We start from the raw sequence: 57,671 nt of genomic DNA, 5'->3' as shown, positions 1-57,671 counted from the left end.
GACGAGGCGGAGCTGCTGGCCGGCATCGAGGACGGCGCCGACCGGCTGGACCACCTGGTGGGGAACCTGCTCGACATGTCCCGGCTGCAGACCGGCACCGTCAACCCGCTGATCCGCGGCCTGGACCTCGACGAGGTGGTGCCGAGGGCACTCGGCGGCGTCCCGGAGGCCGGGGTCGCGCTGGACATACCCGAGACGCTGCCCATGGTCGCGGTCGACCCCGGGCTGCTGGAGCGCAGCGTCGCCAACGTCGTGGAGAACGCCGTGAAGTACAGCCCGCCCGGCGCGAAGGTGCTGGTGTCGGCGAGCGCCCTGGGCGACCGGGTCGAGGTCCGGGTCGCCGACCGCGGCCCGGGCGTACCGGACCGGGCCAAGGAGCAGATCTTCGAGCCCTTCCAGCGGTACGGCGACGCGCCGCGCGGCACCGGAGTGGGCCTCGGCCTCGCCGTCGCCCGCGGCTTCGCCGAGGCCATGGGCGGCACCCTGGTCGCCGAGGACACCCCCGGCGGCGGCCTGACGATGGTGCTGACGCTGCGCGCGGCCGGCGGCGGGGCGCCGGCCCGCCCGGGACTGCCCGCGACGGCGGCGACATGACCCGGCAGCCGGCGGCGGAGCAGGGCCGGCACGGTGAGCGCGGGCAGGCCGGGCGCGGCCAGGAGGACGGGAAAGGGCGGCGGATGTACCGGGTGCTGGTGGTCGACGACGAACCGCAGATCGTCAGGGCGCTGGTGATCAACCTGCGGGCGCGCGGCTACGAGGTGGACGCCGCGCACGACGGCGCCGCGGCGCTGCGGCTGGCCGCGGCCCGGCACCCCGACGTGGTCCTGCTGGACCTGGGGCTGCCCGACATGGACGGCGTCGAGGTGATCCGCGGGCTGCGCGGCTGGACCCGCGTCCCCGTCATCGTGCTGTCGGCGCGGCACGCCTCGGACGAGAAGGTCGAGGCGCTGGACGCCGGCGCCGACGACTACGTCACCAAGCCCTTCGGCATGGACGAGCTGCTCGCCCGGCTGCGCGCCGCCGTCCGCCGCGCCGCGCCCACCGGGCCCGACGACGACGCCTCCGCGGTCACCACCGACACCTTCACCGTGGACCTGGCCGCCCGCAAGGTGCACCGCGACGGCGCCGACGTACGGCTCACGCCCACCGAGTGGCACCTGCTGGAGGTGCTGGTGCGCAACCCCGGCCGGCTGGTGTCGCAGAAGCAGCTCCTCCAGGAGGTGTGGGGGCCCGCGTACGGCACGGAGAGCAACTACCTGCGGGTTTACATGGCGCAACTGCGGCGCAAACTGGAAGCGGACCCGGCGCGTCCGCGGCACTTCATCACCGAACCCGGCATGGGCTACCGCTTCGAGGCGTGAGCCCCGGCCGGTACGCTGGAACGCATGAGTGGTGCCATCCGTGACGAGCGGCCAGCGGGCCGGTTCCGTCGCATGCTCGACAGGCTGTCCTCCTCCCAGGAGGAGCTGCACTCCGAGGAGCTGCAGCAGGAGACCCGGGCGGTCGGGTGCACGCGGATCAAGGACTGCTCCGACCGCCAGATAGTGTCGGTCACCGGTACGCTGCGTACGGTCACTCTCCGTCCCCGGGCGGGGGTGCCCGCACTGGAGGCGGAGCTGTTCGACGGATCGGCCGCGCTGGACGTGGTCTGGCTCGGCCGCCGCAGCATCACCGGTATCGAACCCGGCCGCCGGATCATCGCCTCCGGCCGGATCTCCATGAACCGTGGCCGTCCGGTGCTGTTCAACCCCAAATACGAACTGCGTCCGGTCGGACAGGAGTAGCCGGTGGCGTCGATCGACAACACGGACCACGAGAAGGCGGGCCGCGAAGGCCCCGACGGCACGTCCGGGACCCCAACCGGCGGCACGTCCGGCAGCACGGAGGGGTCCGCGCAGGTACGGGCCGCGACGGAGGCCGCGCTGCTGGACGCCTTCGGCGGTGTCCTCGGCATGGTCGAGACCACCGTGCCCGGCCTGGTCTTCGTGGTGATCTACACGATCAACCACAGCATCGCGCCGTCCGCCTTCGCCGCGCTCGCGCTGTCCCTGGTGCTGGCCGTCGTCCGGCTGGCCCGCAAGGACACCCTCAAGCACGCCTTCAGCGGTGTCTTCGGCATCGGCTTCGGCGTGCTGTTCGCGATGCTGTCGGGCAACGCGAAGAACTTCTACCTGCCCGGCATGCTCTACACCCTGGGCCTGGGCGTCGCCTACGTGGTCTCCGCGCTCGCCCGCTTCCCGCTGCTGGGCCTGATCCTCGGCCCGGTCTTCCGGGAGAACCTGTCCTGGCGCACCCGCAACCCCGGCCGGCTGGTGGCGTACACCAAGGCCAGCTGGGCGTGGGGCCTGATCCTGCTGGGCAAGTCCGCGATCCTCTTCCCGCTCTACTGGTGGGGCAACGCCACGCAGCTGGGCTGGGTCAAGGTCGCCCTCGGCATCCCGCCGTTCCTGCTGTCGGTGTACCTGACCTGGATCTTCCTGGTGAAGGCGCCGCCGCCGATCGACGTGATCGCCGAGATGGAGGCGGCCGAGGAGGAGGAGCGCAAGGCCGACACGGAGCGGGAGAAGGCGGCGCAGGCCGCCGAGTAGCCGCCTGCGCGTCATACGGCAGGTGGCCCGGGTCCGCAGCGGACCCGGGCCACGTGCCGTAGAACAGGGCTCTAGCTCCCGCTGCCGTCCTGGAGCGACAGCAGGTCCTCCAGCTGCTCCTCGCGGTGCGGGGCCGCCACGAACAGCAGCTCGTCACCGGCTTCGAGGGCGTCGTCCTTCGACGGCGTGAGCACCCGGTTGCCGCGGATGATCGTCACCAGCGAGGTGTCCTGCGGCCACTCCACGTCACCGACCCGGGTGCCGACCAGCGCCGCCTCCTCCGGCAGCGTCAGCTCCACCAGATTCGCGTCGCCCTGGCTGAAGCGCAGCAGCCGCACCAGGTCGCCGACGCTCACCGCCTCCTCCACCAGCGCCGACATCAGGCGCGGCGTGGAGACGGCGACGTCCACGCCCCACGACTCGTTGAACAGCCACTCGTTCTTCGGGTTGTTGACCCGGGCGACGACCCGCGGCACGCCGTACTCCGTCTTGGCGAGCAGCGACACCACCAGGTTGACCTTGTCGTCACCGGTCGCGGCGATCACCACGTTGCAGCGCTGGAGCGCGGCCTCGTCGAGCGAGGTGATCTCGCACGCGTCGGCCAGCAGCCACTCGGCCTGCGGCACCCGCTCCACCGAGATCGAGGTGGGGTTCTTGTCGACGAGCAGCACCTCGTGCCCGTTCTCCAGCAGCTCCGCCGCGATCGACCGGCCGACCGCGCCGGCCCCGGCAATGGCCACCCTCATGAGTGGGCCTCCTCGGGTCCCTTGGCGAAGGCCGCCTCGACGGCCGCGACCTCGTCGGTGCGCAGCATCACATGCACCAGGTCGCCCTCCTGCAGTACCGTCTGCGCGCTCGGCAGCATCGCCTCGCCGAGCCGGGTGAGGAACGCCACCCGGGCCCCGGTCTCCTCCTGGAGCCTGCTGATCTTGTGCCCGATCCACGCCGGCGAGGTGTGCACCTCGGCGAGCTGCACCCCGCCGCTGGGGTCGCGCCACAGCGGCTCGGCGCCGGCCGGCAGCAGCCGGCGCAGCATCTGGTCGGCGGTCCACCGCACCGTCGCCACCGTCGGGATGCCCAGCCGCTGGTAGACCTCGGCCCGCCGGGGGTCGTAGATCCTCGCGACCACGTTCTCGATGCCGAACATCTCCCGTGCCACCCGGGCCGCGATGATGTTGGAGTTGTCGCCGCTGCTGACGGCCGCGAAGGCGCCCGCCTCCTCGATTCCGGCCTCACGCAGCGTGTCCTGGTCGAACCCGACTCCGGTCACCCGGCGGCCACCGAACCCGGAGCCCAGCCGGCGGAACGCCGTCGGGTCCTGATCGATCACCGCGACCGTGTGACCTTGCTGTTCGAGGGAGTGCGCGAGGGTGGACCCCACCCGCCCGCACCCCATAATCACGACGTGCACGACCGTCCTTCCGGCTGCCAACATAGTCATCTCGGATGTGCCCGCGGACCCGTCCCGCACTGCCGCCGAGTCCGCGGGGGCGTTCCCAGCGTCTCAGACCGCGGCCAAAGCTACACACGCGCCCTGTGCGGCCCGCGGTTGCGCCCCGGCGGCCGGTCGCCTCCATTGCACGGGCGCTCCCGCAGGCGTGTGCGATCCCTTAACATCGCGGGGTGTCCAAACTGACCGACCTGCCGAAACGGATCCTCATCGGCCGGGCGTTGCGCAGCGACAAACTGGGCGAGACGCTGCTCCCCAAGCGGCTCGCGCTTCCCGTCTTCGCCTCCGACCCGCTGTCGTCAGTGGCGTACGCACCGGGCGAGGTGCTGCTGGTCCTGTCCATCGCGGGGGTGTCGGCCTACCACTTCAGCCCGTGGATCGCGGTCGCCGTCGTGGTGCTGATGTTCACCGTCGTCGCGTCCTACCGGCAGAACGTGCACGCCTACCCCTCCGGCGGCGGCGACTACGAGGTCGCCACCACCAACCTGGGACCGCGCGCCGGCCTCACGGTCGCCAGCGCCCTGCTGGTGGACTACGTCCTCACCGTCGCGGTGTCGGTCGCCTCGGGCATCGAGAACCTCGGCTCGGCGGTGCCGTTCTTCGTCACCCACAAGGTGCTCGGCGCGATCGGCATGATCGTGCTGCTGATGCTGATGAACCTGCGCGGGGTGCGCGAGTCCGGCACGATCTTCGCCATCCCGACGTACGCCTTCGTCTTCGGCGTCTTCTGCATGATCGCCTGGGGCGTGCTGAAGATCGCCACCGGGCACGACATGCACGCGCCCACCGCGGGCTTCACCATCCACGCCGAGTCCTCCGGGATCGGCGGCTTCGCGCTGATCTTCCTGCTGCTGCGGGCCTTCTCCTCCGGCTGCGCCGCGCTCACCGGCGTCGAGGCGATCAGCAACGGCGTGCCCGCCTTCCGCAAGCCCAAGTCGAAGAACGCCGCGACGACGCTGGCGGCCATGGGCCTGCTGGCCGTCACCATGTTCTGCGGCATCATCGCGCTGGCGATAAACACCAAGGTGCGGATGGCCGAGAACCCGGCGACCGACCTGCTGGACCACGGCAGGCCGGTCGGCTCCGGATTCACCCAGGACCCGGTCATCGCCCAGGTCGCCGAGGCCGTCTTCGGCCACAACTCGATCCCGTTCGTCTTCCTGGCCGCGGTCACCGCGCTGGTCCTCTTCCTGGCCGCGAACACCGCCTACAACGGCTTCCCGGTGCTCGGCTCGATCCTCGCGCAGGACCGCTACCTGCCGCGCCAGCTGCACACCCGCGGCGACCGGCTCGCCTTCTCCAACGGCATCGTGCTGCTCGCCGGCTTCGCCTGCGTCCTGGTCTACATCTACGGCGCCGACTCCACCCGGCTCATCCAGCTCTACATCGTCGGGGTCTTCGTCTCCTTCACCCTCAGCCAGACCGGCATGGTCCGGCACTGGAACCGGCTGCTGCGCATCGAGACCGACCCGGCCAAGCGCCGCCACATGGTCCGCTCCCGGGCCATCAACAGCTTCGGCGCCTTCCTCACCGGCCTGGTGCTGGTCATCGTGCTGCTGACGAAGTTCACCCACGGCGCCTGGGTCGCCGTCCTCGGCATGTGCGTCTTCTACGCCACCATGACCGCGATCCGCCGCCACTACACCCGGGTCTCCGACGAGATCGCCGCCGAGGAGGAGCCCGGCGACGACTACGTCCGCCCCTCCCGGGTGCACTCCATCGTGCTGGTCTCCAAGCTCCACAAGCCCACGCTGCGGGCCCTGTCGTACGCCAAGCTGGTGCGCTCCGACACCCTGGAGGCACTGAGCGTCAACGTCGACCCCGACGACACCCGGGCCCTGCAGGCCGACTGGCAGCGGCGCGGCATCGACGTACCGCTGAAGGTCCTCGACTCGCCCTACCGGGAAATCACCCGGCCGATCATCGACTATGTCAAGGGCCTGCGCCGCAACAGCCCGCGTGACGTGGTCGCCGTCTACATCCCCGAATACGTCGTCGGCCGCTGGTACGAGCACCTGCTGCACAACCAGAGCGCGCTGCGGCTCAAGGGCCGGCTGCTGTTCACGCCGGGCGTGATGGTGACGTCCGTGCCGTACCAGCTGGAGTCCTCCGAGCTCGCCCGGGTCCGGGCCCGCCGCCGGGCCGACTGGAACGCGCCCGGCTCGATCCGCCGCGGCCCCGTACACCACCACCAGCCGCGGGAGAAGGCCCGCGAGCACTGAGCGCTGCTCGCTTTCCGGAGGCGGGGGCTGCCGACGGTCCGGGGGCTGCTGACGGTCCGGGGGCCTACGGCTCCGCGGGCCGGGCTCGCGGTTCGGGGGGCGGGCGCAGGACCCGTACAGTGGACTGTCGCCCACCCCGCAGCACACCTGGAGCAGCAGCGCCATGCAGACCGAGCCCGCCTTGTCACTGGTCGGCCAGGAGTACGAGGTAGAGATCGGGCCGGTGGCGCACGGCGGCCACTGCCTGGCCCGCAACGAGGCGGGCCAGGTGCTCTTCGTCCGGCACGCGCTGCCCGGCGAGCGGGTCGTGGCCCGGGTCACCGAGGGCGAGGAGGGGGCCCGCTACCTGCGGGCCGACGCCGTACGCGTCCTGACCGCGTCCAAGGACCGCGTCGAGGCGCCCTGCCCCTTCGCCGGCCCCGGCCGCTGCGGCGGCTGCGACTGGCAGCACGCCGCGCCCGGCGCCCAGCGCCGGCTGAAGGCCGCCGTCCTCACCGAGCAGCTGGCCCGGCTCGCCGGGCTCACCCCGCAGGAAGCCGGCTGGGACGGCACGGTGGAGCCGGCGCCCGGCGACAAGGTCGCCAAGGGCGAGGTGCCCGCGTGGCGCACCCGCGTGCAGTACGCGGTGGACGCCGAGGGGCGGGCGGGCCTGCGCCGGCACCGCTCGCACGACGTCGAGGTCATCGACCACTGCATGATCGCCGCGCCCGAGGTGTCCGAGCTCGGCGTCGAGGCCCGGCAGTGGCCGCAGATCGCCTCCGTCGAGGCGATCGCCGCGACCGGCTCGAACGACCGCCAGGTCGTGCTGACCCCGCGCCCCGGCGGGCGGCTGCCCATCGTGGAGCTGGACCGCCCGGTCTCGGTGCTGCGGATCGGCGAGCGCGACCAGGCCGTGCACCGCGTCCACGGCCGCGACTTCGTGCGCGAGCGCGCCGCGGGCCGCACCTGGCGGGTCGGCGAGGGCGGCTTCTGGCAGGTCCACCGGCAGGCCGCCGACCTGCTGGTCGAGGCCGTCATGCGGGGCCTGATGCCGCGCAAGGGCGACATGGCCCTCGACCTCTACTGCGGTGTCGGCCTGTTCGCCGGGGCGCTGGCCGAGCGCGTCGGCGAGCAGGGCGCCGTCCTCGGTATCGAGTCCGGCAGGCGGGCCGTCCAGGACGCCCGGCACAACCTCCAGGACCTGCCCCGGGTCCGCGTCGAGCAGGGCAAGGTCGACCACGTCCTGCCCCGTACCGGCATCACCGAGGCCGACCTCGTCGTCCTCGACCCGCCCCGCACCGGCGCCCGCCGCACCGTCGTCGACCATGTCGCGGGCCTGCGCCCGCGCCGTATCGCCTACGTTGCCTGCGACCCCGCCGCCCTCGCCCGCGACCTCGCCTACTTCGCCGAAGCCGGCTACCGCCCGGTGACCCTGCGTGCCTTCGACCTCTTCCCGATGACCCACCACATGGAGTGCGTCGCGATCCTCGCGCCGGTGAAGAAGGGCTCCTGACGGCGGGCGGGCCGCCGGGCGGGCCGCCGGGCGTGCCGGCGCGGCATGCTGGAAGGAGGGGGAAAGGTGCATTCCGGTCCGCCGGCGGTCGTCGGGGGGCCGGTGGGAGGCGGTGTCCATGCGTTCTCGCTTCGCGCCCGACCGGCAGCTGACCGTCCGGATGGTGGCGGTCGTCTTCCTGCTCGGGCTGGTGTACGTGGCGTTCGTCGCCGCGCTGGTCGCGCTGCTGAAGTCGATCGTGCTGGTGGTGGTCGTGGTCGCGGCGCTGCTGGCCGCGCAATACTGGTTCTCCGACCGCATCGCGCTGTTCGCGATGCACGCCAAGGCGGTCACGCCGGCCGAGGAGCCCGAGCTGCACGGGGCGGTGGACCGGCTGTGCGCGCTGGCCGACATGCCCAAGCCGGTGGTCGCGGTGTCGGGGACCGACCTGCCGAACGCCTTCGCCACCGGACGCAACGCCGACCATTCGGTGCTGTGCGTGACCAGGGGGCTGATGCGGCGGCTGGACCGGGGCGAGCTGGAGGGCGTGCTGGCCCATGAGCTGTCGCATGTCGCGCACCGGGACGTCGCGGTGATCACCATCGCCTCGTTCATCGGCGTGCTGGCCGGGCTGCTGGTGCGGTTCGCCTTCTACTCCGAGCTGTTCGGCGGCCGGCGCCAGGACCAGAACACCGCCGCGCTGCTCGCCCTCGTCATGGGGGTCTCGGTGCTCGCGTACGCGCTGGGCTTCCTGCTGACCCGCGCCCTGTCCCGCTACCGGGAGCTGGCCGCCGACCGCTCCGCCGCGCTGCTCACCGGGCGGCCGTCGGAGCTGGCGTCCGCGCTGGTCAAGGTCAGCGGCGACATCGCCCGGATCCCGACGGAGGACCTGCGGACGGCCCGGTCCTTCAACGCCTTCTTCTTCACCCCCGCGCTGCGCGAGGACTCGCCGCTGGCCACCGCCTTCTCCACCCACCCGAGCCTGCAGCGCCGGCTGGACGCGCTGGCCAGGATCTCCGCGGAGCTCGGCCGGCCGGCCTGAGTTCTTCCTTACGCCGGGGGTGGTTCTGCCGGGGGCGCGGCTGCCGGGGCCGCGTCCCGCGGCGCCGGGAGCGTACGGCCCAGCCGGGCGAGCGGGGACAGCGCCATCACGGCGGGCGACAGCAGCATCCCGGCGGCCGTCACCGCCAGGCCGGTGCGCAGCCCGCACACCTGGGCGAGGAGACCGCCGAGCAGCGAGCCGAGCGGGGCCAGGCCCATGCCGGCGAAGGTGATCGTGGCCGCGACCCTTCCCTGCATACGGTCCGGGGTGACGGCCTGCCGCACGGCCATGACCGTGACGTTGACCAGCTGGCCGACCGCGCCGAAGGCGAAGTTCACCGCCACGACCGCGGGGACCGTCAGGGCGGCCGGGCCGTGCAGCGCGGGCACGCACAGCATCACCCCGTCACCGAGCGCCGCCGCCGTCACCAGGACCGTGCCGTGGCCGAAGCGGCGGGGCAGCCGGGCGGCGAGCAGTGAGCCCAGCAGCGCGCCCGGCCCCGTCGCGGCGAGCGCCAGGCCCACGGCGGTGCCCGAGAAATGCAGCTCGCGGGGCAGGAAGAGCAGGTAGACGGTCATGGTGGCCGCGAAGAAGAACTGGAAGGCCGCCGAGGCCGCGCCCACCGCCCGCAGCGCGGGGTCACGGGCGACAAAGCGCAGGCCCTCGTGGATCCGCCGCCGGACCGGGGCGGGGCGCTCCGCGCGCTCGGGGACGGACTCGCTGCCGCGGATCCGCCGGATCGTCAGGAACGACAGCACGAAGAACGGCACGCTCGACGCGACGGCGACCGGCGCGGGCAGCGCCGACACCCACGCACCGCCGAGCGCCGGGCCGCCGATCTGCGCCGCGGACCGGCTGCCCTCCAGGGCGCTGTTGCCCCGCACGAGCTGGTCGCGGCGCACCAGCCGCACCAGGGACGCCTGGTACGCCACGTCGAAGAACACCGACAGGGCGCCGATCGCGACGGCCACCGCGAACAGGGCCGGCAGGCCCAGCACGCCGAGCACCCCCGCGACGACCGCCGCCCCGAGCACCACCGCCCGGCCGGCGTCGGCCAGCACCATCACCGTCCGGGTCCGCCACCGGTCCACCCACGCGCCCACGAACAGCGACAGCACCAGCACCGGCGCCTGCCCCGCCGCCCGCAGCAGCCCCAGCCCGCCGGCTCCGGTGCCCAGCGTCAGAACGGCGAGCAGCGGCAGGACCACGAGATTCGCCTGCTCCCCGAGCTGGGAGGCGGTCTGCCCCACCCACAGCCGACGGAAGTCGGCATCCCGCCACAGCGATGGAACCGGACGGGACACGTCGGACAGGGCACGGGAAGCGGACGGCACAGGGACCCCTTGAGCTGCTGAGAACGAGGATCCGCCACCCGGGCACGGCAACCGCATGCGTGGGGTGGGGCGGGGAGGGCTCGCTGTGCCACTTCGCTGGCGGCACGCGATGACAGGGCCGGCGACGGCCTACGACGTCAACGCGCGCCCGGACGACCGGGCATCTCTCAACTCCTCGCGAGGGTTCTCGGGCTTGGCCGAACCCTAGCGGGGGCGCCGGGCGGCGGAAACCGATTTACCGCGGGCGGCGGGGCGGGCCGGCGCCCGGGGCAGGCGGGCGTGTTGGCCGGGTGGGCATGCGAACCCTGCGGGCCGGGCAGGTGCGCAGGCCGGGTGGGCTGGCGTGGCTTGGGCGGGCGGTGGGTCAGTCGTTGGGGGTGCGGTCTGCCAGGCCGTGGTGCCAGGCCCAGGCGATGAGGGTGGCGCGGTCGTCCATGGCGAGCTTGGCCAGGACGTGGTTGAGGTGTGTCTTGACCGTTGCCTCGCCGACGACCAGCTCCTTCGCCACCTGGCGGTTGTTCAGGCCCTGCGCGACGAGCCGTACGACGTCGATCTCCCGGCGGGTCAGCCCCTCCGCCTCGGGCGGCATCCCGGGCGCGGGCGTCGGGGACGGGTCGGTGACGACCAGTTGCACCAGGCGGCGCTGCACGGCGGGGTCGAGCACCGTGCGCCCGGCCGCGACATCACGCACCGCGGCCAGCAGCGCCTCGCCGGTGGCGTCCTTGGTCAGGTAGCCGCCCGCCCCGGCCCGCAGCGCCGGCAGCACCGCGTCGTCGTCGGCGTATGTGGTGAGGATCAGCACCGGTACGCCGATCTCCGCCGCCGTGACCCGCGCGGTCACCTCGGCGCCGTCCAGCAGCGGCATCCGCAGGTCGACCAGGGCCACGTCCGGGCGCAGCTCCGCGGCCAGCCGTACCGCCGTACGCCCGTCGCCCGCCTCGCCGACCACCTCGATGTCCTCCGCCGAGGTCAGCAGCAGCACGACCCCGTCCCGTACCACCGCCTGGTCGTCGGCGACCAGCACCCGAATGGTCACTTCTCCGCCTTCCCGCCGGCTTCCCCGGGGCCGCCCGGCGCGACCGGCACCCGGACGCCGATCCGCCACCCCGCGCCGCCGGGCTCGGGTCCCGCCGCCAGCGTGCCGCCGACCGCCTCGATCCGCTCGGCCATGCTGCGCAGACCCGTACCGCCGCCCTTGACGCCGGAGGGCCGGCGGCCGGCCGGCAGCCCGCCGTCGCGCACGCCGACCAGCAACTGCCGCTCCTCCCACGCCATGCGGACCTCGATCGTGCTGCCGGTCGCATAGCGCGCCGCGTTCGTCATGGCCTCCTGGACCGCACGGTACACGGCGTGCCCGGTCTCGGGCGCGAGCGGCCGGGGCCGGCCGGTGACCTCCAGGCGCGCCTCGCCGGGGAAGCCCGCGACCAGGCCCTCGACGGCCTCCACCCCGTAGGAGGGCGCCGCGCGCAGCGCCCCGACCGCGGCCCGCGCCTCCTGCACGCCGTCCCTGGCCAGCTGCGCCGCCCGGTCGATCGGCCCGGTCAGCGCCGGCGGCGCGCCCTCCCGGCCGGCCACCGCCCGGATCGCCTGCAACTGCACCGAAAGCCCCGCCAGGCTGTGCGCGAGCACATCGTGCATCTCCCGGGCGATCCGGTTGCGCTCCTCACCGGCCGCGGCCTCCCGCACCGCGTGCCGGGACGCCTCCACCTCCGCCAGCAGGGCCAGCGCCCGGTCCCGCTCCACCTGCACCGCCTCGTGCTCGACCGTCCGGTCGGCGACGAACCAGGCGCCCGTCCCCGCCAGCAGCCCGGCGTAGCTGTCGGACACCGCCGCGATCGTGACGCCGAAGCCGACCGAGACCACCGCGATCGCCGCACCCCGCGACGGGCCGGCCGGCAGGCTCAGCGGCAGGACCGACGCGCCGGCCAGCACCGGGATCAGCCCGAGGCCCTGCGGCGCCACGACGGTGATGGCCAGGCCCGTGCCGATCACGACCGCCACGGCCACGGCGGACAGCTCGGCCGGCACGATCCGGCGGCGCAGGAACAAGGCCAGCTCGCCGCACACCGCCAGGACCGCCACCGCGATCGTCGCCGCAGTCCCGGAGGCGGCGACGACCGAGAACGCCCCGCCGGCGATCACGGTCGCCGCCCCGGCCGCCTCCCGTCGTGAGACCGGCTGCCGGCGGACGCTCACCATCCGCGCGGCCCCCTTCCCGTACCGTCACATCCCGTCACTTACGCCTCCTGGCGGGTTCGCTCCCGGGCGGCCGTGTCGCGCCCGGGCACCAGTGTCGTCGATCGGGCCCGCGCGACACGGCTGCTGAGGACCTGGCCGCGGGCGACGATCGTGCCCAGCCGGAAGATGACCTCGCCGAACGCCATGAGTATCAGCGCGGCCACCCACGCCTGGGCGCCGGTGATGTCGTGCGCCACGGAGAAGTGGCCCAGATGCCGCTCGCCCGAGGCGTGCGAGGACCACACGGCGAACCCGAGGCGGAAGCCCATGCTGATCACCCACAGCGCCGCCGCGCCGATCCCGGCCTTGATCCGGACGTGCCCTTCGGCGTACCTGACCCGGGTGAGCAGGCCGCCGGCCACGCCGAAGGCGACTCCTATCCCGGTGAAGAGCCCGATGAGGACGAGGTCGTTTCCCGCCGTCGGCACGTCGTGCAGGTAGCGGCTGGCCGCCCAGCCGACGAGCGCGAGCGGCAGCAGGATCGTCCGGGCGGTGAGCCGCTCCTCGCGCATCTGGCGGAAGACCACCAGCAGCAGGGCGATGTCGATGATCCAGTCGGAAGTCGTCATGCTTCGAATATCGGCCGTGAGCGCTCCGATTCCCTCAACCCTCGGGTGGAACGCAGGTGGAAATTCGCCCCCCACCCGAGGGTGGAGAAGTGTCACGCACGGTGACCGCGAGCGGGTCCGCGGCCGGATTTAGCGCGGCTTTACCGGGGCTGCTCATCATGCTCGTCACCAATGCCGGGTGGGCGAGGGGGCCTTCATGAGTACGGTCGGGGTCGGCGCGGGTGGGGCGGTGACCGAGGCGCTGCCGCGGTTCCCGATGGCCAGGGGGTGCCCGTACCACCCGCCCGCCGGATACGCGGAGCTGCGCGAGGAGGGGCCGCTCGCCCAGGTGCAGCTCTACGACGGGCGCGTCGCGTGGGTCGTCACCGGATACGCCGAGACGCGGCAGCTGCTGGTGGACCCGCGGCTGTCGTCGGACCGCAGCCGGCCGGACTTCCCGGTGCTGGTGCCGCGGATGGCGGCCACGAAGCTGACCGCGCTGGTCGGCATGGACCCGCCCGAGCACGACGTGCTGCGCCGCATGCTCATCGGCAGCTTCACCGTCAAGCGCGTCAACGACCTGCGGCCGGCGATCCTGCGGATCGTCACCGAGCGGATCGACGCGGTCCTGGCGGCCGGCCCCGGCGTGGACCTCGTGCCGGCCTTCGCGCTGCCCGTGCCGTCCACGACGATCTGCCTGCTGCTCGGCGTCCCCTACGAGGACCACGAGTTCTTCGAGGAGCAGACCCGGCAGATGCTCATGGCCACCAGCACCGCGCAGGAGGCCGCCGACGCCAGCGCCACGCTCATCGCGTACTTCGAGCGGCTGGTCGTCGACAAGCAGGCGCGGCTCGCCGCCGGGGCCCGGCCCGAGGGACTGCTCGACGAGCTGATCACCGAGCGGCTGGACACCGGTGAGCTGGAGCGCGACGTGCTCTCCACCATCGCGATGTTCATGCTCGTCGCCGGCCACGAGACGACCGCCAACATGATGGCGCTGAGCGTCCTCACCCTGCTCGAACACCCCGAGCAGGCCGACAGGTTGCGCGCCGACCCGGCCGTCGCGCCGGGCGCCGTCGAGGAGTTGCTGCGGTTCCTGTCGGTCGCCGACGAGATCCAGCGGGTGGTCAAGGCCGACATCGAGATCGCCGGGGTCGTGCTGCGCGAGGGCGACGCGGTCTACCTGCCCAACGCCGCCGCCAACCGCTCCGCCGAGGTCTTCGACGACCCCGACACCTTCGACGTGCTGCGCGGGACGCGCCACCACCTGGCCTTCGGCTACGGCGTCCACCAGTGCATCGGGCAGAACCTGGCCCGCGCGGAGCTGGAGATCGCGCTGCGCGAACTGGTCACCCGCATCCCGACGCTGCGGGCCGCCGCGCCCGTCGACGCGCTGGGCGTCAAGCCCGGCGGGTCCGTGCAGGGCATCCTGCGGCTGCCCGTCGTCTGGTAGCGCGGCGCGAGGACTCCCGGCCTGCGAGGCGCTGGTCCGGGTGGGGTGCACAACGGGAGCCGGCCCCCTGGAGAAGGGGCCGGCTCCTTCGCGCTGCCACCGGGCCGGTCACGCCGCGGCCATCTGCTCCTCCAGGAACCCGGCGACCGCCGCCGGCGTCGGGTAGTCGTACAGCAGCACCGGCGGCAGCAGCAGCCCGGTCACCTCGCACAGCCGGTTGCGCACCTCCAGCGCGGTGAAGGACGAGAAGCCGATCTCCAGGAAGTTCGCCTCCGCGTCGATCGCGTCCGCCGAGCCGTGGCCCAGCACGTCGGCGGCGTGCTCGCGCACCAGGTCCAGCAGCGACGCCTCCCGCAGCGCGGGCGTCAGCGCGGTGACCTCCGCGCGCGGCGCGGGCCCCGCGGGGACGTCCACACCGGTCCACCAGTGGCGGGTGTGCTCGAAGGGGTATGTCGGCAGGTCCGCGGGCGGCAGCGGGCCGGTGCCGCCGGTGTCGTACCAGGCGTCCCAGCGCACCGGCGCGCCCACCGTGTGCAGCCGTGCCACGAGCGCGGCCAGCGACTCGCGCGCCGGCCGGTCCCGTACCAGGGCGGGCACCGCGACCGGCTCCTCGTCCGGCAGCACGCCCGGCACCATCGACGTCAGCACCGCGTCCGGGCCGACCTCCACATACGCCCGTACGCCCGCCGCGTGCAGGGTGCCCATGGCGTCGGCGAACCGTACCGGCGACGTCAACTGCCGTGCCCAGTAGCCAGGTTCGCGCAGCTCTTCGTACGTCAGCGGTGCGCCCGTCACGTCCGAGACCAGGCCGAGCGCGGGCGGGTGGAAGGTCAGGCCGGCCACCACCGCACGGAAGGGCTCGACCGCGCCGTCCATGTGCGGGGAGTGGAAGGCGTGGCTGACCCGCAGCCGCTTGGTGCGCCGGCCACGCCCGGCGAAGACGGCACCGACCGCCTCGACGGCTGCCGCGTCGCCCGAAACCACGGTGGCCCGCGGCCCGTTGACCGCCGCGACCGCCAACGCGCCCTCGATGCCGGCGAGCACGGCGGCGACCTCGTCCTCGGACGCCTCGCACGCGAGCATCGCGCCGCCCTGGGGCTGCGCCTGCATCAGCCGCCCGCGCGCGGCGACCAGCCGTACGGCGTCCTCCAGCGAGAACACGCCCGCCGCATAGGCCGCGCTCACTCCGCCCAGCGAGTGGCCGGCGACATGCTCGGGCGCGCCCAGCAGGTGGGTCAGCAGCCGGTGGAGGGCGGCCTCGACCGCGAAGAGCGCGGGCTGCGCATAAGCCGTGCGGTCCAGCGCCTCGGCCTCCGCGCTGCCCGGGGCGGCGAACAGCAGCTCGCGCAGGGGCCGTTCGAGGTGCGGGGCGAAGGCGTCGCACACCTCGTCCAGCGCGGTACGGAAGAGCGGGTACGCGGCTGCGGCGTCGGCTGCCATGCCGGGGTACTGGCTGCCCTGCCCGGTGAACAGGAAGGCCACGGGCACCCGCCCGCCCGCCGTCCCGCGCACCGCGTGCCGCGACGCCCGCCCGGCGGCGAGCGCCCCGAGCGCGGCCAGCCGCGCGTCCCGCCCGCCGGGCAGCACGACCGCCCGGTGCGCGAACGCCGTCCGCCCGAGCGCCAGCGTCCGCCCGACGCCCACGGCGTCCAACTCCGGCTCACCCGCGAGCCGTTCGAGCAGCCGCCCGGCCTGCGCCCGCAGGGCGCTTTCCGTCCGGGCGGACAACGGCCATACGGCGGAGGCGTCTTCGGCGCCGGTGGTGGCCTCCACGGAGGCCGGGGTGAACTCGGAGCTGGCGGAGGCGGCCCGCCCGGGCACGGAGTCCGCAGCCGCGGCGTCCGGCTCCCCAGCCGACGCCTGCGCGGGCGCGGCCCCTGCGTCGGCGGCCCCCGCGAGCGTTGCCCCGGCGGCCGGCGTGCCCGGCTTCGTGCCGGAGGCAACGGGCTCCGCCGGGGCCTCCTCCAAAATCACGTGGGCGTTCGTGCCGCTGATGCCGAAGGACGACACGCCCGCGCGCCGCGGCCGGTCCGGGGTCGCCGGCCACGGCACGTCCGAGGTCAGCAGCTCGACGCCGCCGCGCTCCCAGTCCACGTGCGGCGTCGGCTCGCCGACGTGCAGGGTGCGGGGGAGCAGGCCGTGGCGCAGCGCGTGGACCATCTTGATCACGCCCGCCGCGCCCGCCGCGGCCTGCGTGTGGCCGATGTTCGACTTCACCGAGCCGAGCCGCAGCGGCCGGTCCGCAGGGCGGCCCGCGCCGTACGCGGCGAGCAGCGCCTGCGCCTCGATCGGGTCGCCGAGCACCGTGCCGGTGCCGTGCGCCTCGACGGCGTCGACGTCGTGCGGATGCAGCCGCGCGTCGTCGAGGGCGGCGCGGATGACCCGCTCCTGGGCGGGGCCGTTGGGGGCCGTCAGGCCATTGGACGCGCCGTCCTGGTTGATCGCGGAGCCGCGCAGCACGGCCAGCACCGTACGGCCGGCCCGGCGCGCGTCGGACAGCCGCTCCAGCAGCACCAGCCCGACGCCTTCGGAGAAGCCGGTGCCGTCGGCCGCCGCCGAGAACGCCTTGCAGCGGCCGTCGGGCGACAGGCCGCGCTGCCGGCTGAACTCCACCAGCAGCACAGGCGTCGCCATGACCGTCACGCCGCCCGCGAGCGCCAGGTCGCACTCCCCGCGGCGCAGCGACTGCGCGGCCAGGTGCATCGCGACCAGCGCGGACGAGCACGCCGTGTCCAGCGTGACCGCCGGGCCCTCAAGACCCAGGTGGTAGGCGATCCGGCCGGAGGCCACGCTCGTGGCGTTGCCGGTCATCAAGTGGCCCTCGTAGCCGTCCGGTACGCGGTCCGGCGGCGGCACGTACGCCTGCGACACGACGCCCGCGAAGACCCCCGTACGGCTGCCGCGCAAACCGCCCGGCGCGATGCCGGCGCGCTCGAACGTCTCCCACGCCACCTCCAGCAGCTGCCGGTGCTGCGGGTCGGCGGCCACCGCCTCCCTCGGGCCCATGCCGAAGAAGGCCGCGTCGAAGCCGGCCGCGTCGTGCAGGTAGCCGCCCTCGCGCGTGTAGGCGGTGCCGGGGGTGTCCGGGTCCGGGTCGTAGAGCGCGTCCAGGTCCCAGCCGCGGTCGTCGGGCAGGCCGCCGACCGCGTCCACGCCGCCGGCGACGAGGCGCCACAGCGCGTCCGGCGAGTCGACCCCGCCGGGGAAGCGGCAGCCGGCCGCCACGATCGCGATCGGCTCGTGCTCCCGGTCCTCCAACTCGCGGATGCGGCGCCGGGCCTGGCGCAGATCCGCGGTGGCGCGCTTGAGGTAGTCGCGCAGCCTGTCCTCGTTGTTCATGCTCCCTCTCCCGAACGTCCTGAACGCTCCATACGCCGTCCCATACGCCGTCCCGCACGCCGCTCCACACACCGTCCCGTACGCCGCATCCGCGGCTCATGTGCCCGTGGCGCGCTCACTGCGCGTCCAACTCCTCGTCCAGCGCGCGGAACAGCTCCTCGTCGGTCGCCGCCGCCAGGTCCTCCTCCTCTTGCGGGGCCGGCCCGGTCGCCGACTCCCACTGCCGCAGCGCGGCCCGCAACCTCTCCCGCAGCGCGGGCAGTTCGGCGTGCTCCGCGGTCACGGACGCGAGCAGCCGGTCGAGTTCGGCCACCGGGTCGGCCTCCGGGACCAGCAGGCCGAGCAGGTGACCGGCGAGCGCCGCGGGGGTCGGGAAGTCGAAGGCCAGCGTCGTCGGCAGCCTGAGCCCGCTGGCCGTGCCGAGCCGGTTGCGCAGCTCGACGGAGGTCAGCGAGTCGAACCCGATCTCCTTGAAGGCCCGTTCGGGCGCGATGTCGTCGCCCCGGCCGTGCCCGAGCACCGCCGCGACCTGGTCGCGTACCAGCGCCAGCAGCAGCGGCTCGCGCTCGGGTTCGCGCAGGGCCGCCAGCCGCTCCGCGAGCGAACGGCCGCCTTCGCCGCCGCCCGCCCGGCCGCCGGCCGCCGCGCGGCGCACCGCGGGCGCCTTGACCAGCGAGCGCAGCACCGCCGGCAGGTCGCCGGACCCCGCGCGGGCCCGCAGCGCCGCCCGGTCCAGTTGCGCCGGGGCCGCGGCGGGCAGACCGGTGGCGAGCGCGGCCTCGAAGAGGGCCCAGCCGTCCTCGAAGGACATCGGGGCGAGCCCGCCGCGCGCGATACGGGCCAGGTCCGTGGCGTCCAGGTGCCCCGTCATGCCGCTCGCGTCGGCCCACATGCCCCACGCGAGCGAGGTCACGGGCAGGCCCTCGGCGCGGCGGTGGGCGGCGAGGGCGTCCAGGAAGACGTTCGCCGCCGCATAGTTGGCCTGGCCCGCGCCGCCGAGCAGCCCCGACATGGAGGAGAAGAGGACGAAGTGCGCGAGGTCGTGGCCGCGGGTCAGCTCGTGCAGGTGCCAGGCCGCGGTCGCCTTCGGCCGCAGCACCGCGGTGACCTTCTCACCGGTGAGCGAGCCCAGCACGCCGTCGTCGAGGACGCCCGCCGCGTGGATCACCGACGTCAGCGGCTGCTCCGCCGGGATCGACGCCAGCAGCCGCGCGAGCGCGGCCCGGTCGGCGACGTCGCACGCCGCGATCCGTACATCCGCGCCCAACTCCGCCAGCTCCGCGGCGAGTTCCGCCGCGCCCGGAGCGTCGGCCCCGCGCCGCCCGGTGAGCAGCAGTTGCCGCACCCCGCGCACCGCGACCAGATGCCGCGCGAGCGACGAGCCGAGGGTGCCGGTGCCGCCGGTGATGAGCACGGTGCCGTGCGGCCCGAAGCCGCCGGCGCCGGGCTCGTCAGCCGCCGGCCGATACGCCGGCAGCGTCAGCACGTTCTTGCCGATGTGCCGCGCCTGGGCGAAGTGCCGGAAGGCGGCGGGCGCTTGGCGTACGTCCCAGGTCGTGACCGGCAGCGGTTCCAGGACACCCCGCTCGAAGAGGTCCAGCACCGCCGCCAACGAGCGGCCGACGGTCTCCGGATCCATGTCGAGGAGTTCGAACGGCTGGTAGGCGACGCCCGGATGCCGCGCGGCGATCTCGGCGGCGTCGCGCAGGTCGGCGATGCCCATCTCGACGAACCGGCCGCCGCGCGGCAGCAGTCGCAGCGAGGCGTCGATGAACTCGCCCGTCAGGGAGTTCAGGACGACGTCCACGCCCGCACCGCCGGTCGCCCCGTCGAAGGCCGGCTCGAAGCCGGTGTCACGGGAGTTGGCGATCCGCTCGGCCGGCAGGCCCGCCGCCCGCAGCACGCCCCACTTGCCGGGGCTCGCCGTGGCGTAGACTTCCGCGCCCACATGCCGGGCCAGTTGCAGCGCGGCGAGGCCGACCCCGCCGGTGGCGGCGTGGATCAGCACGCGCTCCCCGGCGCGCAGGCCCGCGAGCTCCACCAGTCCGTGGTAGGCGGTGGCGAAGACCGCCGGGACTCCCGCGGCCCGCGCGTACGACCAGCCGTCGGGGATACGCGCGAGCAGCCGCCGGTCGGCGACGGCCACCGGGCCGACCGCCCCGGGCACCAGCCCGAACACCCGGTCGCCGACGGCGAGTCCGCTGACGCCCGGGCCGGTCTCCAGGACCGTGCCCGCCGCCTCCGTGCCCAGCGGCGCGCCCACCGGCACGATGCCCAACACGGTCAGCACGTCACGGAAGTTGAGCCCCGCGGCCCGTACCGCGAGGCGCACCTCGCCCGCCCGGAGCGGCGCTTCGGCCGCCGGGTGCGGCGCGGCCCGCAGGTCGTCCGGCGAACCGCCGGGCGTCTCCAGGCGCCAGGCCGCACCGTCCGCGGGCAGCGGCAGCTCCGCCGGCACCGCGGCGGCGGCCAGCCGCGGTACGTATCCGGCGCCGTCCCGCAGCGCCGCCTGCGGCTCCGCGGTGGCCAGGACCGCGGGCAGCGCCCGCAGCGAGGCGGGCGTGCCGTCCCAGTCCACGACGGCGACCCGGCCCGGGTTCTCGGTCGCGGCGCTGCGCAGCACGCCCCACGCGGGGGCCGCCGCGAGGTCCACCGGGTCGCCCGGCCGCACCGCGACCGCCCGCTCGGTGAGGACCACGAGCCGCGCGTACGGCCGGTCGTCGGCCGCGAGCCAGCCCTGGAGCCGGGCGAGCAGCGCCCGTACGCCCTCCTCGACGGCCTCCGGGACGTCGGCCTCCGACTCGCCGCCGCGCCAGGACAGCAGGTCCAGCACCGCGTCGCCGGCCCGTACCGGCGTGCCCAGCACCTCCGGGTCGAGAGCCGCCGCGTCACCCGTGTCGAGCAGCGCGTACGGCGGCAACGGCTCGTCGGTGGCGGCCGGTTGGGGCAGCGGTGTCCACTCCAGGGCGAACAGCGCGTCCCCGGCGGAGGGGTGGGCCGGACGGGTGGGCAACTGGTCCTGCGGGACCGGCCGCAGTGTCAGCTCCCGCGCCTCCAGCACGTCCGCGCCCTCGGGGTCGGCGACGGCAACCGCCACCGTGTCCTGCGCCGGACCGCGCGCGACCGACACCCGCAGCGCCGTCGCGCCCACCGCGTGCAGCCGCACGCCGGACCAGGCGAACGGCAACCGCACGCCCTCGCCGAGGAATTCGCCGAGCGCCAGCGCGTGCAGCGCGGAGTCCAGCAGCGCCGGGTGGACGGCGAACCGGGCCGCGTCCGCGTGCAGTTCGTCGGGCAGCTCCACCTCCGCGTACACCGTTGCGCCGTCCGCCGAGCGCCATGCGGCGGTCAGGTTGCGGAACGCCGGCCCGTACGCGTAACCGAGCCCGGCCAGCCGCTCGTAGAGGTCCTCGGTGTCGAGCGGTGCCGCGCCGGCGGGCGGCCACGGCGTGCCGGTCCCGGACGCCTGCGCCGGGGCGGGAGCCGGGGCGAGCACGCCGGTCGCGTGCCGGGTCCACTCGTCCGCTTCCGCGTCCGGGTCGTCGGGCCGGGAGTGCACGGTGACCCGCCGCCGCCCGGCCTCGTCCGGCGCCTCGGCCGCGACCTGCACCCGTACACCGCCGGCCGCCGTGAAGACCAGCGGGGCCTCCAACGTCAGCTCCTCGACGGCGAGGCCGCCGGCTTCCTGGGCGGCGGTCAGCGCGAGGTCGAGCAGGGCGGTGCCGGGGAGCAGCGGGGTGCCGGTGAGGGCGTGGTCGGTGAGCCAGGGGTGGGTGCGGGGCGCGATGCGGCCGGTGAGCAGCAGCGTGTCGCCCTCGGCGAGGGTCGTGACGGCGGTGAGGAAGGGGTGGTCCGCGGCGGTCAGGCCCAGGCTGCCGGCGTCCGCCTGCGCGGGCGGGCCCTCCAGCCAGTAGCGCTGGTTCTGGAAGGGGTAGGTCGGCAGATCGTGCGGGGGAGTCGCGGCGGCGGGGAGCGCGGCCGTCCACGTGCTGGGGTGGTCGCGGGTGGTGAGGTGGGCGAGGTTGAGGTGGAAGCGGTGCAGGGTGCCGTCGTGGCGCCGCAGGGTCGGGGCGATGAGCGCGTCGGTGCCGGTGTCGGCGAGGGTGTCGGTGAGCGCGTGGGCGAGGACCGGGTGCGGGCTGATCTCGACGAAGGTGGTGTGCCCGGTCTCGGCCAACGCCTGGAGGGCAGGGGCGAGTTGGACGGGGTTGGCGAGGTTGTCGTACCAGTAGGCGGCGGTGAGCCGGGTGGTGTCGAGGGCCTCGTTGTGCAGGGTGGAGTGGAAGGTGATGGCTGAGGTGGCCGGCGCCAGGCCGGTGAGTTGGTCGTGCAGGGTGTCCTTGAGGGTGTGCACGTGCGGGGTGTGCGAGGCGTAGTCGACCGGGATGGCGCGGGCCTGGACGTCCTGGCCGTTCAACGTCTCGACCAGGTGCTGGAGTTCGGCGGCATCCCCGGCGACGACGGTGGAGGTGGGGGAGTTGAGGGCGGCGATGTGCAGGTCGGTGTAGGCGTCCAGGCGGGAGTGCAGGTCTTCGGGTGAGAGGGGTACGGAGGCCATGCCGCCGGTGCCGGCGAGGTGGGCGTGGATGGCCTGGGAGCGCAGGGTGACGACCTTGGCGGCGTCGTGCAGGCTGAGGGCGCCGGCGATGTGGGCGGCGGCGATCTCGCCCTGGGAGTGGCCGACGACGGTGTCGGGCCGCACGCCGTGGTGCTCCCACAGCCGGGCGAGGGCCACCATGACGGCGAACAGGGCGGGTTGGATGACATCGACCCGGTCCAGCGGCGGCGCGTCCGGTGCGCCGTTCAGCACATCCAGCAGGTCCCAGTCGGTGAACTCCCCCACGGCTTCGGCGGCCTGGGTCAGATGGTCGGCGAACACCGGTGACGTGGCGAGGAGTTCGCGGGCCATGCCGTCCCACTGCGAGCCCTGCCCCGGGAAGACGAACACCGTCTTCCCCGCCGATCCCCGCGGCGTGCCCAGGACCACGTCCGGGCTTTCCGCACCCGCCGCCAGGGCCTCCAGTGCCGCCAGCAGCTCCGTACGGTCGTCGGCGACGGCGACCGCCCGGTGGTGCAGCAGCGGACGGCCCTCGGCGAGGACGCGCGCGGCGTCCGCCGGCCGCAGCTCCGGGTGCGCGAGGACGTAGGCGTGCAACTGTCGCGCCTGGTCCCGCAGCGCGGCCTCGGTGGACGCCGACAGCAGCCAGGGCGCGGGCAGTTGCGGTACGGCCGCGTCCGCCGCGCCCGGGTCCGCGGCCACCGCCGCCTCCTCCTGCGCGGCCGGCGGCGCCTCCTCGATCACGACGTGCGCGTTCGTCCCGCTCATCCCGAAGCCGGAGACGGCGGCCCGCCGCGGATGGCCGTTCGGCGCCCACTCCCGGGCCTGCGTCAGCAACTCCACCGCGCCGGCCGACCAGTCGACGTGCGGTGTCGGCTCGTCCACATGCAGCGTGCGCGGCAGCAGCCCATAGCGCATGGCCTGCACCATTTTGATGATGCCGCCGACGCCCGCGGCGGCCTGCGTGTGGCCGATGTTGGACTTCAGCGAGCCCAACCACAAAGGCTCCGCGCGCTCCTGCCCGTAGGTCGCGATGATGGCCTGCGCCTCGATGGGGTCGCCGAGCGTGGTGCCGGTGCCGTGTGCCTCGACGGCGTCCACGTCGGCGGGCGTCAGCCCCGCGTCGGCGAGCGCCGCACGGATCACCCGTTGCTGGGCAGGGCCGTTGGGGGCCGTGAGGCCGTTCGAGGCGCCGTCCTGGTTGGTGGCGGTGCCGCGCACGACGGCCAGCACGTGGTGGCCGTTGCGCCGGGCGTCCGACAGCCGTTCGACCAGCAGCAGCCCGACGCCCTCACCGAAGGCGGTGCCGTCGGCGCCCGCCGCGAACGCCTTGCAGCGGGCGTCCGGCGCGAGGCCGCGCTGCCGGCTGAAGCCGACGAAGATGTCGGGGTGGGCGAGCACCGTCGCGCCGCCCGCGAGCGCCAGGTCGCACTCGCCGCTGCGCAGCGACCGCACCGCCAGGTGCAGCGCCACCAGCGACGACGAGCACGCGGTGTCCACGGTCACGGCCGGGCCCTCCAGCCCCAGCGTGTAGGCGATCCGGCCCGAGGCGATGCTGCCCGCGGCACCGAATCCCAGATAGCCCTCCATGTCGGCCGGCAGCCGCACCCGCGAGCCGTAGTCGGTGTAGACGACGCCCGCGAAGACGCCGGTGCGCGAGCCGTGCAGCGACGTCGGGTCGATGCCGGCCCGCTCGAAGGCCTCCCACGCGGTCTGCAGCAGCAGCCGGTGCTGCGGGTCCATGCTGGTGGCCTCGCGCGGGCTGATCCCGAAGAACGCCGGGTCGAAGCCGTCCGCGTCGTGCACGAAGCCGCCCTCACGCGCGTACGAGGTGCCGGCGTGCTCGGGGTCGGGGTCGAAGAGGTGGTCCAGGTCCCAGCCGCGGTTGCCGGGGAAGGGCGAGATGACGTCGGCCTCGTCCGCGACGACCCGCCACAGGTCCTCGGGCGTGCGCACCCCGCCCGGGTAGCGGCAGGCCATCGCGACGATCGCGATCGGCTCCCCGTCGTACCCGCCGCCGCGCGTCACGCCCCCGGCTGCCGACTCGGCCGCGGCGCCGAGGAGTTCGGTGCGCAGGAAGTCGGTGAGGGCGCGCGGCGACGGGTGGTCGTAGACCAGGGTGCTGGGCAGTTTCAGGCCGGTCGCGGCGGCGAGCCGGTTGCGCAGCTCGACCGCGGTGAGCGAGTCGAAGCCCAACTCCTTGAAGGCGCGGGCCGGTTCGACCGCGCCCTGGTCGGAGTGCCCGAGCACGGCGGCGACATGCGCCTGGATGACGTCCAGCAGCGCCCGGTTCTGCTCGGGCCGCGGCAAGCCCGCGAGCGTCGCGGCGAGCGAACCGCCCGCCGCCGCACCGCCCGTGGCCGCGGTGCGTACGGTCCCGGCGAGCGACCGCAGCGGCGGCGCCAGCAGCCCGGCCTCCGCGGCGGCGGCCAGGCCCGAGCGGTCGAGCCGCGCGGCGAGCAGCGCGGGCCGGGCGGCGCGCAGGGCGAGCCCGGCCAACTCGGCGCTGCGGCCCGCCGCGAAGCGCACCAGGCCGCCGCCGCGAGCCGCGTCGTCGGCCGCCTCCGCGCGCGGGCCCCACCCGACGGAGACCGCCGGCAGCCCGAGGGCCCGCCGGTGGTGGGCCAGCGCGTCCAACTGGGCGCCCACGGCTGCCGCGAGCGCCCGGCCCGTACCGCCGAGCGTCGCCGCCGGCTCCGGCGACAGCACGGTGAAGGACGTCAACTCCTCGCCCAGCGTGAGCTCGTGCAGATTCCAGGCCGCGTCGGCGGCCGTGCCGAGAGCCGCGGCGAAGGCGTCCGGCTCCAGCGACGTCACCAGCTCGCGGGGCTGGGCGGCGGCCACATGGACGACGTCGGTGAGCCGCTGGCCACCCGGCAGCGCGGCCAGCGCCGCGGCGAGCGCGTCCCGATCCGCCGCCGTACCGTCCGCAACGACCACGTCCGCACCCAACGCGGCCAGCTGCTCGGGGAGTTCGTCGTCCGCGCCGAGAAGTACGAGGCGGCGGGCGCCGAGTGCGGCCACCAGGTGGCCGGCGACCGCGGCGGTGAGGTCCCCACCGCCCGACACCAGCACCGTGCCGTCCGCGGCGATGCCCGTGCCGCCGTCGCGCAGGTCCGCATGCGTCTGCCGCACCAGCCGCGGCACCCGGGCGGCGCCGGCCCGTACCGCCGCCTGCGGCTCGCCCGAGGCGACGACCGCCGGCAGGGCGCCGGCCGAGCGCTCCTCGCCGTCGAGGTCCACCAGCGTGATCCGGCCCGGGTGCTCCGACTGCGCGGCCCGCACCAGGCCCCACACCGGCGCGGGGGCCAGGTCCTGCACGTCGTCCGGCCCCGCGGTGACGGCGTGCCGGGTGACGACGACGAGGTGGGCGGCGGTGGCCCGGGCGTCGGTGAGCCAGGCGCGCAACGCCGGCAGGGCGTCGGCGGCGGAGGGGGCGACGAGCACGACGTGGGAGGGGGGTACGGGCGCGGCGGCCTCGTCGGGCCGCGGGTCGGCGCCGGAGCCGTCCGCCGGAGCGAGGGCGTCGAGGACGGCCTCGACGGTGGCGTAGGGCGCTGCCTGGACGCCGGGCAGCCCGCCGCCGACCACCGCCCAGGCGCCAGGCTCCGACGCCCCCTGCGGCAACGGCAGTTCGGGCCAGTCCACGGCGCTGAGCCAGTCCGGGCGCGCCCCGGACACGGCATGCGCGACACCGACCGGCACCGGGGCGAGCACGACCGCCGCAGCCGTCAGCACCGGCCCGCCCGCGGGGTCGTACGCCGCCAGGGCGTACCCCTCCGCCTCACGGGTGAGGGCGACCCGCAGCTCGGTGGCGGCCACGGCGTGCAGCGTGACGTCCTGCCACGCGGTGGGAAGCAGCACGGCCCCGCCCACGCCGCCCGCGCTGGCCAGCACCGGCTGGAGGGCGGCGGCGAGCAGCGCCGGGTGCACGCCGAAGCGGCCGGCCTGCGCGGCGTCCTGCTCCGGGAGCACGACCTCCGCGTACACCGCCTCACCGTGCTGCCACACCTTGCGCAGACCGTCGAAGACCGGGCCGGGCGCGAGCCCGAGGTCGGCGAGCCGGTCACGTATCGCGGCGGGATCGGCCTCGACGGCATCGCGCGGGGGCCATGGCGTGGCCGCCGGCGACGGCTCGGCGGGCGGCGCGGTGGAGGCGGGGGCGAGGACGCCGGACGCGGCCTGGAGCCACGGGAGTTGCAGCGGCGCGGCCTCGTCGGCGTCGTCCGCCTCCTGGTCGACCGGCCGCGCGTGCAGGGCGAGTTCACGGCGGCCGTCCTCACGCGGCGGCCCGACCGTGAGCTGGAGGTCCAGGGCCACGCCGGGCGGCAGCGCGAGCGGGGTGCCGAGCGCCAGCGACTCGACATGCAGGCCGTCCAGCAACTGCGCCGCGTGCAGCGCGAGTTCGAGATGCGCGGTGCCGGGGAGCAGCGGCGTGTCGTGCAGGGCGTGGTCGGTGAGCCACGGGTGCGTGCGGGTCGAGACCCGGCCGGTGAGCAGCAGCGCGTCGCCCTCGGCGAGCGTCGTCGCGGCCGTCAGCAGCGGGTGCCGGGTGGTACGCAGGCCCAGGCTCTCCGGGTCGCCGCCGCCCGCGGCGTCCTCCAGCCAGTAACGGCGGTGCTGGAAGGGGTAAGTGGGCAGGTCGTGCGGGGGAGTTGCCGCGGTGGGGAGCAGGGCGGCCCAGGCTGAGGGCCGGCCGTGGGCGGTGAGGGCGGCGAGGTTGAGGTGGAAGCGGTGCAGGGTGCCGTCGTGCCGGCGCAGCGTCGGGGTGATGAGGACGGGGGCCGCGGCAGCGCTCGTGGTGTCGGTGAGCGCGTGGACGAGGACCGGGTGCGGGCTGATCTCGACGAAAGTGGTGTGCCCGGATTCGGTGAGATCGCGGACGGCCGGGGCGAGTTGGACGGGGTTGGCGAGGTTGTCGTACCAGTACGCCGCGGTGAGCTGCGTGGTGTCGAGGGCCTCGTTGTGCAGGGTCGAGTGGAAGGTGACGGCCGACGCGACGGGCGCCAGGTCCGCGAGTTGGTCGTGCAGGGTGTCGTTGAGGGTGTGCACGTGCGGGGTGTGCGAGGCGTAGTCGACCGGGATCGTACGGGCCTGGACGTCCTGGCCGTTCAACGCCTCGACGAACTCCTGAAGCTGCGCCGCGTCCCCCGCGACGACCGTGGACGTCGGGGAGTTGAGGGCCGCGATGTGCAGGTCGGTGTAGGCGCTGAGCCGCGGCGCCAGCTCCTCCGGTGACAGGGGTATGGAGGCCATGCCGCCGGTGCCGGCGAGGTGGGCGTGGATGGCCTGGGAGCGCAGGGTGACGACCTTGGCGGCGTCGTGCAGGCTGAGGGCGCCGGCGATGTGGGCGGCGGCGATCTCGCCCTGGGAGTGGCCGACGACGGTGTCGGGCCGCACGCCGTGGTGCTCCCACAGCCGGGCGAGGGCCACCATGACGGCGAACAGGGCGGGTTGGATGACATCGACCCGGTCCAGCGGCGGCGCGTCCGGTGCGCCGTTCAGCACATCCAGCAGGTCCCAGTCGGTGAACTCACCCACGGCTTCGGCGGCCTGCGTCAGGTGCTTCGCGAACACCGGTGAGGTGGCGAGGAGTTCGCGGGCCATGCCGTCCCACTGCGAGCCCTGCCCCGGGAAGACGAACACCGTCCTGCCGTGCTCACGCGCCGAGCCCTCGACGACGTTGCCCGAGGGCACCCCCTCGGCCAAGTCCTCCAGCCCGGCCAGCAGTTCGGCACGGTCGTCGGCCACCACGACCGCCCGCCGCTCCAGATGGCTGCGCCCCTCGGCGAGGACACGGGCGGCGTCGGCGGGCACCAGGTCCGGGCGGGCCGCGACGAAGGCGTGCAGCCGCCGGGCCTGGTCGCGCAGCGCGGCCTGCGACGACGCGGAGAGCAGCCACGGGGCGGGGGCCGTGGGCGCGGCGCCCTCCGCCGACTCGGCGCCCTCCCCGTCGCCCGCCAGGGCCTGTTCGAGGACGATGTGCGCGTTGGTGCCGCTGATGCCGAAGGAGGAGACGGCGGCGCGGCGCGGCCGGCCCTCCGGCGTCGCCCACTCCCGCTCGTCGGTGAGCAGCCGGACCGTGCCCTCGGACCAGTCGACGTGCGGCGTCGGCTCGTCCACATGTAGCGTGCGCGGCAGCAGGCCGTGCCGCATGCCCTGCACCATCTTGATGATGCCGCCGACCCCCGCCGCGGCCTGTGTGTGCCCGATGTTGGACTTGAGCGAGCCCAACCACAAAGGCTCCGCGCGGTCCCGCCCGTAGGTCGCGATGATCGCCTGCGCCTCGATCGGGTCGCCCAGCGTCGTGCCGGTGCCGTGCGCCTCCACCGCGTCGATGTCGGCCGGGGTGAGCCCCGCGTCGGCGAGCGCCGCGCGGATCACCCGCTGCTGCGAGGGGCCGTTGGGCGCCGACAACTGCCCGCTCGTACCGTCCTGGTTGACCGCCGAGCCGCGTACGACGGCCAGCACCGGGTGGCCGTTGCGGCGGGCGTCGGACAGCCGCTCGACCAGGATCAGGCCCGCGCCCTCGCCCCAGCCGGTGCCGTCGGCCGTCGCCGCGAAGGCCTTGCAGCGGCCGTCCGGCGACAGGCCGCGCTGCCGGCTGAACTCCACGAACAGGCCGGGTGAGGCGATGACCGTCGCGCCGCCCGCCAGCGCCAGGTCGCACTCGCCGCCGCGCAGCGCCTGGATCGCCAGGTGCAGCGCCACCAGCGAGGACGAGCACGCGGTGTCCACGGTGACCGCGGGCCCTTCGAGGCCGAAGGTGTAGGACAGCCGGCCCGAGGCGACGCTGCCCGCGCTGCCGGTGCCGATGTAACCCTCAAGCCCTTCGGGGGCCTTGCGGATCCGGCCGCCGTAATCCCCGTACATCACACCGGCGAAGACGCCGGTGCGCGAGCCGCGGACGGTCTCGGCGGGGATGCCGGCGCGCTCGAAGACCTCCCACGCGGTCTCCAGCAGCAGGCGCTGCTGCGGGTCGATCGCGACTGCCTCACGTGGGCTGATGCCGAAGAACGCCGGGTCGAACTCGTCGGCGTCGTGCAGGAATCCGCCCTCGCGCGCGTACGACTTGCCGGTCCGCGCCGGGTCCGGGTCGTACAGGCCCGCGGTGTCCCAGCCGCGGTTGCCGGGGAAGGCGGAGACGGCGTCGGTGCCGGACGCGACGACCTGCCACAGGTCCTCGGGCGAGCGCACCCCGCCTGGGTAGCGGCACGCCATGGCGACGATCGCGATCGGCTCGTGCCGCTCGGCCTCTCTGTCCGACAGGCGCTGCCGGGTCTGCATCAGGTCGTTCGTCACGCGCTTGAGGTAGTCGCGCAGCCGGTCCTCGTTCGTCGTCATGGGTGGTCCTCAACTCTCCTTGTCGGACGGGACATGTCCGGGATCGCGTGGGCGAGGCGGAGCGGATCGGGGTCAGTCGGCGCCGAGTTGGCCGTCGATGAGGTCGAACAGTTCGTCGTCGGAGGCGGCGGTGAGCAGGTCGGTGCCGGGCGCGGGGGCGGCGCCCGGCACGGTGCCGGGCAGGGCGCCGGGGCTCAACCGGCCCAGTACCGCCGCGAGTCGGGCGGCGAGCCGGCCCCTGTCCTCCTCGTCGAGGTCGGCGCCGGTGACGGCGGCCTCCAGGTCCGTCAGGTGCGCGAGCGCCGCGGAGGCCGCGCCGGGCAGCCGGTCGGACAGCTCGCCGTGCAGGTGCGCGGCGAGCGCGCTCGCCGTGGGGTGGTCGAACAGCACGGTGGTGGGCAGCCGCAGGCCCGTCTCGGCACCGAGCCGGTTGCGCAGTTCCACCGCGGTGAGCGAGTCGAAGCCGATGTCCATCAGGCCGCGGTCGGCGGGCACGGTGCGGTTCGGGGCGTGGTGCAGCACCTCGGCGATCGTGCCGCGCACCAGGTCGAGCGCGACCCGCGGCTGGTCCGCCGGCGCGGCCTCGGCGAGCTTGCGCAGCCACGGCAACGTCGCGGCTGCCGCCGGGCTTTGTCCGGTGCGGGCCTGCGGTGCGGCGGCCGGCTGCGGAAGCCGTACCAGCGAGCGCAGCAGCACCGGTACGCGCGCCGGGTCGCCGGCCGCCCGCAGCGCCGCGGTCTCCAGCTGCACCGGCACCGTCACCGGCAGCCCCGAGGCCAACGCGGCGTCGAACAGGGCGAGTCCGTCCGCCACGGTCAGCGGTGCGATGCCCGTCCTGGCGATACGGGCCAGGTCCGCGGGGCTGAGGGCGCCGCCCATGCCGTCCTCGGCCTGCCACAGGCCCCACGCGAGCGAGGCGGCGGGCAGCCCGCGCGCGTGCCGGTGCTCGGCCAGTGCGTCGAGATAGGCGTTCGCCGCGGCATAGGGCGCCTGCCCGGCGTTGCCGACCAGGCCGGCGACGGACGAGAAGAGCACGAACGCCCGTATGCCGGGGGCGGATTCGGCGGTGAGCTCATGCAGCAGCCACGCGGCGTCCGCCTTGGCCCGCAGCACCTCGCCGACCGCGTCCTCCCCGACCGAGCTCAGCGTCGCGTCCCGGGTGACCCCGGCGGCATGCACGACACCGGTGAGCGGGCGTTCGGCGGGGATGCCGCGGAGCAGGGCGCCGAGTGTGTCGCGGTCGGCGGCGTCGCAGGCGGCCAACTCGGCGTGTGCGCCGAGCGCGTGGAGCCGGTCGAGGAGTGCGGCGGCGCCGGGTGCGTCCGGCCCGCGGCGGCTGGTGAGCAGCAGGTTCCGCACGCCGTGCCGGGTGACCAGGTGCTCGGCGACGAGCCCGCCGAGCGCCCCGGTGGCGCCGGTGACGAGCACGGTGCCGTCACCGAAGACGCCGGTGGCGGGCGGGGTGTCGTCGGGGTCGCGCGCCTCGGGCGTGTCACCGGCCATCGGGGCGGTGTCGGGGGCGGCCGTCGCCGCCGTGCTCGGGGTAATGGTGACGGGCGATGGGCCGTCGGCGGGCAGCGCACCGAGGGCGCTGGTCTCCGCCGGGGTACTGGTCGCAGAGCCGGGCCCGGCGAGGGGCGTCGGGCCGGCGGGAGTGGGCACCCGGGTCAGCCGGGGGACCAGCACCCTCCCCGCGCGGAGCGCGAGTTGGGGCTCGGCGGTGGTGAGGGCCGGGGGGAGGGCAGGGGCCGTGGGGGTGTCGGTGTCGGCCAGGACGAAGCGGCCGGGGTGTTCGGTCTGGGCCGTGCGGACCAGGCCCCAGACGGCGGCGTGGCCCAGGGCCTCGACGGGCTCGCCGGGCGTCGTGGCGACCGCGCCCGTGGTCAGGACGACCAGCGGGGTCTGTGCCGACTCGTCCTCGATGCGTTCCCGCAGCGCGGCCAGGACGCCGAGGACCGCCGCGTGCGGGTCGTGCGCCCACTCCTCCGCCATGTGCAGCACGTCGTACGCGGGGGCGGGCGCCGCTGCGTCCGCGGTGACCGGGGTCCACTCCACGTGGTGCAGCGGCCGGCCGGACGCCGGCAGCGCCGGGTCGGCCTCGCGGATCGCCAGGGCCGCGACGGACAGCACGGGCGTGCCCTCCTGGTCCGTCACCTCCAGCGCCACGGCCTCCTGCTCGCCGTCCGGCACCGGGGTGAGCCGCACCCGCAGCGGGCCGTGCGCCGCCGCCCGGTGCTGCCGTACGCCGTGCCAGGCGAACGGCACCCGCAGCCCGCCGCCCGGCCCCGGGCCGTCCAGCGCCAGCGGGTGCAGCGCCGCGTCCAGCAGTGCCGGGTGCAGCAGGAAACCGTCACCGGCCGCCGGCAGCGCGACCTCGGCGTAGTGCTCCCCGCCGGCCCCGCGCCACGCGGCCCGCAGCCCGCGGAAGGCCGGCCCGTACGCGTAACCGAGCGCGGCCAGCCGCTCGTACGCGTCCGCGACCGGCACGGCCTCGGCCCCCTCGGGCGGCCACTCCCCACCGTCCGCCGCGGGCTCCGCCTCGTCCTCGGGGCCCACGACACCGCTCGCGTGCACCGTCCACTCGCCGCCGTCCTCGCGGCCGTGCACGGTCACCGTCCGCAGGCCGTCGCCGTCCGGGCCGCCCGGGCCGTCCACCGTCACCTGGAGCAGCACCGAGCCGAGGTCCGGCAGCAACAGCGGCGCGTGCAGGGTCAGTTCGTGCAGCACCGGCACGTCCGAGCGGCGGGCTGCGTGCAGGGCCAGGTCCAGCACGGCCGTCGCGGGCAGCACCGCCGCACCGGAGACCGCGTGGTCGGCCAGCCACGGGTGCGCGGCCAGGGAGAGCCGCCCGGTGTGGACCGTGCCGGTGCCGCCGGCAAGTTCGACGGCCGCGCCGAGCAGCGGGTGGCCGGTGTCCGCCAGGCCCACCGCGTCGATGCCGCCGCCGCGCGGCGCGGGTGCGTCGAGCCAGTAGCGCTCGCGCTGGAAGGGGTACGTGGGCAGGTCCGCGCGCTCGCCCTCGCCGTGCTGGGCCCGCCAGTCGATGCCGGCGCCCGCCGCGTACAGTCCGCCGAGCGCGGCGGAGAAGGCCGCGCCTTCCGGGCGGTCGCGCCGCAGCAGCGGCAACAGCGGTGCGGACGCGCCCACTTCGGCCAGTGTCTCCTCGGCCATCGTCATGAGCACCGCGTCCGGCCCGATCTCGACGTACGCGCCCACGCCGTCCTCGTGCAGCGCCCGCACCCCGTCGGCGAAGCGCACCGCCTGCCGGATGTGCCGCACCCAGTAGTCGGGGGAGGCCAGTTCGTCCGCGGTCGCGATCCGGCCGGTGACGTCGGAGACGAACGGCAGCCGTGGCGCGGAGACGTCGATCCCCGCGACGACGTCGCGGAAGTCGGCGAGCACCGGCTCCATCAGCGGCGAGTGGAAGGCATGGCTGACCGTCAGCCGCCGGGTGCGGGCGCCTTCCGCCCGGGCCCGCTCGGCCACCGCGAGCACCGCGTCCTCGGCGCCCGAAACCACCGTCGCCCGCGGCCCGTTGACCGCCGCGATGCCCGCCCGGTCCGCGTAGCCCGCCAGCAGCGCCGCCGCCTCGTCCTCGCCGACCGACAGTGCCACCATCGCGCCGCCCGGCGGCAGTTGCTGCATCAGCCGGCCGCGCGCGGCGACCAGCCGGGCCGCGTCCGGCAGTGTCAGCGCGCCCGCCGCGTACGCCGCCGCGATGGCACCCACCGAGTGGCCGAGCACCGCGTCCGGCCGCACCCCGCGCGTGGCGGCGAGCCGCAGCAGCGCCACCTGGTGTGCGAAGAGCGCCGGTTGGGCGTAGCCGGTGCGGTCCAGCACCGGCTCCGCGCCGGGGGAGCCGAAGACCACGTCCCGCAGCGGCCGGTCCAGGTGCGGGTCGAGCGCCGCGCACACCTCGTCGAACGCGGCGGCGAAGTCACCGTAGGAGTCGTACAGTTCGTGCCCCATGCCGAGCCGCTGGCTGCCCTGCCCGGTGAAGAGGAAGGCCACCCGGGGCGCCGCCCCTGAAGTGGTTCCGCGGATCAGCCCGGGGGCCGTACCGCCGTCCTCCAGGGCGGCCAACGCCCGTACCACCGCCGGGACATCGGCGCCCGCCGCGATCGCCGCCCGGTGGGCCAGCCCTGCCGCCGCCCGGCCGGCGGACGTACGGGCCAGCGCCGCCGCGTCCAGCTCGGGCCGGGACTCGGCCAGGGAGCGCAGCTGGGCCGCCCGGGAACGCAGCGCCTCCGCCGAGTGCGCGGCGAGCACCACCACCGGATCGGCCACCGGCCGCCCCGGCTCCCGCTCGTCCGCGGTTGCCGGGAAGTCGCCCTGCTCCAGCACCACATGCGCGTTCGTGCCGCTGATGCCGAACGACGACACCGCCGACCGGCGCGGCCGGTCCACCTGCGGCCACGGCGCCTGCTGCGTCAGCAGCTCCACCGCGCCCGCCGCCCAGTCGACGTGCGGCGTCGGCTCGTCGACATGCAGGCTGCGCGGCAGCACACCGTGCCGCATCGCCAGCACCGACGTGATGACGCCCGCGACGCCGGCCGCGGCCTGCGTGTGCCCGATGTTCGACTTCACCGACCGCAGCCGCAACGGCCGCTCCGCAGGCCGGCCTTGGCCGTACGTCGCGAGCACCGCCTGCGCCTCGATCGGGTCACCGAGCGTCGTCCCGGTGCCATGCGCCTCGACGGCGTCCACGTCGGCGGGCGCCAGCCCCGCGTCGGCGAGCGCCGCGCGGATCACCCGTTGCTGGGCAGGGCCGTTGGGGGCGGTCAGCCCGTTCGAGGCGCCGTCCTGGTTGACCGCGGAACCCCGCACCAGCGCCAGCACTTCGTGGCCGTTGCGGCGGGCGTCGGACAGCCGCTCGACGAGCAGCAGCCCGGCACCCTCGCTCCAGCCGGTGCCGTCGGCCGCCGCCGCGAACGGCTTGCAGCGGCCGTCCGCGGACAGCCCGCGCTGCCGGCTGAACTCCACGAACGTGGCCGGGCTCGCCATCACCGTGACACCGCCCGCGAGCGCCAGGTCGCACTCACCGGCACGCAGCGACCGCGCCGCCAGATGCAGCGCCACCAGCGACGACGAGCACGCCGTGTCCACGGTGACCGCGGGCCCCTCAAGACCGAAGGTGTACGCGACCCGGCCGGACGCCACGCTGCCCGCGCTGCCGCTGACCAGGTAGCCCTCGACGCCGTCCGGGGCCTGCCCACCCTGGTGCAGCCGCGCCCCGTAGTCGTTGTACATCACGCCCGCGAACACTCCGGTCCGCGAGCCCCGCAGCGTGTGCGGGTCCACCCCCGCCCGCTCGAAGGCTTCCCACGCGGTCTCCAGCAACAGCCGCTGCTGCGGGTCGGTCGTGAGCGCCTCCCGCGGGCTCATCCCGAAGAAGTCCGGGTCGAAGTCCGCGGCGTCGTGCAGGAATCCGCCGTGGCGGGTGTACGAACTGCCCGTCCGCGCGCCCTCCGGGTCGTACAGCGTCCGCAGGTCCCAGCCGCGGTCGGCCGGGAACTCCGAGACCGCGTCCACCCCGTCGGCCACCAACTGCCACAGGTCCTCGGGCGAGCGCACCCCGCCCGGATAGCGGCAGGCCATCGCCACGATCGCGATGGGGTCCGTGTCACGAGGGACCGCGGCGGAGCCGGGGGCCACCGACTTGCCCTCGGCGGCGGTGAGTTCGGCGGGCAGTTCGGCCAGCAGCTGCTCCGCGAGCGCCACCGGCGTCGGGTGGTCGAAGACCAGCGTGGTCGGCAGCCGCAGGCCGGTCGCCGCGCCGAGCCGGTTGCGCAGGTCGACCGCGGCGAGCGAGTCGAAGCCCAGGTCGGTGAACGCGCGGCCGTCCGCGACCGCGCCCGCGTCGCTGTGGCCGAGCACCGTCGCGGCCGTCCGCCGCACCAGGTCCAGCACCAGCCGCCGCGCCTCGGGCCGGGCGAGCCCCGCCAGCCGCTCCGCGAACGAGCCCTCCCGCCGCGTTCCCGCCGCGGCGGCGGTGCGCCGCACCGGGCGGGCCCGCATCAGCGAGCGCAGCGGCGCAGGAGGCGCCGGGTCCGCCGCGGACAGCGCGGCGGTGTCGAAGGCCGAGGCGACGAGCACCGCGGGCCCATCGGCGCCGAGGGCCGCGTCGAAGTGGCGCAGCGCCTGCTCCGCGGGCAGCGGCGCGATACCGGTCCGCCGCAGCCGCGCCAGGTGGGCCGCCGACAGCTCCGCGCCCATGCCGTCGAGGCCCTGCCACAGCCCCCACGCCACCGACCGCGCCGGCAGCCCGAGCCCGCGCCGGTGCTCGGCCAGCGCGTCCAACGCGGCATTCGCTGCCGCGTAGTTGGCCTGCCCGGCGGTCCCGGCGACACCGGCGACGGAGGAGAAGAGCACAAAAGCGGCGAGGTCGCTGCCGCGCGTCAACTCGTGCAGATGCTGCGCCGCGTCGGCCTTGGCGCTCAGCACATGTGCCAGCCGGCCGGGGGTGAGGTCGGTGAGCAGGCCGTCGTCCAGCACGCCCGCCGCGTGGACGACACCGGTCAGGGGGCGTTCGGCGGGGACGGCGCCGAGGAGCGCGCCGAGCGCGTCCCGGTCGGCGGCGTCGCAGGCCGCCAACTCGGCGTGCGCGCCGAGCGCGTGGAGCCGGTCGAGGAGTTCGGCTGCGCCGGGTGCCTCCGGCCCGCGACGACTGGTGAGCAGCAGGTTCCGCACGCCGTGCCGGGTGACCAGATGTTCGGCGACGAGCCCGCCGAGCGCCCCGGTCGCGCCGGTGACCAGCACCGTACCGGCGCCGAAGACACCGGGCCCGGCAGGCGTGGCGGCCGTCCTCGCCAGCCGGGGGACCAGCAACCGGCCGTCACGCAGCGCCAGTTGCGGCTCACCCGAGCCGGCCGCCGCCCCGAGTGCCGCCTCGGACGCGGCCGTACCGTCGGTGTCGACCAGCACGAACCTGTCCGGGTATTCGCTCTGCGCGGTACGCACCAGGCCCCACACCGCAGCCGCCGCCGTATCCCGTACACCCTCACCGCCGAGGGCCGCGACGGCATGCGAGGTGACCAGGGCGAGCGTGCCCTCCGCACCGTCCGCCAGCCACTCCTGGACGTGCGCCAGCGCGCTGCCCGCAGCCTCGGCGGGGGAGCCGGCCGCCCCGATACGGACCAGGCGCGCGGCGGGTGCGGCCGGGGCGGCTGCGGGGCCGGCCGCGACCCAGGCCACCTCGTACAGCGGGCTGCCACCGCTCGCGGCGGCCAACGCGCCCTGCGGCAGCGGTCGCAGCGCCAGCCGGTCGACCTCGGCGACGGTGCCGCCCGCCGGGTCGGCCAGCAGCACCGCCACCGCGTCACCGCCCGGCACCGGCGCCAGCCGTACCCGCAGCGACGTCGCGCCCACCGCGCGCAGCCGCACGCCCGACCACGCGAACGGCAGCCGCACGCCGCCGTCGCCCTGGAGCGGCAGCAGATGCAGCGCCGCGTCCAGCAGCGCCGGGTGCAGGGCGAAACCGCTTGCGGAGTCGGCCAGTTCGTCGGGCAGCCGCACCTCGGCGAAGAGCGTGCCGTCGGCGGCCCGCCATGCGGCGGCGAGGTTGCGGAAAGCCGGACCGTAGCCGTAACCGAGCGCGGCGAGGTCCGCGTACGCCTCCGCGACCTCGACCGGCCGCGCCCCGGCAGGCGGCCACGCACCCAGCGGCGCCGCTCCCACCGGCTGCGGTTCGGGGCCGAGCAGGCCCGCGGCGTGCCGCTCCCAGGGCGCGTCGTCGGCGGGCCTGGCGTGCACGGAGAACGGCCGGCGGCCGTCCTCGTCCGCCGCGGACACCGCGACCTGGAGCGCCACCGCCCGGTCGGCCGGCAGCACGAGCGGCGCCTCCAGCGCCAGTTCCTCGACGGCCGGCGCGTCCGTGTGGCCCGCGGCCTCCAGCGCCAGGGCGACGAGCAGCGCGCCCGGCACCAGCGGCACCCCGTCAACCGCGTGATCCGCCAGCCACGGCAGCCGGTCGCGCCCCACCCGCGCCGAGAACAGCAGCCCGCCGTCCTCCGCGAGCTCCACCGGCTCACCGAGCAGCGGCCCGGCGTCGTCGTCCGCGGTGGCGCTCAGCCAGTAGCGGCGCCGCTGGAAGGCGTATGTCGGTAGATCGACAAGGGGATACGGGGCCGGGAGCGTGCCGCTGAAGTCCACGGCCACGCCCGCGACATAGGCCGCCGCGACGGCAGCCAGGAGGCTCGCCGACTCGGACTTTTTGCGGCGCAGCAGGGGGACGGCGTCCGGGGTGTGCGAGGTGAGGGCGGCGTCGGGGCCGATCTCCAGGGTGACGGCGGGGTGGTGCTCGGCGGTGAGGGCCTGGACGGCGTCGTGGTAGCGGACGGTGCCGCGGATGTGCGCGGTCCAGTAGTCCGCGGCGGTGGGGTCGCCTCCGCTGACGAGAGGGAGGACGGGCGGCCGGTAGTCGACGGTCCCGGCGACGGCGCGGAAGTCGTCGAGGACGGGCTCCATGTGGGGGGAGTGGAAGGCGTGGCTGACGGTGAGGGCGCGGGTGCGGCGGCCGAGCGCGGCGAAGTGCTCGACGATGCGCCGGACAGCAGCCGGATCACCGGAAACCACCAGGTTGGTAGGGCTGTTGACGGCCGCGACGGAGACGGCCGTCTCGTCCAGCAGCGGCCGGACCTCGTCCTCGGTCGCCTCCAGCGCCGTCATCGCACCGCCGGGCGTTGCCGCGCCCATGAGCCGGGCCCGCGCGGCGACGAGCCGGGCGGCGTCCGGGAGGGTCAGAACGCCGGCAATATGTGCAGCCGACAGCTCGCCCAGCGAGTGCCCGGCGAGCACGTCGGGCGTGATGCCCCAGCTCTCCAGCAGCCGGACAAGGGCGACTTGGAGCGCGAAGAGCGCGGGCTGCGCATATTGCGTCCGGTCAATGGCCTCGTCCCCGTCCAGGACCAGCTCGCGCAGCGCCCGGTCCAGGTGCGGGTCGAGGGCCGCGTAGACCTCGTCGAACGCCGCCGCGTACGCCGGATACGCCTCGTACAACTCCCGCCCCATGCCCGGGCGTTGACTGCCCTGGCCGGAGAAGACGAACGCCACCCCGCCGGACGCGGCGGCCTGGCCGCGTACCACCGCCGGGTGGTCCTCGTCCGCGGCCAGGGCCGCCAGGGCGGCGAGCCGGTCGGCAGCGGAGTCCGCGAGGACGACGGCCCGGTGCTCCAGGGCCGCGCGGCCCGTTGCCAGAGTGCGGGCGATCTGCGCGGCGGGGAGTGAGGGTTCGGCCTGGGCGTGTGCGTGCAGGCGGGCCGCCTGGTCGCGCAGGGCCTCGGGGCTGCGGGCCGACAGCGGCCACGGGGTGAGGCGGTCGGCGTGCGGCTCGGGAGCGGATTCGGCGTCCGCCGGGGGCTGTTCGAGGATGACGTGGGCGTTGGTGCCGCTGATGCCGAAGGAGGAGACGGCGGCGCGGCGGGGGCGGTCGTCCGGCGTGGTCCATTGCCGCGCGTCGGTGAGCAGCCGGACGGTGCCCTCGGACCAGTCGACGTGCGGTGTCGGCTCGTCAATGTGCAGCGTGCGCGGCAGCAGGCCGTGCCGCATGGCCTGGATCATCTTGATGATGCCGCCGACGCCCGCGGCGGCCTGCGTGTGGCCGATGTTGGACTTGAGCGAGCCCAACCACAAAGGTTCCGCGCGGCCTTGACCGTAGGCGGCGATGAGCGCCTGCGCCTCGATCGGGTCGCCGAGCTTCGTGCCGGTGCCGTGCGCCTCGACGGCGTCCACGTCGGCCGGGCCGAGGGCGGCCTGCGCGAGGGCCTGGCGGATGACGCGTTCCTGGGAGGGGCCGTTGGGCGCGGTCAGGCCGTTGGACGCGCCGTCCTGGTTGACCGCCGAGCCGCGCACGACGGCCAGCACGCGGTGGCCGTTGCGTTGTGCGTCCGACAGCCGCTCCACCAGGAGCAGGCCCACGCCCTCCGACCAGCCGGTGCCGTCCGCGCCCGCCGCGAAGGACTTGCAGCGGCCGTCCGCGGAGAGCCCGCGCTGCCGGCTGAACTCGACGAAGGTGTCCGGCCGCGCCATCACCGTGACGCCGCCGGCCAGCGCGAGGTCGCACTCGCCCTGCCGCAGCGCCTGCGCGGCCAGGTGCAGCGCCACCAGCGACGACGAGCAGGCGGTGTCCACGGTGACCGCCGGGCCCTCCAGGCCGAAGGTGTAGGCGAGCCGGCCCGAGATGACGCTGGAGGTGTTGCCGGTCAGCAGGTAACCCTCCAGCTCCGCGGGGGCCTTGGCCACGCGCGAGCCGTAGTCGTTGTACATGACGCCGGCGAAGACGCCGGTCCGCGAGCCGCGCACCGCCGTCGGGTCCAGCCCGGCGCGCTCGAAGGTCTCCCACGCGGTCTCCAGCAGCAGCCGCTGCTGCGGGTCCGCCGCGACCGCCTCGCGCGGGCTGATCCCGAAGAACTCCGCGTCGAACTCGCCTGCGCTGTAGAGGAATCCGCCTTCGCGGGAGTAGGAGGTGCCGATGTGGTCGGGGTCCGGGTCGTACAGGCCGTCCAGGTCCCAGCCGCGGTCGTCGGGGAAGGGCCCGATGGCGTCGCCGCCGGACGCGACCAGCTCCCACAGCTCCTCGGGGGAGGTGACGTCGCCGGGGTAGCGGCACGCCATCCCGACGATGACGACCGGGTCATCCTGGACGCCGGCCGCCGTCGCCACCGCGGCTGCCGTGTCGGCCCGGTCCGCCCCGGGGAGCAGGGTGAGCAGGTGGGCCGCCAGGGACCCGGGCGAGGGGTGGTCGAAGACGGCCGTGGCGGACAGCCGCAGGCCGGTCGCCGCGGCGAGGCGGTTGCGCAGGTCCACGCCGGTGAGGGAGTCGAAGCCGAGCTCCTTGAACGCCCGGCCGGTGTCGATGGTCGCCGGTGTCGCGTACCCGAGCACGGTCGCGACCGTGCCGCGTACCAACTCGCGTACGGCCCGGGTCCGTTCGGCGACCGGGAGGCGGGCGGTCCGGCCGGCCCAGGAGCCGTCGGCGGCTGGCACGGCGGCGGTGGCGGCCCGGCGGCGCGGGGCCCGTACGAGATCGCGCAGCACGGCGGGCAGCGGGCCCGCCACGGCCCGGGTGCGGAGGGCGGCGCGGTCGAGGCGCACCGGGACGAGGCTCCCGGCGGCGCCGGCCGCGAGGACCCGGTCCAGCAGCGCGAGGCCCTCGTCGGTGCCCTGCGGCAGCAGGCCCGAGCGCGCCCAGCGCTCCCGTTCGGCGCCGCCCAGCCCCGACGCCATGCCGTCGGCGTCCGCCCACAGCCCCCAGGCCAGCGACACCGCGGGCAGCCCGCGGGCCCGCCGGTGCGCGGCGAGCGCGTCCAACGCGGCGTTGGCGGCGGCGTAGTTGGCCTGCCCGGCAGTGCCGGTCACACCGGTGACGGAGGAGAAGAGCACGAAGGCGGCCAGCTCGGGCGCCAACTCCTGTGTCAGCTCATGGAGATGGTGCGCGGCGTCCGCCTTGGGCCGCAGCACCGCGTCCAGCCGCTCGTCGGTCAGCCCGGCGACGGTGCCGTCGTCCAGCCCGCCCGCCAGGTGGAACACCGCGCCCAGCGGCGGCCCTTCGTGCACCGCCTGCGCCAGGACGTCCGCCAGGGCGCCCCGGTCGGCGACATCGACGGCCGCGAAGGTGGCCCGGACCCCGAAGCCGCGCAGCTCGTCCGCGAGTTCGCCGGCGCCGGGCGCGAGCGGGCCGCGCCGGCTGAGCAGCAGGAAGTCCCGCACTCCGTGCCGCTCGGCCAAGTGCCGTACCAGGCGCCGCCCGAGCCCGCCGGTGGCGCCGGTGACCAGTACCCTCCGCCCGGTGAAGCCGCCCTCCGCGGCGGAGGCCATGGGCGCGGCGACCAGCCGGGGCACGTACAAAACCCCGCCCCGCGAAGCCAGTTGGGGCTCGTCCGGCAGCGCGGCGGCCAGTGCCGGCAGGGCGTCGAGGTCGTCGGTGTCCGCGACGGCGAACCGGTCCGGGTGCTCGGCCTGCGCCGAGCGGACCAGGCCCCACACCGCCGCGGCCCACGGGTCGGCGAGCGTGTCCCCCTCGACCGCGGCGACGGCGTCCCGGGTGAGCAGCAGCAGCCGCGCGTCCGCGTACCGCTCCTCCGCGAGCCAGTCCCGTACCAGGCCCAGCGCGAAGCCGGCGGCGCCGCGCCCGGGCGGTACGGGCACGGCGACGACCGGCGGGACGTCGGCGGGCAGCTCGGCCGGCCCGGCGACGAGAACGGCACCGGCACCGGCCGGCCCCGACGCCGCCGGCGAGCGCAGCGGTACCCACGCCACGCGGTGCAGGTCACCGGCGGGCGCGCCGGCCCCCGACAGCCGCGCCGGGTCCGCCGGGAGCAGCGTCAGGGCCTCGACGCCCAGCACCGGCTGCCCCGCCCCGTCCCACGCCGTCAACGCGTCGCCGGACCACCGCACCCGCAGCGCGTCCGCGCCCGTCGCCGACAGCTCGACACCCGACCAGGAGAAGGGCAGCGGCAGGCCGCCCGCCGCCCCCTCGGCGGCGCGGGCCACCAGCGGGTGCAGGGCCGCGTCCAGCAGCGCCGGGTGGACCAGATACCCCGCGGCCTCCCGGGTGTCGGGCAGCGCCAGCTCCGCCGCCAGCTCGCCCTCACCCAGCCGCCACGCGGCCCGGACACCGCGGAAGGCCGGCCCGTACGCGTAGCCGAGCGCGTCCAGCGACGCGTACAGCTCCTCGACGTCCACCGGCTCCGCCCCCGGCGGCGGCCACGCCCCCGCCGGGCCCGGCGCGGCAGCGGTGCCGGGCGCGAGCGTCCCCGACGCGTGCCGGGTCCACTCGCCGCCCTCCGCCCGCGCGTGGACGCCCACCGCCCGGCGGCCGTCCGGCCCGGCGGCGGACACCGCGACCTGCACCTGCACCGCGCCCCGCGCCGGCAGCACCAGCGGCTCCTCCAGCGTCAGCTCCGCCACCCGCGGCGCCCCGGCCTGCTCGCCCGCGGCGAGCGCGAACTCCACGAACGCCGTGCCCGGCAGCAGCACCGCGCCCAGGATCGCGTGGTCCACCAGCCACGGCTGCGCGTCCCGGGAGAGCCGCCCGGTGAGCAGCAGCCCGCCGTCCTGCGCCTGCTCGACCGCCGCCGCGAGCAGCGGATGCCCCGACGCGTCCAGCCCCAGCCCCTGCGCGCCGGCCCCCGCCGCGGCCGGCCGCAGCCACAGGTGCTGCCGCTGGAAGGCGTACGTGGGCAGGTCCTGTACGACCGGGTGCCCGGCGCCGGCCGGGCGGGGCGGCGCGAAGGCCGCCGCGAGGCCGAGCGCGAGGGTCCGCGGCTCGGGCCGGTCCCGGCGCAGCAGCGGGATGGCGTCGGGGGTGTGCGGGGTGAGGGCGGCGTCCGGGCCGATCTCCAGCGTGGCGGCGGGGCGGTGCTCGGCGGTGAGGGCCCGGACGGCGTCGTGGTAGCGCACGGCCCCGCGGATGTGCGCGGTCCAGTAGGCGGCGCTCGTCGGGTCGCCGCCGCCGACCAGCGGGATACGAGGCGGCCGGTAGTCGACGGTCTCGGCGACCGCCCGGAAGTCGTCGAGCACCGGCTCCATGTGGGGGGAGTGGAAGGCGTGGCTGACGGTGAGGGCGCGGGTGCGGCGGCCGAGCGCGGCAAAATGGTCGGCGATGCGCCGCACGGCGTCGGCGTCGCCCGAAACCACCAGGTCCGAGGGGCTGTTGACCGCGGCGATCGAGACCGCGGATTCGTCCAGCAGCGGCCGGACCTCGTCCTCGGTCGCCTCCAGCGCCGTCATCGCGCCACCGGGGACGGCCGCGTACATGAGCCGCCCGCGCGCGGCCACGAGGCGGGCCGCGTCGGGCAGCGTGAGAACGCCGGCAATGTGCGCAGCCGACAGCTCGCCCAGCGAATGGCCGGCGACGACGTCGGGCGTGATGCCCCAGCTCTCCAGCAGCCGGACAAGGGCGACTTGGAGCGCGAAGAGCGCGGGCTGCGCATACCGGGTCTGGTGGATCGACTCGTCGCCGTCGAGGACGAGTGGGCGCAGCGGCCGGTCCAGGTGCGCATCGAGGGCCGCGCAGACCTCGTCGAAGGCCGCCGCGTACGCCGGATACGCCGCGTACAACTCCCGCCCCATGCCGGGCCGTTGGCTGCCCTGGCCGGAGAAGACGAAGGCCCTGCCGCCGCGTGCCCGGGTGCTCGGCACGGCCGCCGGGTGATCGGCGCCCTCGGCCAGGGCGGCGAGCGCGGCCAGCGCCTCGTCGCGGTCGTCGGCCAGGACCACCGCCCGGTGCGCCAACTCCGCCCGCCCCGCGGCCAGGACGCGCCCGACGAGCCCCGCGTCCACCGCCGGCCGCTCCGCCACGTACGCCCGCAGCCGCGCCGCCTGGGCCCGCAGCGCCTCCGGGCTGTGCGCCGAGAGCGGCCACAGCGCCGGTGCGACCGGCACCGGGTCCGACTCCCGCTCCTCCACCGGCTGTTCGACGATGACGTGCGCGTTGGTGCCGCTGATGCCGAAGGACGACACGGCGGCCCGCCGCGGCCGGTCGTCCGGCGTCGTCCAGGACGTGTCCTCGGCCAGCAGCCGGATGTTGCCCGCCGTCCAGTCCACATGCGGGGTCGGCGCGTCCACATGCAGCGTGCGCGGCAGCACGCCGTGCCGCATCGCCAGCACCATCTTGATGAGCCCCGCGACCCCCGCCGCGGCCTGCGCATGCCCGATGTTGGACTTCAACGAGCCCAGCAGCAGCGGCCGTTCGGCCGGCCGGTGCTGCCCGTACGTCGCGAGCAGCGCCTCCGCCTCGATCGGGTCGCCAAGTCGCGTGCCCGTGCCGTGCGCCTCGACGGCGTCCACGTCGGCCGGATCGAGCGCGGCCTGCGCGAGCGCCTGGCGGATCACCCGCTCCTGGGACGGGCCGTTGGGCGCGGTCAGGCCGTTGGACGCGCCGTCCTGGTTGATCGCCGAGCCGCGGACGACGGCCAGCACGTGGTGGCCGTTGCGTCGTGCGTCCGACTGCCGCTCCAGCAGCAGCAGGCCCGCGCCCTCGGCCCACGCCGTGCCGTCGGCCGCCGCGGCGAAGGGCTTGCAGCGGCCGTCCGCGGAGAGCCCGCGCTGCCGGCTGAACTCCAGGAACATGCCCGGCGTCGCCATCACCGTGACGCCGCCCGCGAGCGCCAGGTCGCACTCGCCCTGCCGCAGCGCCTGGGCCGCCAGGTGCAGCGCCACCAGCGACGACGAGCAGGCCGTGTCCACGGTGACCGCCGGACCCTCAAGACCGAAGGTGTACGCGACCCGGCCCGACGCGACGCTCGCCGTACTGCCGGTCAGCAGATAGCCGTCGAAGCCCTCGGCCGGTTCGTGCAGCCGCGGCCCGTAGTCCTGCGCCGTCGCGCCGACGAAGACGCCGGAGCGCGTGCCGCGCAGCGAGTCCGGGGCGATGCCGGCCCGCTCGAAGGTCTCCCACGCGGTCTCCAGCAGCAGCCGCTGCTGCGGGTCCATCGCCTCGGCCTCGCGCGGGCTGATCCCGAAGAGCGCCGGGTCGAAGGCGCCCGCGTCCCGCAGGAAGCCGCCCTCGCGGACGTACGCGGTCCCCGGGTGGTCCGGGTCCGGGTCGTAGAGGGCGTCCAGGTCCCAGCCGCGGTCGTCGGGGAAGGGCCCGATGGCGTCGCCGCCGGCCGCGACCAGCTCCCACAGCTCCTCGGGGGAGCTGACGCCGCCCGGGTAGCGGCACGCCATCGCGACGATGACGACCGGGTCGTCGCCGGCCGCCGCCACGGCCCCCGCCGCCCGCGCGCCGCCCGGCCGCGCCTCGCCCGACAGCCGCTCGCGCAGCAGCCGTACGACGGCCTCGGGCGTCGGGTGGTTGTAGACCAGCGCCGACGGCAGCCCGACCCCGGTGGCCTCCTGGAGCCGGTCGCGCAACTCGACGGACGCGAGCGAGTCGAACCCCAGGTCCTTGAAGGTCCGTTCGGTGTCCACGGCCTCGGCGGTCACATGCCCGAGCACGATCGCCGTGTGCGTACGGACCAGGTCCAGCAGCGCCGCGGGCTCGGGCGCGGTGGGCGCGGGGCTCTCGCCGGCCTCGGGCACCGCCTGCGGCCGTCGCACCGGCGCCGGGGAGGCCGCGACGGAGTCCAGCCAGTAGCGCTGCCGCTGGAAGGCGTACGTCGGCAGGTCCACCGGCCGGCCGCCCCGACTGCCCAGCAGCGCCGCCCAGTTCACCGCCGCACCCCGGACATGCGCCGCCGCGAGGGCGCGCAGCACGGTCTCCGGCTCGGCCTTCTTGCGGCGCAGCAGCGGGACGGCGTCGGGGGTGTGCGGGGTGAGGGCGGCGTCCGGGCCGATCTCCAGCGTGGCGGCGGGGTGGTAGCGGGAGGTGAGGGCCTGGACGGCGTCGTGGTAGCGGACCGTGCCGCGGATGTGCTCGGTCCAATACGCGGCGCTCGTCGGGTCGCCGCTGGTGAGCAGCGCGATACGGGGTGCCCGGTAGGCGACGCCCAGGGCCGCGACATGGAAGCGGTCCAGGACCGGCTCCATGTGCGGGGAGTGGAAGGCGTGGCTGACGGTGAGGGCGCGGGTGCGGCGGCCGAGCGCGGCAAAATGCCCGGTGATGCGCTGCACGGCCTCCGGGTCGCCGGAAACCACCAGGTTCGAGGGGGTGTTGACGGCGGCGATCGAGACGGCGGTCTCGTCCAGCAGCGGCCGGACCTCGTCCTCGGTCGCCTCCAGCGCGGTCATCGCGCCGCCGGGCGTGGCCTCGCCCATGAACCGGGCCCGGGCGGCGACCAGTCGGGCCGCGTCCGCCAGGGTGAGCACGCCCGCGACGTGGGCGGCGGTGAGCTCGCCGAGGGAGTGCCCGGCGAGGACGTCGGGCGTGATGCCCCAGCTCTCCAGCAGCCGGACAAGGGCGACTTGGAGGGCGAAGAGCGCGGGCTGGGCGTATTGCGTCCGGTGGATCGACTCGTCGCCGTCGAGGACGAGTGGGCGCAGCGGCCGGTCGAGGTGCGGGTCGAGGGCCGCGCAGACCTCGTCGAACGCCGCCGCGTACGCCGGATACGCCTCGTACAACTCCTTGCCCATACCGGGGCGTTGGCTGCCCTGCCCGGAGAAGACGAACGCCACCCCGCCGGACGCGGCAGCCTGGCCGCGTACCACCGCCGGGTGCGGTCGCCCCTCCGCGAGCGCGTCGAACGCCTCGCCCGCCGCCGCGTGGTCGGCGGCCAGCACGACGGCCCGGTCGGCGAAGTGCGTACGGGTCGCGGCCAGCGCGTAGGCCGCGTCCACGGCCCGCTCGCCGCCCCGCTCCTCGCCGCGCTCCCCGGCACCGGGTTCCGTGGCCGAGCGCACCCGGTCGCGCAGCCGCGCCGCCTGCCCGCGCAGCGCCTCGGCCCCGCGCCCCGAGACCAGCCACGGCAGCAGCCCGCCCTCGCCCGCGCCCTCCTGCGCGGTCCCACCCGCCGCCGAGCCGGCCGCCGCGGACCCGCCCGGGCCCGGGGAACCCGCCGCGACGACGTCGGCGGTCACCGACCCCACCACCACATGGCAGTTCGTGCCGCCCATCCCGAACGAGCTGACGCCCGCCAGCAGTTGCCCGTCCCCGCGCGGCCAGCTCCTGGTCTCCGTGACGACGTCCAGCCGCAGCTCGGCCAGCGGGATCGTGGCCGGCGGCGTCCTGAAGTGCAGGCTCGCCGGGATGCGGCCGTGCCGGACGGCCAGCGCGGTCTTGAGCAGCCCCACCAGGCCCGCGGCGCCCTCCAGATGACCCACGTTCGTCTTGACCGAGCCCACCAGCAGCGGGTCGCCGGCATCCCGCCCGGCGCCCAACGCGGCGCCGAGCGCGGCGGCCTCGATCGGGTCGCCCACCGGCGTTCCGGTGCCGTGCAGTTCGACGTACTGCACCGACGCGGGCGAGGTGCCCGCGCGGCGGTGGGCGGCGCGCACCACGTCCTCCTGGGCGGCCCGGTCCGGCACGGTCAGGCCCGGCGTCGCACCGTCGTTGTTGACCGCGCTGCCCAGCAGCGTGCACAGCACCCGGTCGCCGTCGGCGAGCGCCGCCGCCAGCGGCTTGAGGACCAGCGCGACGCCGCCCTCGCCCCGCACATAGCCGTTGGCGCGCTCGTCGAACGTCCGGCACACACCGTCCGGCGACAGCGCGCCGAAGACCGCGCTCGCGGCCGAACTGTCCGGACCCAGAACGAGGTTGACGCCGCCGACGATCGCCAGGTCCGACTCGCCGCGGCGCAGGCTCTCGCACGCCAGGTGCACCGCGACCAGCGAGGACGACTGCGCCGAGTCCACCGTCAGGCTCGGGCCGGCCAGCCCCAGCACATACGACAGCCGGTTGGCCAGCACCCCGCGCGCCAGTCCCGTCATCGCGTGCCGGCCGAGCGCGGCGGCGCCGGCCCGGTGGTGCAGGGCCGCGTAGTCGTCCCACAGCGCGGCGGTGAAGACGGCGGTGCGTGTGCCGGCGAGCGCGGCGGGCACGATGCGGGCGTTCTCCAGCGCCTCCCAGCCCAGTTCGAGCAGCAGCCGCTGCTGCGGGTCGGTCGCGGCGGCCTCGCGCGGGCCGATGCCGAAGAACTCGGCGTCGAAGCGGTCGACCTCGTCGAGGAAGGCGCCGCGCCGCGGGCCGTCGCCCAGGTCGCGGCCGGCCGGGGCCTCGCCGACGGCGTCCCCGCCGCGTACCAGCAGCTCCCAGAAGGCCGCGACGTCCGGCGCCCCGGGCAGCCGGCACGCGGCACCCACGACGGCGACCGGTCCGACCCCGGCGGAGGACGATCCGGCGGGCGACTGCGAACGGGCTGCGGGATCTGTGCGCATCTGGGCTACCGGCTCCCTCGTCGACGACGGGCACATACAGTCCGTGACGCACAGGTGTTCCTGCGCTATCACGTCCGGCCAGCGTCGTTGCGGGGCCTAACGGTGCTCTTTGGGCGCGCTAAAGCGGGGAGGGCGGGCTTCCGGTCACGGCTGTACGGCCGACCCGGCCGCGAGCCGCGGCAGGCAGCGCGCCGCGAAGGCCCGCATCGAGGCACGGGCGGCCTCGGACGGGAAGAGGCCGTAGCGGAAGCCGGCGATGAGGTACGTGGCCCCGGCGTCCGCGTACCGCGCCAGCTGCTCGGTCACCTCGTCCGGCGTCCCGGCGACCAACAGCTCCTCGGCCGCGGCGAGTTCGTCCGCCGTCAGCTCCTCCGGCAGCGGGGCCGGCGCCGCCCCGCCGACCGGCGCACCGCCCTCGGCGAGCGCCTTGGACGTGGCAAGTTGCCGAGCCACTTCCCGCACGGCAAGTCGCCGGAGCGCCGGGTCCGTACCGACGTGGAGGAACCGGTTGACGGCGATCTCCCGCACACCGGCACCACCCTCGCCCGCCGCCGAACCCGCCGCTGAGCCCACAGACCTCGCCGAACCCCCAGCCGCCGCCGAGCCCGCAGATCCCGCCGCCCCCGCCTCGTCCGCCAGCGCCCGCCGCACCCTGCGGCAGTGCTCCAGCACCGCCTTCTCCGGCATCGCCGCGTTGACCATGAAGTGGAAGCCCTCCCGCACCGCGAAGGCGACCGAGTCGGGGCTCAGGGCCGCCGCCCAGATCGGCGGATGCGGTCGCTGCACCGTGCGCGGCAGCACCGTCGCCGGCACGTCGAGCCGGTGCCGCGTGCCCGCGAAGGTGCTGTCCCGCGCGCCCAGCAGGGCCCGCAGCGCCAGCGCCGTCTCCTCGTACCGCGCCCGGCTGTCCTGCGGCGAGCGGCCGAACACGGCGAATTCGTGCGGCTGGTAGCCGCGCCCGATCCCGATGTCCAGCCGCCCGCCGGACAGCACGTCCAGGCTCGACACGTCGCACGCCAGCCGCACCGGGTCCCACAGCGGCAGCACCAGCACCGATGTGCCGAGCCGCAGCCGCGGCGCGACCGCGGCGACCTGCGCGAGCAGCAGCAGCGGCGAGGAGGTGAGGCTGTAGGTCGAGAAGTGGTGCTCGGTCACCCACAGCCCGGCGAACCCGGCGCCGTCCGCCCACACCGCGTCGTCCAGCAGTTCGCCGAACAGCCCCCGGGCGTCGGCCGTTTCGGGCGAGGCCACGAAGTTGAGGTACCCGACACCGACCCGCAGCCCCGGCCGTGACGGCGGTCGCAGCCGCGCCCGCGACCCGGGCGGCCCGGCCTCTTCCGTCGTCACGGGTGCAGCCCGCGGCGCAGCGCCTGGAGGTGCTCCGCACCGATCCGCCGCTGGTCGCGCGGGTCGCCGCCCTGCCCGAACGCGTGGTATTCGGCGGGGAAGTTGTGCAGCTCCACGGGCACACCGGCGTCCGCGAGCCGCAGCGCGTACGCGATGCCCTCGTCGCGCAGCGGGTCGAACTGCGCGGTGGAGATGTACGCGGGCGGCAGCCCGCTGAGGTCCGCCGCCCGCGCGGGCGCCGCGTAGACGGGCGCGTCGCCCACCAGGTCGCCCAGGTACAGCTGCCAACTCTCCTCCGCCAGCCGCCGGTTCCAGATCGGCGTGTCCGTGAACGCCGTCATGGACCCGCTGGTCAGCCGGTCGTCCAGCACCGGTGTGCTCAGGTGCTGGAAGGTGAGCCGCGGCCCGCCGCGGTCGCGCGCCAGCAGCGTGAGGCCCGCCGCGAGCGCCCCGCCGGAGCTGCCGCCCGCGACGGCCAGCCGCGCCGGATCGGCCCCGACCTCGGCGGTGTTGCCGGCCAGCCACGTCAGGGCGGCGTAGCAGTCGTCGAGCGGCGCGGGGAACCGCGCCTCGGGCGCGAGCCGGTAGCGTACGGCGACGACGACCGCGGAGGCGGCGGCAGCGGCCTGGGCGGCGCTCAGGTGCACCGAGTCGATGCCGCCCAGGACAAAGCCGCCGCCGTGGATCCACAGCACCGCGGGCAGCGCGGCCGTCGTGTCGTCGGGCCGGTAGACCCGCACCAGGACGTCGGGCGCGCCGGACGGCCCGGGGACGAGCTCCTGTCTGACCCGCACGCCCGGCACGGGCGGGAGCCGGTGCAGCGCCAGCGGCGCCGCGCGGTAGTCGGCGAGCGCGTCGACCAGCCGTCCGGTCACCGGCATCGTCAGCCCTCCTCCGCCACGAGTGCGATGGCCTGCGAGGGACACAGCGCGACGGTCTCGCGCAGCCGCGAGGCGTCCTCGTCGCCGTCCACCCGCGGGTCGAGGACCAGTACGGTGCCCTCGTCCGACTGGTCGAACCGGTCGGGCGCGGACAGCACGCACTGCCCGGCGCCCAGGCACCTGTCGGAATCCGCCGTGATGCGCATCCGCGCCTCCTCCTCCGGCCGCCCCCGCCGGGCGGCCACCTCCTGGCGGGCACCGCCCGCACCTGTCCCTTACGTCCGCCCGCCGCCCACCGGCGACCGGCCCCTCACCCGCCGCGCACCGGCGACCGGCCACCCGGTCCGTCCGGCGCACCGGCGGACCTCCAGCACCGCCGCCCGCGTACCGGCGGACACCCCGTCACCAGGTGACGGGCAGCTCCCACACGCCCTGCACCCCGCCGGCCTCCTTCAGCGGCAGCCGCCGCGACGGCACCTCCAGCCGGATGCCGGGCAGCCGGCGGAAGAGCGTGCTCAGCGCGATCTCCATCTCCGCCCTGGCCAGGTTCTGGCCGATGCACTGGTGCACCCCGTGCCCGAAGGAGATGTGGTTGCGCGCCCCGCGCGCCACGTCGAAGGCGTCGCCCCCGGCGAAGGCCCGCTCGTCGCGGTTGGCGGTGGAGATCACCACCACGACCCCGTCTCCGGCCCGTATCCGGTGCCCGGCCAGCTCCGTGTCGACGGTGGCGAACCGGGCGACGCCGTCCGCGATCGCCATGAACCGCAGCAGCTCCTCCACCGCGGTCGGCAGCAGCGAGGCGTCGGCGCGCAGCGCGGCGAGCTGGTCGGGGTTCTCCAGCAGCGTCACCACGCCCAGCGCGATCGCGCTTGCGGTCGTCTCGTGCCCCGCCACGAGCAGCAGCAGCGCGATGTCGACCAGGTCGCGGCGGGTCAGCGCGCCGGTGTCGACCTGCTCGGCGATGAGCGTGTCCAGCAGCCCGTCACCGGGCTCGGCCTGCTTGCGCCGGATCAGCCCGTCCAGGTAGCGGCTCAGCTCGCCGAAGGCCGCCGCGCTGTCCTCCAGCGTCGTCGAGCCGGTCACGACGCGGCGCGACTGCTGCTCGAAGAAGGCGTGGTCGTCGTACGGCACGCCCAGCAGCTCGCAGATGACGATCGACGGCACCGGCAGCGCGAAGTCGGGCACCAGGTCGGCGACCGGGCCGCGCTCCTCGATCCGGTCGATCAGGTCGTCGACGAGCTTCTGGATGCCCGGCCGCAGCTGCGCGACCTTCTTGACGGTGAACGTCGACAGCATCATCTTGCGCTGCACGGTGTGGTCCGGCGGGTCCATGCCGATGAAGTTGCGGACCTTGCGGGCCGACTCGAAGCGCGGCGCGAGCGCCGGGAAGTGCGGGTGGATGCGGTCCGAGGAGTACGTCGCCGCGTCCAGCAGCACCTGCCGGGCCTCGGCGTGGCCGCTGACGGCCCACACCTGGCGGCCGTTGTAGAGCCGCACCCGGGTCACCGGGCCCTCGGCGGTGTAGCGGTCGTAGCCGGCCGGCGGGTGGTAGGGGCAGCTGCGCGGGAGCGGGTACTCCGGGACCTCCGGGGCGCCGGCGGGGGCCGTGGTCGTCTCGGTCATTCCTTGACCTCCAGGACTGCGGGGCCGGCCCCGACCGGTGCGGTCGCGGGCGCCGGCGCGGACGGCACCGCCGTGGGACGGGACCGGGGCGTGGACAGGCGCCGTACGAGCGGGGTCTCGACCCAGCTGAACAGCGCGTGGGCCAGGGCCAGGGAGAGCGCGAGCGCGACGAGCGTCACGCCGACGCCGGCCGCGGGGGACCAGGTGTGGTGGGAGACCAGCCACCGGTAGCCGTAGTCGACCACCAGGCTGTGCACCATGTAGAAGGCGAAGGACACCTCGCCGAGCCGCACCAGGACGCGGCTGCGCAGCCCGCCGGTCGGCTTGGCGCCCACGTCGGCCAGCGCCGCCGCCGCGACCAGCGGGACCAGCGGCAGCGCCGCCGGGCCGCCCACCGAGAACAGATACGGCAGGTGCGAGACGACCACGTAGCCGCCGACCGCGATCGCCAGCGCCGGCAGCAGGCCGACCCGCGGCCAGTGGCCGGTCTGCACGATCCGCGCCAGCAGCATGCCCAGCACGAACTCCAGGGCGCGCACCGGCGGGAAGAAGTACACGAACCAGATCTGCTCGAACGAATACTGCCCCGAGGCGATGCCCGGCAGCTTCGCGCCGCCGATCGCGTACTGCGCGACCAGCGGCAGCAGCACCGCGAGCACCGCGACGGCGGCCAGCGCCGTCCACAGGTGCCGGGCCGGGATGCGCCGCACCACGAGCAGCAGCAGCGGGAAGGACAGGTAGAAGAACGCCTCGCACGACAGCGACCAGCTCACGCCGTTCATCGAGTTGGTGGTCGCCAGGTCCGGCACCCACGACTGGACGAGGAAGAGGTTTTCCACGGCCTGGTCGGCGATGATCTTCTGCGAGGCGATGCCCATCAGCACCGCCGCCGCCACGAAGGTGACCAGGTGGTTGGGGTAGATCTTGACCAGGCGGCGGCGCCACAGCCGCGGCGCGGTGTCGTCCGCCCGGGCCGACCAGGTCAGCACGAAGCCGCTGAGGACGAAGAAGAAGCACACCCCGTAGAAACCGGCCTTGGCCAGGATGTCGCCGAGGGTGTCGCCCAGGCCGCCGCCGATGTAACGCGACGGCAGGAAGGTGGCGTGGAAGGCGAAGACCAGGAAGGCCGCGACGAAGCGCAGCCCGGTCAGGGACGGCAGCTTCCGCGCGGCTCTCGGGTCGTCGCTCACGGTTCTCGCGGCGCCGGCCGCGGTGGGGGAATCCGGCATGTTCGGTCGCTCCCGAGTCGAGGTGACGTGGCACGCCGAGGCTCGCAGCCGCCGATTGGCCGGATCTAAAGCTGTCCTTTGGCCGGTGTCCGTGCCGCACCAGGCCGCAGTGCCGCACCCGGCACCCATGCGGCACCCGCACCCGGCCTCCACGCGGCACCCGGCCCCCGTATCCCGTCGTGGCCCCGTCCGGCCGCCACCGCTGCCGCCCCGCGCACGGCGGTGGCGGCAGCGGCGGCCGGGCGGGGGAGCAGGTCACGAGGGCTCCCCCACGGGCTCCCACAGGCGGGGCCGGGGCACCGCGTCCAGCAGCGCCCTGGTGTAGGCGTGCCGGGGGCCGGCGAAGACCTCCGCCACCGGCCCGGTCTCCACGACCCGGCCGTCCTTCATCACCAGCACCCGCTCGCTGATCTCCCGCACCACCGCCAGGTCGTGCGAGATGAACACCGTGGCCAGGCCCAGCTCCTGCTGCAACGTCCGCAGCAGATCCAGCACTTGCGCCTGTACGGACACGTCCAGCGCGGAGACCGGCTCGTCGCACACCAGCAGCCGCGGGCGCGGCGCCAGCGCCCGGGCGATCGCGACCCGCTGCCGCTGGCCGCCCGACAGCGCGAGCGGCCTGCGCTCCAGGTGCTCCTCGCCGAGCCCGACCTGGCGAAGCAGCCCCAGCGTCTCGGCCCGCCGCCGCTCGCGCGGTGTCCCGGCGACGGCCAGTGCCTCGGCGATGATCCGGCGCACCGGCCAGCGCGGGTCGAAGGCGCTCAGCGGGTCCTGCGGCACGAGCTGCAGCAGCCCGCGCCGAGGCCGCCGCGCCCGCTCCGGCAGCCCGCTCCACGCCTCGCCGGCCAGCCGTACGGTCCCGGCGTCCGGCTCCAGCAGCCCCAGCACCATCCGCGCCAGCGTCGACTTGCCCGACCCGGACTCGCCGACGACGCCCAGCGTCTGCCCCGGATACAGCGTCAGCGACACGTCCTCGACGGCGGTGCGGTGCACCCCGCCCGCGCCCTTGAACCGCTTGACGACCCCGGTGACGTCCAACAGCGGCGCCTCGCCGGGCGCCTTGCCCGACACCATGCCCGGCCCATCGCCCGGCTCCTTGCCCAGGGCTACGGGCGCGGTCCGCGGCCGTCCGCGGCCCGGCACCGACGCCAGCAGCCGCCGGGTGTACGCGTGCCGGGGCGCCTGCAGCACCTCGGCGGCCGGGCCCTGCTCGACGACGTCGCCGCCGTGCATGACCGCGATGTCGTCGGCCAGCGCCGCCACCACCGACAGGTCGTGGCTGATCAGCAGCAGGCCGGTGCCGTCCTCCTTGAGCCCGGCGAGCAGTTCCAGCACCCGCGCCTGCACCGAGGCGTCCAGCGCGGTCGTCGGCTCGTCGGCGATCAGCGCCGCCGGGCCCGCCGCGAGCGCCGAGGCGATCAGCGCCCGCTGCCGCAGGCCCCCGGACAGCTGGTGGACGTAGGCGCGGGCGCGGGCCGCCGGGTCGGGCATGCCGACGCGCTCCAGCAGCTCCACCACCCGCTGCGGGGCGTCCTTGCGGGTGGTGAGCCGGTGGGTGAGCAGCGACTCGGCGATCTCCCGGCCGACCGGCCGCAGCGGGTCCAGCGCGACCAGCGCGTCCTGCGACACCAGGCCGACCCGCCGGCCGCGCACCGCCCGCCATTCGCGCGGGCCGAAGCCGAGCGCGTCCCGCCCGTCGATCCGCAGCCGCCGGGCGGTGACGTGCGCGGTCGGCCCGGCGAGGCCCAGCAGGGCGTGCGCGAGCGTCGACTTGCCGGACCCGGACTCGCCGACGACCGCCAGGCAGCGCCCGGCGTGCAGCGCGAGCGAGGCGTCCCGTACCGCGTGCACCGCGCCCGGCCCGGAGCCGAAGCGCACATCGAGCCCTTCGACGTCGAGGAGCGCGCCGCCCTCGCCGGGGAGGGACGTGTCCTTGCCGAGCAGGGAGGTGTCGCTCATGAGACGGACCGCCTTTCGTCACGGCCCTGCGCGTACCGCCCGACGACCGTCACCGCGAGGACCGTGCCGACCAGCAGCAGGCCGGGGAACAGCGCGATCCACCACGCCTGGTCCAGGTATCCCTGGCCCTCGGTGAGCATCGCGCCCCACTCCGGGGTCGGCGGCTGCGCCCCGAGCCCGAGGTAACTGAGCGCCGCGCCGGTGGAGATGGCCGCGCCGAGCGTCAGCGTCGCCAGCACCAGCAGCGGCCCGACGGTGTTGGGCACGATGTGCCGCACGACCACCAGCGGGCGCGGCACCCCCAGCCCGACGGCGGCGTCCACGTAACCGGAGCGGCGTACGACGAGCGCCTGGGAGCGGACGACGCGGGCGAAGCCGGGTGCGACGCCCACGGCGACGGCGAAGGTCGTGCCGACGACGCCCTTGCCGGTGATGAGGATGACCATGAGCGCCAGCAGCAGCCCCGGCAGCGCCAGCAGCGCGTCGGCGGCCCGCATCAGCACCGCGTCGCCGAACCGGCCGAGCAGCGCCGCGGCCAGGCCCCACACCACGGCGGCGCCCATGCCGACGCCGGTCGCGGCGGCGCCGATCGCCAGCGAGTAGCGGGTGCCGTGCACGACCCGGTCGAAGACGTCCCGGCCCAACTGGTCGGTGCCGAACCAGTGGTGGGCTCCCGGCGCGGCGAGCGCCCCCGCCGGGTCGGTCGCGGACGGGTCACCGGAGGCCAGCAGCGAAGGGAAGGCCGTCGCGACCAGCACCAGCAGCAGGAACAGCCCGGCGAGCGCCACCACCACCGAGCGCACCGGCAGTTGGCGTCGTGCTTTCGCAACTGCCGCTTCGGGAACCGCGGGTGGCGCGAGCGAGGGGGAGGGGACCGAGGTCATGCCGCCGCCACCCCCGTCTCCCTGCGCAGCCGCGGGTCCACCACGACCGCGGCGAGATCCACCAGCGCCGCCACCACGACGAACACCACCGCGGACAGCGCCACCACCCCCTGCACCACCGGCAGGTCGCGGTCGCCGACCGCCTGGAGCGTGACGCGGCCGATGCCGGGCCGCGCGAAGACGTTCTCCACCACCACCGCGCCGCCCAGCAGCGTGCCGGTGAACCACCCGGCGAGCGTGAGCGCCGGCAGCGCGGCGTGCCGCAGCGCGTGGTGCGAGCGCACCCGGTGCTCGGCCAGGCCCCGGGCCCGCGCGGTCAGCGTGAAAGGCTGGTCCAGCGCGCCCAGCAGCCCTTCGCGCAGCACCGGCGCGAGCACCGCGGCGATGGGCAGCGCCAGTGTCAGCACGGGCAGTACGAGCGAGCGCGGGTCGCCGGTGTCGCTGACCGGGAACCAGCCCAGCTTGAAGGAGAAGACCGTCAGCAGCAGGATGCCCAGCCAGAAAGCCGGCGTGGAGACCACCACCAGCTCCGTCACCTGCGCCACCCGGCGCGGCCAGCGGGCCCGCCCGGTGGTCAGCAGCGTCACGACCACCGCGATCGCGACGGCGGTCAGGCTCGCCCACAGCGCGAGCGTCGCGGTCGGCCCGAGCTGGTCGGCCAGCACGTCCTTGACCGGCTGCTGCAACTGGTAGGAGTCGCCGAGCTGTCCGCGCGCGAGCCGCCCGAGCTGGTGCAGGTACTGCACGATCAGCGGCTGGTCCAGGCCGTACTGGTGCCGGATCTGCGCGCGTTGGTCGGCGTCGACCAGCGCGTGCGAGCCGACGATGGCCTTCACCGGGTCGCCGGGCACCAGTTGGAGCACCAGGAAGGCGACGGTGGCCGCCGCCCACACGACCAGGACCGCGGAGGCGAGCCTGGTCGCGGCGTACCGCAGCAGGGCGGGCGGGCGTCTCACTTGCCCTCCACCCAGGCGCCGTAGAACTCCGGCCACGCCGAGACCGACATGCGCAGGCCCTTGACGTTCTTGGCGACGCCGACGCTGGAGTTCTCCACGTACATCGGCACCACGACGGCCTGCTGGATCGCCCACTGCTGCACCTTGGCGTAGTCGGCGGCGCGGTCGGCGGGCTCGGTCGCGGCCTGCGCGGCCTTCAGCCAGGAGTCGACCTGCGGATCGGCGACGTGCGAGAAGTTGTGGCCGCCGCCGACGGAGGTGTTGGTGGACAGGTAGAACTGGCTGAGGATGTCGGGGTTGGTGCTGGCCCAGCCGGTCTCGACGACGTCGTACTGCCCCTTGTCGAGCTTGCCGGAGACCTCGGCCGCGTCGGTGGACGCCTCCAGGTCCAGCTGGATGCCGGCCTTCTTCAGGTCGCCCTGGACGGCCTGCGAGAAGACGGTGGCCTGCCC

At 75.6% G+C, this 57,671-nt stretch carries 25 protein-coding genes and 1 pseudogene (2 of these 26 cut by a window edge); 8 read left to right on the top strand and 18 right to left on the bottom strand.

The window, feature by feature from the left end:
• The 4 genes from HCN08_RS17705 to HCN08_RS17690 form a co-directional block, all read left to right on the top strand.
• Nucleotides 1-594, top strand: the end of a protein-coding gene (locus tag HCN08_RS17705) for a sensor histidine kinase (protein ID WP_167984080.1). It extends 1,947 nt beyond the left edge of the window; 594 of the gene's 2,541 nt are visible here — the last part of the coding sequence; its start codon lies beyond the left edge, outside the window; it ends in the stop codon at nucleotides 592-594.
• Nucleotides 595-677: 83 nt separating this feature from the next.
• Nucleotides 678-1,361: a response regulator gene (locus HCN08_RS17700; protein ID WP_167984144.1), complete on the top strand. Its 684-nt coding sequence runs from the start codon at nucleotides 678-680 to the stop codon at nucleotides 1,359-1,361.
• Nucleotides 1,362-1,385: 24 nt separating this feature from the next.
• The gene (locus HCN08_RS17695) at nucleotides 1,386-1,784 is read left to right on the top strand and encodes an OB-fold nucleic acid binding domain-containing protein (RefSeq protein ID WP_167984079.1); all 399 of its coding nucleotides are present in this window, start codon (nucleotides 1,386-1,388) and stop codon (nucleotides 1,782-1,784) included.
• A 12-nt stretch (nucleotides 1,785-1,796) separates the two neighbouring features.
• On the top strand, nucleotides 1,797-2,588 hold the full coding sequence (locus HCN08_RS17690) for a DUF3159 domain-containing protein (protein ID WP_167984143.1): 792 nt from the start codon (nucleotides 1,797-1,799) through the stop codon (nucleotides 2,586-2,588).
• Between the two features lie 71 nt (nucleotides 2,589-2,659).
• On the opposite strand, the gene HCN08_RS17685 is transcribed toward HCN08_RS17690, so the two are convergent.
• Nucleotides 2,660-3,334, bottom strand: coding sequence for a potassium channel family protein (locus tag HCN08_RS17685; RefSeq protein WP_167984078.1), 675 nt, complete (start codon nucleotides 3,332-3,334; stop codon nucleotides 2,660-2,662).
• Nucleotides 3,331-3,999: a potassium channel family protein gene (locus HCN08_RS17680; protein ID WP_167984077.1), complete on the bottom strand. Its 669-nt coding sequence runs from the start codon at nucleotides 3,997-3,999 to the stop codon at nucleotides 3,331-3,333. The genes HCN08_RS17685 and HCN08_RS17680 overlap by 4 nt, the downstream gene beginning before the upstream one ends.
• 212 nt (nucleotides 4,000-4,211) lie before the next feature.
• Between HCN08_RS17680 and HCN08_RS17675 the strand changes: the two genes are divergently transcribed.
• The 3 genes from HCN08_RS17675 to htpX all read left to right on the top strand — a co-directional run bounded on the left by HCN08_RS17675 (nucleotide 4,212) and on the right by htpX (nucleotide 8,773).
• Nucleotides 4,212-6,260: an APC family permease gene (locus tag HCN08_RS17675; RefSeq protein ID WP_167984076.1), complete on the top strand. Its 2,049-nt coding sequence runs from the start codon at nucleotides 4,212-4,214 to the stop codon at nucleotides 6,258-6,260.
• A gap of 163 nt (nucleotides 6,261-6,423) precedes the next feature.
• Nucleotides 6,424-7,752, top strand: coding sequence for a class I SAM-dependent RNA methyltransferase (locus HCN08_RS17670; protein WP_167984075.1), 1,329 nt, complete (start codon nucleotides 6,424-6,426; stop codon nucleotides 7,750-7,752).
• A gap of 118 nt (nucleotides 7,753-7,870) precedes the next feature.
• A complete protein-coding gene (gene htpX / locus HCN08_RS17665) occupies nucleotides 7,871-8,773 on the top strand; it encodes a zinc metalloprotease HtpX (RefSeq protein WP_167984074.1) in 903 nt (300 codons plus the stop codon).
• Nucleotides 8,774-8,781: 8 nt separating this feature from the next.
• Here the strand turns inward: htpX and HCN08_RS17660 are convergent, their stop codons facing one another.
• From HCN08_RS17660 to HCN08_RS17645, 4 genes are all read right to left on the bottom strand, one after another.
• The gene (locus HCN08_RS17660) at nucleotides 8,782-10,107 is read right to left on the bottom strand and encodes an MFS transporter (RefSeq protein ID WP_407648828.1); all 1,326 of its coding nucleotides are present in this window, start codon (nucleotides 10,105-10,107) and stop codon (nucleotides 8,782-8,784) included.
• A gap of 364 nt (nucleotides 10,108-10,471) precedes the next feature.
• Nucleotides 10,472-11,143, bottom strand: coding sequence for a response regulator (locus HCN08_RS17655; RefSeq protein WP_167984072.1), 672 nt, complete (start codon nucleotides 11,141-11,143; stop codon nucleotides 10,472-10,474).
• Nucleotides 11,140-12,306, bottom strand: coding sequence for a sensor histidine kinase (locus tag HCN08_RS17650; protein WP_167984071.1), 1,167 nt, complete (start codon nucleotides 12,304-12,306; stop codon nucleotides 11,140-11,142). Before HCN08_RS17650 ends, HCN08_RS17655 begins: the two co-directional genes overlap by 4 nt.
• A 38-nt stretch (nucleotides 12,307-12,344) precedes the next feature.
• Complete coding sequence (locus tag HCN08_RS17645; protein WP_167984070.1) at nucleotides 12,345-12,914, bottom strand: hypothetical protein; 570 nt, start codon at nucleotides 12,912-12,914, stop codon at nucleotides 12,345-12,347.
• A gap of 196 nt (nucleotides 12,915-13,110) precedes the next feature.
• On the opposite strand from HCN08_RS17645, the gene HCN08_RS17640 reads away from it, so the two are divergent.
• A complete protein-coding gene (locus tag HCN08_RS17640) occupies nucleotides 13,111-14,346 on the top strand; it encodes a cytochrome P450 (protein WP_206318905.1) in 1,236 nt (411 codons plus the stop codon).
• 108 nt (nucleotides 14,347-14,454) lie between these two features.
• Here HCN08_RS17640 and HCN08_RS17635 read toward each other — a convergent pair whose 3' ends face one another.
• The 12 genes and pseudogenes from HCN08_RS17635 to HCN08_RS35420 form a co-directional block, all read right to left on the bottom strand.
• Nucleotides 14,455-17,685 carry a type I polyketide synthase gene (locus tag HCN08_RS17635; protein WP_167984069.1) on the bottom strand — a complete coding sequence of 1,077 codons (3,231 nt, stop codon included), beginning with the start codon at nucleotides 17,683-17,685 and terminating at the stop codon, nucleotides 14,455-14,457.
• A gap of 115 nt (nucleotides 17,686-17,800) precedes the next feature.
• A pseudogene (locus HCN08_RS17630) lies at nucleotides 17,801-29,545 on the bottom strand (SDR family NAD(P)-dependent oxidoreductase); the annotation flags it as partial.
• A 114-nt stretch (nucleotides 29,546-29,659) separates the two neighbouring features.
• Nucleotides 29,660-48,340, bottom strand: a complete 18,681-nt coding sequence (locus HCN08_RS17625; RefSeq protein WP_167984067.1) for a type I polyketide synthase — start codon at nucleotides 48,338-48,340, stop codon at nucleotides 29,660-29,662.
• Nucleotides 48,341-48,484: 144 nt separating this feature from the next.
• Complete coding sequence (locus HCN08_RS17620) at nucleotides 48,485-49,591, bottom strand: LLM class flavin-dependent oxidoreductase (RefSeq protein WP_206318904.1); 1,107 nt, start codon at nucleotides 49,589-49,591, stop codon at nucleotides 48,485-48,487.
• A gap of 92 nt (nucleotides 49,592-49,683) precedes the next feature.
• Nucleotides 49,684-50,568, bottom strand: coding sequence for an alpha/beta hydrolase (locus tag HCN08_RS17615; RefSeq protein ID WP_167984066.1), 885 nt, complete (start codon nucleotides 50,566-50,568; stop codon nucleotides 49,684-49,686).
• Nucleotides 50,569-50,570: 2 nt separating this feature from the next.
• On the bottom strand, nucleotides 50,571-50,774 hold the full coding sequence (locus HCN08_RS17610; RefSeq protein WP_167984065.1) for a ferredoxin: 204 nt from the start codon (nucleotides 50,772-50,774) through the stop codon (nucleotides 50,571-50,573).
• Between the two features lie 196 nt (nucleotides 50,775-50,970).
• Complete coding sequence (locus HCN08_RS17605; RefSeq protein WP_167984064.1) at nucleotides 50,971-52,191, bottom strand: cytochrome P450; 1,221 nt, start codon at nucleotides 52,189-52,191, stop codon at nucleotides 50,971-50,973.
• Nucleotides 52,188-53,420, bottom strand: a complete 1,233-nt coding sequence (locus tag HCN08_RS17600) for an acyltransferase family protein (protein ID WP_167984063.1) — start codon at nucleotides 53,418-53,420, stop codon at nucleotides 52,188-52,190. The genes HCN08_RS17605 and HCN08_RS17600 overlap by 4 nt, the downstream gene beginning before the upstream one ends.
• A 255-nt stretch (nucleotides 53,421-53,675) precedes the next feature.
• Nucleotides 53,676-55,379, bottom strand: coding sequence for a dipeptide ABC transporter ATP-binding protein (locus tag HCN08_RS17595; RefSeq protein ID WP_167984062.1), 1,704 nt, complete (start codon nucleotides 55,377-55,379; stop codon nucleotides 53,676-53,678).
• Nucleotides 55,376-56,263 (bottom strand): ABC transporter permease, encoded by an 888-nt coding sequence (locus HCN08_RS17590; RefSeq protein ID WP_167984061.1) that lies wholly within the window; start codon nucleotides 56,261-56,263, stop codon nucleotides 55,376-55,378. The genes HCN08_RS17595 and HCN08_RS17590 overlap by 4 nt, the downstream gene beginning before the upstream one ends.
• Entirely contained in the window at nucleotides 56,260-57,219 is a 960-nt protein-coding gene (locus HCN08_RS35425; protein ID WP_322974509.1) for an ABC transporter permease, read from the bottom strand. The genes HCN08_RS17590 and HCN08_RS35425 overlap by 4 nt, the downstream gene beginning before the upstream one ends.
• Nucleotides 57,216-57,671: the 3' portion of an ABC transporter substrate-binding protein gene (locus tag HCN08_RS35420; protein WP_240970172.1), read on the bottom strand. Its footprint extends 1,191 nt past the window's final position; only the last 456 of its 1,647 coding nucleotides appear in the window; its start codon lies off the right edge, out of view — the gene reads right to left on this strand; the stop codon is at nucleotides 57,216-57,218. Before HCN08_RS35420 ends, HCN08_RS35425 begins: the two co-directional genes overlap by 4 nt.

The organism is Actinacidiphila epipremni (genome assembly GCF_012034175.1).
GTDB lineage: Bacteria > Actinomycetota > Actinomycetes > Streptomycetales > Streptomycetaceae > Actinacidiphila > Actinacidiphila epipremni.
This window is presented reverse-complemented; position numbering and strand designations above follow the sequence as displayed.

Bases quoted from the DNA above. Each gene is read 5' to 3' on its own strand.
- htpX (WP_167984074.1), top strand. From the start codon at position 7,871: ATGCGTTCTCGCTTCGCGCCCGACCGGCAGCTGACCGTCCGGATGGTG.
- HCN08_RS17600 (WP_167984063.1), bottom strand. From the start codon at position 53,420: ATGCCGGATTCCCCCACCGCGGCCGGCGCCGCGAGAACCGTGAGCGAC.
- HCN08_RS17625 (WP_167984067.1), bottom strand. From the start codon at position 48,340: ATGCGCACAGATCCCGCAGCCCGTTCGCAGTCGCCCGCCGGATCGTCC.
- HCN08_RS17670 (WP_167984075.1), top strand. From the start codon at position 6,424: ATGCAGACCGAGCCCGCCTTGTCACTGGTCGGCCAGGAGTACGAGGTA.
- HCN08_RS17635 (WP_167984069.1), bottom strand. From the start codon at position 17,685: ATGAACAACGAGGACAGGCTGCGCGACTACCTCAAGCGCGCCACCGCG.
- HCN08_RS17695 (WP_167984079.1), top strand. From the start codon at position 1,386: ATGAGTGGTGCCATCCGTGACGAGCGGCCAGCGGGCCGGTTCCGTCGC.
- HCN08_RS17615 (WP_167984066.1), bottom strand. From the start codon at position 50,568: ATGCCGGTGACCGGACGGCTGGTCGACGCGCTCGCCGACTACCGCGCG.
- HCN08_RS17590 (WP_167984061.1), bottom strand. From the start codon at position 56,263: ATGACCTCGGTCCCCTCCCCCTCGCTCGCGCCACCCGCGGTTCCCGAA.
- HCN08_RS17595 (WP_167984062.1), bottom strand. From the start codon at position 55,379: ATGAGCGACACCTCCCTGCTCGGCAAGGACACGTCCCTCCCCGGCGAG.
- HCN08_RS17700 (WP_167984144.1), top strand. From the start codon at position 678: ATGTACCGGGTGCTGGTGGTCGACGACGAACCGCAGATCGTCAGGGCG.
- HCN08_RS17650 (WP_167984071.1), bottom strand. From the start codon at position 12,306: ATGGTGAGCGTCCGCCGGCAGCCGGTCTCACGACGGGAGGCGGCCGGG.
- HCN08_RS17685 (WP_167984078.1), bottom strand. From the start codon at position 3,334: ATGAGGGTGGCCATTGCCGGGGCCGGCGCGGTCGGCCGGTCGATCGCG.
- HCN08_RS17645 (WP_167984070.1), bottom strand. From the start codon at position 12,914: ATGACGACTTCCGACTGGATCATCGACATCGCCCTGCTGCTGGTGGTC.
- HCN08_RS17605 (WP_167984064.1), bottom strand. From the start codon at position 52,191: ATGACCGAGACGACCACGGCCCCCGCCGGCGCCCCGGAGGTCCCGGAG.
- HCN08_RS17610 (WP_167984065.1), bottom strand. From the start codon at position 50,774: ATGCGCATCACGGCGGATTCCGACAGGTGCCTGGGCGCCGGGCAGTGC.
- HCN08_RS17640 (WP_206318905.1), top strand. From the start codon at position 13,111: ATGAGTACGGTCGGGGTCGGCGCGGGTGGGGCGGTGACCGAGGCGCTG.